The sequence below is a fragment of the Massilia sp. W12 genome, assembly GCF_037300705.1.
Classification (GTDB): domain Bacteria; phylum Pseudomonadota; class Gammaproteobacteria; order Burkholderiales; family Burkholderiaceae_D; genus JACPVY01.
Window position 1 is genome coordinate 1,902,141 of the sequence record NZ_CP147776.1, and the last position, 57,671, is coordinate 1,959,811.

33 protein-coding genes (1 of these 33 only partly in view) are annotated in these 57,671 nt (G+C 51.9%); 27 read left to right on the top strand and 6 right to left on the bottom strand.

The window, feature by feature from the left end:
• Positions 1–1,081, bottom strand: partial view of an Ig-like domain-containing protein gene (locus V8J88_RS07660; protein WP_338849852.1) — the 5' portion only. It extends 9,941 nt beyond the left edge of the window; 1,081 of the gene's 11,022 nt are visible here — the first part of the coding sequence; the start codon lies at positions 1,079–1,081; the stop codon falls past the left edge of the window.
• A gap of 327 nt (positions 1,082–1,408) precedes the next feature.
• On the opposite strand from V8J88_RS07660, the gene V8J88_RS07665 reads away from it, so the two are divergent.
• The 5 genes from V8J88_RS07665 to V8J88_RS07685 all read left to right on the top strand — a co-directional run bounded on the left by V8J88_RS07665 (position 1,409) and on the right by V8J88_RS07685 (position 15,965).
• Positions 1,409–1,699, top strand: coding sequence for a hypothetical protein (locus V8J88_RS07665; RefSeq protein WP_338849996.1), 291 nt, complete (start codon positions 1,409–1,411; stop codon positions 1,697–1,699).
• Positions 1,700–1,834: 135 nt separating this feature from the next.
• On the top strand, positions 1,835–2,062 hold the full coding sequence (locus tag V8J88_RS07670; protein ID WP_338849997.1) for a hypothetical protein: 228 nt from the start codon (positions 1,835–1,837) through the stop codon (positions 2,060–2,062).
• A gap of 1,704 nt (positions 2,063–3,766) precedes the next feature.
• Positions 3,767–5,245, top strand: a complete 1,479-nt coding sequence (locus tag V8J88_RS07675) for a hypothetical protein (RefSeq protein WP_338848786.1) — start codon at positions 3,767–3,769, stop codon at positions 5,243–5,245.
• 136 nt (positions 5,246–5,381) lie between these two features.
• Positions 5,382–12,368 (top strand): IPT/TIG domain-containing protein, encoded by a 6,987-nt coding sequence (locus V8J88_RS07680; protein ID WP_338848787.1) that lies wholly within the window; start codon positions 5,382–5,384, stop codon positions 12,366–12,368.
• Positions 12,369–12,794: 426 nt separating this feature from the next.
• Positions 12,795–15,965, top strand: coding sequence for a LamG-like jellyroll fold domain-containing protein (locus tag V8J88_RS07685; RefSeq protein WP_338848788.1), 3,171 nt, complete (start codon positions 12,795–12,797; stop codon positions 15,963–15,965).
• Here V8J88_RS07685 and V8J88_RS07690 read toward each other — a convergent pair.
• Positions 15,949–16,380, bottom strand: coding sequence for a hypothetical protein (locus V8J88_RS07690; RefSeq protein WP_338848789.1), 432 nt, complete (start codon positions 16,378–16,380; stop codon positions 15,949–15,951). The genes V8J88_RS07685 and V8J88_RS07690 overlap by 17 nt on opposite strands.
• Before the next feature lie 635 nt (positions 16,381–17,015).
• Between V8J88_RS07690 and V8J88_RS07695 the strand changes: the two genes are divergently transcribed.
• The 3 genes from V8J88_RS07695 (at position 17,016) to V8J88_RS07705 (ending at position 18,332) form a co-directional block, all read left to right on the top strand.
• A complete protein-coding gene (locus tag V8J88_RS07695; protein WP_338848790.1) occupies positions 17,016–17,345 on the top strand; it encodes a hypothetical protein in 330 nt (109 codons plus the stop codon).
• 56 nt (positions 17,346–17,401) lie between these two features.
• Complete coding sequence (locus tag V8J88_RS07700; RefSeq protein ID WP_338848791.1) at positions 17,402–17,590, top strand: hypothetical protein; 189 nt, start codon at positions 17,402–17,404, stop codon at positions 17,588–17,590.
• 328 nt (positions 17,591–17,918) lie between these two features.
• The gene (locus V8J88_RS07705) at positions 17,919–18,332 is read left to right on the top strand and encodes a hypothetical protein (protein WP_338848792.1); all 414 of its coding nucleotides are present in this window, start codon (positions 17,919–17,921) and stop codon (positions 18,330–18,332) included.
• A 134-nt stretch (positions 18,333–18,466) separates the two neighbouring features.
• Here V8J88_RS07705 and V8J88_RS07710 read toward each other — a convergent pair whose 3' ends face one another.
• Positions 18,467–19,411, bottom strand: a complete 945-nt coding sequence (locus tag V8J88_RS07710) for an Rpn family recombination-promoting nuclease/putative transposase (protein WP_338848793.1) — start codon at positions 19,409–19,411, stop codon at positions 18,467–18,469.
• A gap of 48 nt (positions 19,412–19,459) precedes the next feature.
• Here V8J88_RS07710 and V8J88_RS07715 point away from each other — a divergent pair, with 48 nt between their 5' ends.
• Positions 19,460–19,879 carry a hypothetical protein gene (locus tag V8J88_RS07715; protein WP_338848794.1) on the top strand — a complete coding sequence of 140 codons (420 nt, stop codon included), beginning with the start codon at positions 19,460–19,462 and terminating at the stop codon, positions 19,877–19,879.
• Positions 19,880–20,138: 259 nt separating this feature from the next.
• A complete protein-coding gene (locus tag V8J88_RS07720) occupies positions 20,139–21,245 on the top strand; it encodes a tetratricopeptide repeat protein (RefSeq protein ID WP_338848795.1) in 1,107 nt (368 codons plus the stop codon).
• A gap of 163 nt (positions 21,246–21,408) precedes the next feature.
• On the opposite strand, the gene V8J88_RS07725 is transcribed toward V8J88_RS07720, so the two are convergent.
• On the bottom strand, positions 21,409–21,792 hold the full coding sequence (locus V8J88_RS07725) for a hypothetical protein (protein WP_338848796.1): 384 nt from the start codon (positions 21,790–21,792) through the stop codon (positions 21,409–21,411).
• 126 nt (positions 21,793–21,918) lie between these two features.
• Here V8J88_RS07725 and V8J88_RS07730 point away from each other — a divergent pair, with 126 nt between their 5' ends.
• Together V8J88_RS07730 and V8J88_RS07735 are read left to right on the top strand one after the other, a co-directional pair.
• Positions 21,919–24,216, top strand: coding sequence for a tetratricopeptide repeat protein (locus V8J88_RS07730; RefSeq protein WP_338848797.1), 2,298 nt, complete (start codon positions 21,919–21,921; stop codon positions 24,214–24,216).
• Positions 24,217–24,335: 119 nt separating this feature from the next.
• Positions 24,336–25,040 carry a hypothetical protein gene (locus V8J88_RS07735; RefSeq protein WP_338848798.1) on the top strand — a complete coding sequence of 235 codons (705 nt, stop codon included), beginning with the start codon at positions 24,336–24,338 and terminating at the stop codon, positions 25,038–25,040.
• A 32-nt stretch (positions 25,041–25,072) separates the two neighbouring features.
• On the opposite strand, the gene V8J88_RS07740 is transcribed toward V8J88_RS07735, so the two are convergent.
• A complete protein-coding gene (locus V8J88_RS07740; RefSeq protein WP_338848799.1) occupies positions 25,073–25,357 on the bottom strand; it encodes a hypothetical protein in 285 nt (94 codons plus the stop codon).
• Between V8J88_RS07740 and V8J88_RS07745 the strand changes: the two genes are divergently transcribed.
• From V8J88_RS07745 to V8J88_RS07815, 15 genes are all read left to right on the top strand, one after another.
• Positions 25,343–26,767, top strand: coding sequence for a hypothetical protein (locus tag V8J88_RS07745; protein WP_338848800.1), 1,425 nt, complete (start codon positions 25,343–25,345; stop codon positions 26,765–26,767). The two genes, V8J88_RS07740 and V8J88_RS07745, sit on opposite strands and share 15 nt — an antisense overlap.
• Before the next feature lie 10 nt (positions 26,768–26,777).
• Entirely contained in the window at positions 26,778–29,321 is a 2,544-nt protein-coding gene (locus V8J88_RS07750) for a tetratricopeptide repeat protein (RefSeq protein WP_338848801.1), read from the top strand.
• Complete coding sequence (locus tag V8J88_RS07755) at positions 29,318–29,863, top strand: hypothetical protein (protein WP_338848802.1); 546 nt, start codon at positions 29,318–29,320, stop codon at positions 29,861–29,863. Before V8J88_RS07750 ends, V8J88_RS07755 begins: the two co-directional genes overlap by 4 nt.
• Before the next feature lie 215 nt (positions 29,864–30,078).
• A complete protein-coding gene (locus V8J88_RS07760; RefSeq protein ID WP_338848803.1) occupies positions 30,079–31,236 on the top strand; it encodes a hypothetical protein in 1,158 nt (385 codons plus the stop codon).
• A complete protein-coding gene (locus V8J88_RS07765; RefSeq protein ID WP_338848804.1) occupies positions 31,233–32,273 on the top strand; it encodes a hypothetical protein in 1,041 nt (346 codons plus the stop codon). Before V8J88_RS07760 ends, V8J88_RS07765 begins: the two co-directional genes overlap by 4 nt.
• A gap of 1 nt (position 32,274) precedes the next feature.
• Positions 32,275–33,912 carry a hypothetical protein gene (locus tag V8J88_RS07770; RefSeq protein WP_338848805.1) on the top strand — a complete coding sequence of 546 codons (1,638 nt, stop codon included), beginning with the start codon at positions 32,275–32,277 and terminating at the stop codon, positions 33,910–33,912.
• 3 nt (positions 33,913–33,915) lie between these two features.
• Entirely contained in the window at positions 33,916–34,737 is an 822-nt protein-coding gene (locus V8J88_RS07775) for a hypothetical protein (protein ID WP_338848806.1), read from the top strand.
• A 280-nt stretch (positions 34,738–35,017) separates the two neighbouring features.
• Positions 35,018–37,387, top strand: coding sequence for an ATP-binding protein (locus V8J88_RS07780; RefSeq protein WP_338848807.1), 2,370 nt, complete (start codon positions 35,018–35,020; stop codon positions 37,385–37,387).
• On the top strand, positions 37,384–40,104 hold the full coding sequence (locus tag V8J88_RS07785; protein ID WP_338848808.1) for an ATP-binding protein: 2,721 nt from the start codon (positions 37,384–37,386) through the stop codon (positions 40,102–40,104). Before V8J88_RS07780 ends, V8J88_RS07785 begins: the two co-directional genes overlap by 4 nt.
• Complete coding sequence (locus tag V8J88_RS07790) at positions 40,097–40,543, top strand: hypothetical protein (RefSeq protein ID WP_338848809.1); 447 nt, start codon at positions 40,097–40,099, stop codon at positions 40,541–40,543. Before V8J88_RS07785 ends, V8J88_RS07790 begins: the two co-directional genes overlap by 8 nt.
• Positions 40,544–40,704: 161 nt before the next feature.
• Positions 40,705–41,754: a hypothetical protein gene (locus V8J88_RS07795; RefSeq protein WP_338848810.1), complete on the top strand. Its 1,050-nt coding sequence runs from the start codon at positions 40,705–40,707 to the stop codon at positions 41,752–41,754.
• A gap of 258 nt (positions 41,755–42,012) precedes the next feature.
• Positions 42,013–43,689: a hypothetical protein gene (locus V8J88_RS07800; RefSeq protein WP_338848811.1), complete on the top strand. Its 1,677-nt coding sequence runs from the start codon at positions 42,013–42,015 to the stop codon at positions 43,687–43,689.
• 16 nt (positions 43,690–43,705) lie between these two features.
• A complete protein-coding gene (locus tag V8J88_RS07805; protein ID WP_338848812.1) occupies positions 43,706–44,701 on the top strand; it encodes an AAA family ATPase in 996 nt (331 codons plus the stop codon).
• A gap of 16 nt (positions 44,702–44,717) precedes the next feature.
• Positions 44,718–48,086 carry a tetratricopeptide repeat protein gene (locus tag V8J88_RS07810; RefSeq protein WP_338848814.1) on the top strand — a complete coding sequence of 1,123 codons (3,369 nt, stop codon included), beginning with the start codon at positions 44,718–44,720 and terminating at the stop codon, positions 48,084–48,086.
• A gap of 242 nt (positions 48,087–48,328) precedes the next feature.
• Positions 48,329–52,726, top strand: a complete 4,398-nt coding sequence (locus V8J88_RS07815; protein WP_338848815.1) for a hypothetical protein — start codon at positions 48,329–48,331, stop codon at positions 52,724–52,726.
• Between the two features lie 30 nt (positions 52,727–52,756).
• Here the strand turns inward: V8J88_RS07815 and V8J88_RS07820 are convergent, their stop codons facing one another.
• A complete protein-coding gene (locus V8J88_RS07820) occupies positions 52,757–57,334 on the bottom strand; it encodes a hypothetical protein (protein WP_338848816.1) in 4,578 nt (1,525 codons plus the stop codon).
• Positions 57,335–57,671 lie beyond the last annotated feature (337 nt).

Genomic DNA, 57,671 nt, shown 5'->3' on the forward strand with positions numbered 1-57,671 from the left:
CATTATCCAGGCTGAAGTGAATGCCGCCATAAATCCGGCTGGCCCCGGCCTCTTCAGCCGCTTGCTTAAAGCTGGTGAAGCTGCGCACCACATTCGGCAAGGTGCTGCTGGTGGTGGAAAAGGCGACTTGCTCACCAAATGCCGCCGTTAACACTTCCGCTGCCGCCGCGCTGAAAGTGGAGTGGCCTGAAACATAGCTGGGATGTGCAGGCGTTATCAAGAATGGCGTCCAGTTTGCCTCTTTGGCTGTGGCGGGATTGTTATCGAGGTCTGCCTGTTGAATCGCAGTCACCGGGCGCCAAAAATCATAGCTGTATTTTGCGTCCCAGGCGGCAATCGCTGCGTCTGCTAAGGCCACATTCAATTGCGCAAACAAGCGGGCGTTTGCCGCCAGGCTGTTGCCCTTGGCTTTGGCGACATCAGCGGCGATCTGGTTCCAGTGCCCGGGTGGGGTTACGCTGCCGCCGCCATCTGCCCAAAACAGCGCCTGCTGGGTTTGGTCCGGAGTGCGTGTGGCGCTATTGGCGCTGCCCAGGGTTTTCACTTCATTCAGCGCCGCTGCATATTCAGCCGAATCCAGTGCGGCCGGGGCAGTGGGCCGGAATTGCGAAGCAGAATTGAGCGCAAATGGCACAACCTGTCCCCATTGTGGCTCTTGTGCGGTTAAATAGGCTGGGCCGGTAGGCCGCCACTGACCGGCCTGGGGGCCGCCATCATCGTTGGCATAATTTAAATAGCCGTCACGCGCGCGTATGGCGACCACTGCGTCTGCAATGTTTTGACCGAGCTGCAGGCCGGCGCTTTTGGCCGCCCCATCAGCTATCGACGCCAAGGAAGTGGCCAGCGCAGCATCCAATTCCACTCTTTGCGTCGGATAAAGCAAGTACAGCACGCGATATGCCGCCATTGAGGCTGCCGCATCAGCGGCAATCGGGCCGGAGACGGATTGCTGCACTAAAAATGCCGGCGTGCCTTCAATGGCCGCCAGCGTGTCGTAAACGGCGAGGCTTTGCAAAGCCAGGATCCGTGTCGCCACCGGTGGCGCGGTGACATCGCGCTGGATGGTGCGCAAGGCAATCATATTCCAGTTCAGCACCGCATCAGACTGGCTCTGTGCTACACGGGTAAAGCTGCGGGTCGTCTGGCTTTGATTGCCGGCAGCATCGGTGAACGTGAATTCCAGCGTATTCAGCCCGGGCGCCAGAGCCACGCCTGCCAGTTGAAAGCTGCCGTTTTGGCTCGCTAGCGCACTCAGATTTTGCGCGTTCACACTGACGCTGCTTGCAGCTTCAGTGGCGCCGCGCAACAGCACTGAAGCTGCGCTGGTTTGGCTGCTGTCGCCATTGAGCGAATCTGATAAGGCCAAGCCAAGCTCACCGATCACAGGGGCGCTGGTATCCAAGACAAAGTGCAAATCAAATGGGGCGCTTTGATTGCCGGCGCTATCGCTGGCGATTACGCGCAAGAAGTGTGCGCCATCCGCCAGTTGACCACCTGCCAGGCTGTCAAGCAAGCCACGCTCAAGCGTAAAACGGCCATCAGCTTGCAAACGTCCGGTAATGTTCTGAAAGGCGGCGTTGGGGCCGGGATTGAGCGCTACAAGCAGTTGCGCCACACCGCCAGCATCGCTGATTATGCCGCTGATCTCGACCTGGTTGGTGATGCCATCGCGATTGGAGCGCCCACTGTCATTCACTAAAGCTGCAGCCGCCACTGGCGCGACCCGGTCGGCTGTAACAGTTGCAAATTGCGGCAGGCTGGCGGGGTTGCGCAACACGCCGCCGATGCTCACGGTTGCGGGAAAGGCTGGCGCGATAACACTGCTGCCGCTCATTTGCGCGCCGACGATAAATTCCTGTATGCGTTGGGCGCCAGCGCCCAATTGGCGGTCGTTGCCATCAGAAAAAATGCTGTTGACAGGATCAATGCCGGCCAGAATTTGGCTGTCCAGCAGACTGCCGCTGATCCTGACCCGGGCCAGCGTACCTGCTTTAAACGTATCTGCATTGACGCCGCTGCCGCCTGGGGCTGCGTCATCGCCAAAATCAGCGCCAACCCATAAATTCAGTTTTTTTGCACTCCCATTTACTTGCATGAGTTGCAAAGAAGCAAGCGATATCTGTCCCGCTAAATCAGCCTTGCTGAGTAATTGCACCACACTTCCTGAAAAATTGGCGCGCCATTCCGGGGCGGCAGAGCCGACGGTGATGCTAGAGGCGCGCCCATGCACAGACCATAAACCACCGCTTAGCCGGCCATCAATTTGCACTGTCCCAAGCGCATATGTGCTCACGCCGGCGCCAGATATGAACAGGTCAGCAGCAAAGTCGCCAGACACAGCAAGACGTTTTAAGCCTGCGCTTTCAATTTTCCCGGCATTTTGTGCGTCAGCAATCCAAGCTGCAGCTTCCAGGCTCAGATTAATTGCGTCGCTCTTCAAGGTGCTTGCCGTCACTTTGCCGAGTTTTAGCGTTGCATCAGCATTGGAGCCCAGCGAGATGGAAGACTGACTCACATCGCCTAATTGCAGGCTGTTTACGCCTCCCGGCAAAATGGCCTGGGCTTGCCGTAAATCTGCATTACTCAGGTTCAGTTGCCCGACTTTAGCATCCGCCGTCAGAGCGCTCAAGCTGATGCGCGGCGCCCCAGCCGGCAAACTGATCGAAACTGCGGTGCTGGCGTCGGTGCCGCTCAATTGCAAACGGTAGCTGCCATCGGGCTGTTGTAATAACTGGCCATTTCCACTGCCGCTGAACACCAGATTTGCATTGGAGCTTGAGATTGCATGCACGGTCTGTTGCTGCGCCATGGGGCCATACTGAACTGTTTGCGCCGCTGCGGTATCTCCTGACTTGTTTTCTGAGGCGATTAAGCGCTCCTCATGCGCCGCAAACAGATGCCCTGCATCCAAGGGCAGTAAGTCTGCAGACAGTAAAACACGTGGCTCCAATTGTTCCAGCGCTTGAGTGAAGCTGGACTCAGAGAAAGTGCAAGAGGCGGGTTGGCGAATTGCTGCGCTGGATTGCAGCGGATGGCGCTTGAGGCTTTGCACAATTTTATTTTGTGACCAAAAACCGGGTTTGCGTTCAACTTTCCCAAACTTGCTCATGTGCTTTCTCCAAATAGCAGAATGATCAGTAAAGCGGTGCGGATACAAAAGGGGACTCAGAGAAAGCGCAGGTGTGCGATCTCGCAGGAATGAAAGTTGCCACAGGGAATCAATATTCAACGCATAACGTTACCCGAGCAGCGGTATGATTCTACTGATAGGAAGTTGTGATTTCAAGCGTTTGCTTGCAAATTCACAATATTTTTTAGAGGGACAGTCAGAGCGTTTGGCAATAGAGATGGGATAATATGTACATGCAGAGTGCATTGAAAAACACTAAAATAATATCAAAAAATAAATTATTCGCATCTTGACATTGATGCTCATGTGGCTCATTGAGCAGTCTGCTTGGATGTGCCACATTGAATATTCTCTTTTGCACGTTTCTCCAATAAGTGCTGCCAAGGATAAATGTGACCAAATTATTACCGCTAATATATGATCTTGATGATGTGTCACTGCGCCCATCTGGTAGGTCAGTTCATAGATGCAGGCAGAAGCAGCAAGCATCGGTTTGTGTCAAGAAATTGACATAAAGCATAGAAACTGCGCTCCAGTAAGTCATCAAAGCGTATTTGAGACAAGAGAAGGCTTGTGTTTTGCACTGCAGCAAGGTTACAATCAACTCATGATTGCATTTCATATTGGACTGATTTCATGGAAAACACATTCATCATTGATGTGCAGCAAAACAGATATAGATTTGGCGATGATGGCGGCGCCAGATTCGGCCCGCAATGGGCTGCGCTTTTTCTGGCTTTACTGATTAAAAAAGCACGCAGTAATCAAGATCTCACCTTGGATAATTTGACGCATGCGCTGCAGCGGCATGGTTATATGGGGGAACTCACCAGAATGCAGCTCGGGCGCATTGTGGCGGCAATTGAGAAGTGCATTGAAAACTGTACTGATTTGCCAATTGTTGTGAAATATGGCAGCAGAAATAAGACGGTAGGCCCCTGGAAATGTGAATTCACGCATGATTTTGCATATGAAATTTTGTCGGCGGGGAAAGAAGAAGTCTGGCATGAAGAAGAATCCGGTATAGAAGATGTGCAAGCCATGCGGGATAAATGGCGTTGGCCATTGTTGTTGAAAAATACAGATATGATGGCATTGCATGAGCTGTTGCAGCACTGCTTGATTTCGGATGCTTTTGCCCATCATGGAAATTTGGCCAGCGCATTGGATACTTTGCCGCCAGTATATGCGCATAACTTGAGTAAAGACGGTCTGGTCATGCTGAAATTGCGGGAATCCTTGTATTGGCGCAGGATCGGAAATTATTGTGAGGCACGTGCATTGATTAAGCAAGTGCTTGAAATAGAAGCAAGCGATTTATTGGATTTTTGTTTGCAAGATCAAGCCAAATTTTTACTGGATAGAATTGATTATGATGAGGCTCCGGCATTGAACCATGAAAAAATATGGGAAATGGGATATTCGCCAACTCAGGTGTTGAGCGGCGATACGCGCACAATTCCCGAGTGGCATAATTTACGGGCTTTGTTGGCCAGACGGCGTTTGCAAGCGCTTGCATCCGCTAAACCTATCGCCAAAGCCGGCGAAACAATTTCGGGGTTGCATCAGCATGCCTTATTGCATTTGGAGTCAGCAATTTATTGCGCATTATGTGTGAAAGATTGGGAGCGATTGCAAGCTTATGTCGCTAATCTGGCGTTTCATTTGCAATCGGCTATTTCATATCATGCGGCGGATGTGGCGCAGGTTTTCTCTCTGTATGTGCTGACTATGAGCTATACCGCTAAATTACATGTGGGAGAAGATACCGCGTGGGAGTACATATTCCTTGGTGAGTTTTGGCTCGATTACAGAGAGCAGCTTGAGAATATATATGGCAATAAGTTGGGGGATGTTTTTGGTTTGGTGCATGAACAGCGGCCTGATCATGAGGATTTTTATTTGGTTGCAATTGAACGGTTGAGAAATTGTGCAGATCACAGGCAACAAGCGATTGCCTGGATAAATTATTATCGATTTGCATGCATCCGGCATTTGCCTGCAGTCAAAAGCCAAGCGCAACTACAGATTGCGCAACTCTGTCGGCTTGAGCCGGAATTGCGGAAGAATCTGGAAAAAGAGGGATATGAAGCCTATTTGCTGTTTGAGGCCTGATGGTAAGTGATACAAGTGATACAAACTGCGCCTGACGCATGGTGTAGTCTGAAATGGTCAACGCATGCTGCAAACGCGCCTTTGCAGTCATCGCCCCTGCCTGTTGAATGCTGCCCCCTGAAAATAGGAGCCAGGAATGCTTACTATTCGCGCCAGCAAGATTTGGATGCTTTTCTATTTCTTTATTGCAATATGTTGCATATTGCCCAAACTTGCTATTTCTGCTGTTGTTTTTTCCACCAATCCGGCTATCGGTTCTCGCGCTTCCGGCAATGTGATTTGGTTGCGTGCTGATTCTATTTCAAGCAGCGGCTTAGCCAATTTCACTATAGGCAAGGATTCAGGCCCATTTTCCACCAATGGCATGCTTAAAGTCTTTGTGAATGGGGCCGAGCTTACTTCCCTGCAGTACAGCAAAGGCAATGCCAGCGCCTCTTTCCTTTTGCAATTTTCCCCTGATCAAGCCGGGAATTATACTGTGCGGGTGCAACGCTACGATACAGTTTCCCGCCAGCTTGATCCGAATGTGGTTTCTGGCGTGATTAATGTGATTGCGACGCAACCGCAGCCTGTGCTGAACAGCGTTTCACGCACATCAGGAACGGTCGGAGAAACGGCGCAAATTGATGTCTATGGCAGTAATTTCCCTTCCACACTGATTATCAATATCGGTGGGCAAAATCAGCGATGCCAAGCCTTGAGCTTCAGCGCCAGTCAAGGGCGTTTTGCCTGCCCGCTGGATGTTCCTGGTACGCATCTGCTCGAAGTTAAAACCAATACTAATGAAAATGGCGGCTATGCTTTCTGGAAGGGCAATTTTGTGGTTAATGCGCCGATTCCCGTGGTACAGGATTTTTCGCCCAAGTCCGGCCAGCTGGGGCAGACAGCGCAGATCTCCGTGACAGGTAATAATTTCCCTTCCACTTTGATCGTCAATATTGCAGACCAAAGACAGCTCTGCACAAGGAAGAGCGTGAGCACGACACAAGGCGTGTTTTTGTGCCCTTTGGATGTGGCGGGCGACAAGCAGTTTGTGATTAAGACGGATATTAGCGCCAATGGCGGGAAAGAAATCAGCTCGGGGCGCTTCAATGTGCTGCAACCTGGCCCCATAGTTACTGATCACACGCCGAAGTCCGGCCAGATAGGGCAGACAGCGCAGATCACCGTGACGGGCAATAATTTCCCGTCCACCCTGATCGTCAATATTGGCGATCAAAGACAGCTTTGCACAAGGAAGAGCGTGAGCACGACACAAGGCGTGTTTTTGTGCCCCTTGGATGTGGCGGGCGACAAGCAGTTTGTGATTAAGACGGATATTAGCGCCAATGGCGGGAGAGAAATCGGTTCAGGGCGCTTTAATGTGCAGCCAGCTACTCCTTCTGTTAGCGACTATGCGCCCAAGTCCGGTCAGGCGGGGCAGACCGCGCAGATCACTGTGACAGGTAATAATTTCCCGTCCACCCTGATCGTCAATATTGCCGACCAAAGACAGCTCTGCACAAGGAAGAGCGTGAGCACGACACAAGGCGTGTTTTTGTGCCCCCTGGATGTGGCGGGCGATAAGCTGTTTGTGATTAAGACGGATATTAGCGCCAATGGAGGGAGAGAAATCGGCTCAGGGCGCTTTAATGTGCAGCCAGCCACTCCTTCTGTTAGCGACTATGCGCCCAAGTCCGGCCAAGCGGGGCAGACTGCGCAGATCACCGTGACAGGTAATAATTTCCCTTCCACTCTGATCGTCAATATTGCAGACCAAAGACAGCTCTGCACAAGGAAGAGTGTGAGCACGACAGAAGGCGTGTTTTTGTGCCCCTTGGATGCGGCGGGCGACAAGCAGTTTGTGATTAAGACGGATATTGGCGCCAATGGCGGGAGAGAAATTGGTTCAGGGCGCTTTAATGTGCAGCCAGCCACTCCTTCTGTTAGCGACTATGCGCCCAAGTCTGGCCAACTGGGGCAGACTGCGCAGATCACCGTGAAGGGGAATAATTTCCCGCCTACCCTGATCGTGAATATTGCAGATCAAAGACAGCTCTGCACAAGGAAGAGTGTGAGCACGACAGAAGGCGTGTTTTTGTGCCCCTTGGATGTGGCGGGCGACAAGCTGTTTGTGATTAAGACGGATACTGACGCCAATGGCGGGAAAGAAATCAGCTCGGGGCGCTTCAATGTGCTGCAACCTGGCCCCATAGTTACTGATTACACGCCGAAGTCCGGCCAGATAGGGCAGACAGCGCAGATCACCGTGACGGGCAATAATTTCCCGTCCACCCTGATCGTCAATATTGGAGATCAAAGACAGCTCTGCACAAGGAAGAGCGTGAGCACAACACAAGGCGTGTTTTTATGCCCCTTGGATGTGGTGGGCGACAAGCTGTTTGTGATTAAGACAGATATTGGCGCCAATGGCGGGAAAGAAATCAGCTCGGGGCGCTTCAATGTGCTGCAACCTGGCCCCATAGTTACTGATTACACGCCGAAGTCCGGCCAGATAGGGCAGACAGCGCAGATCACCGTGACGGGCAATAATTTCCCGTCCACCCTGATCGTCAATATTGCCGACCAAAGACAGCTCTGCACAAGGAAGAGCGTGAGCACGACACAAGGCGTGTTTTTGTGCCCCTTGGATGTGGCGGGCGACAAGCTGTTTGTGATTAAGACGGATACTGACGCCAATGGCGGGAAAGAAATCAGCTCGGGGCGCTTCAATGTGCAACAATCCGGCCCGCAAGTCCAAAGCGTGACCCCGCTTGCAGCCAGATTGGATGTGGCGCAAACCTATGTGGTGAAAGGCAGCGGTTTAACGAGTGGCATGGGGTTTGCTATCGAAGACTGTGAGCCGGAAAGCGGGCCTGGGCCGATACCTGAAGTGGGTGTTGGCACGCCTGAACAACGCGCCTTCCGCTGTATTCCACGCCTGCCAGGTCCAAAGCGTTTGGTCGTCAAAAATGCGCCTGGCGGCAAAGAGTTGTATAACGCTACGGTTGTTGTGGAACACCCTGCGCGTCAGGGGCGACCGGAAAGAACCGGCATGCCTTCAGCACTCGGCGTCTCGCTCTGGAATGGCAATGTGTTTCTTGAAAATACCGATCTGACTGTGCCGGGCAAGGGGGTGTCCTTCAGCTTGTCGCGCAGCTATAACAGCCATAGTTCCAGTCTGGTTGGCGCGCGTGGCGGCGTAACGCATGCGGCGCCCTGGCGTTTTAACTGGGATTTGAAAATCGGCTATGTCACCAATACCGGCAAACAGCAATTATGGGTGCAGCGTGAAGATGGCTCCGGCGAAAGCTTTTTTAAAGCCGATGGCGTGTGGTATGCCCTGGATCAAGGCAATTTCAATCAAATCAAGGGCGATACTCCTGTCAAGGGACAAACCACTTTGTTTGTGAAAAACGGACTCAAATATGTGTTCCAAAATCCGGATTTGGGTGGTTTGCTGGTCGGCGTATTTGATCACGATGGCAATGGTTTGAAAGTGAGTCGTGACGCTGCCAGCCGAGTGAGTCGGGTGCTGGATGCCTCAGACCGTGCTTACGACTTTACCTATGATGGCAATGGTAGATTGAGCCGCGTCACCGATTTTAGCGGGCGCTATGTGGAATACGCCTGGGAAAGCGGGCCGGCGGCAGGCGATGTGCGCTTGAGCTCGGTGCGTGATGTGCGGGGCGGTCTGACCCGCTACAGCTACGCCCGGCAAACTATGCCAGGCAATGAGCAAACTCTGTTGACTGGTGTGACAGACGCCCGTAACAAGCTGGTGCGCAGCTATGTCTATACCAGTACTGTATATGGCAATTGGGGCGCAGCATCTGCCAGCGATGGCGAGAAGAATACCTGGAACTTCAAGTATTGCGCAAAACAGCCTGACGGCAATTGCAGCAGCGATCCCATCACAGCCGTGGAATTTCAAACAGAAGTGAGTTTGCCGCTGGCCGGGCGCACACATCTTGCCCGCTTTAACTCGGGTGGCCGCTTGCTTAGCTATCAAGACAGTAATCGACGCACCGTGAATAAGGATTATCTCAATTTCAATACGCTCGACAGCAAAAACTATCGTCAAGCAGGCTTGCCGACACAGTTGCAAAGCGGCAAGGCGGTTGAGCAGGGTTATGCAATGAAATTGGAATACACCGCGGATAATGCCGGTAATCTGGCGCGTGTTGTGAATGAGGAAAATCAAGCCAGCCGCTATGAATGGCTGGACAGCCCGGCGCTGAGAGAAAAGAATTTGCACCGGCCAAAAGCCTTGATCAATGCCAAACAACAAGAATATCGCTTCGGTTTTACGGACAGCGGAAATTTACAAAGCTATGCCGAGCCTGGTTTGCCTGCAGTGCAGTTACAGCGCGACGCCAGCGGTTTGCTGACCCAGGTGGCTGATGCGCGTAACAATATCAGCAGCCGCAGTTACAATGTGCATGGCGATCTGCTTTCAGAAAACGATCCCTACAACAATCGTGTGCGGTATGTGCCTGACAGATTGGGGCGTGTGATCGAAATATATGATAAGCGCAATAATCTGAGCAAAAACACGTGGGATGCCGCCGGTAATTTGCTTAGCAGCACAGATGCGCTGAACCAAACCACCAGCTACGAGTATGACGAAAATAATAACCGCACACTGATGCGCGATGCGCGTAACAATGTCACGCGTTATTCCTATGACGGCAATAATCGTCTCTTGAGCATCAGCCGCGCGATTGATGGTAAGACAGTGAGTACAAGCTACCTGTACGACGCCTTGGGGCGCGTGATCAGCGTTACCAATGCAAATAACCGCAGCAACACCACGCAGTTTGACGGGGAGGGGAATGCCACCAGCCGTGCAAATGCGTTGAAATTTACCAGCACCTACGAATACGATGCTGATAACCGGCAGGTGCGCAGTACTGATCCGGAAGGGCGTATCACTGAAACAGCGTATGATAAAGCCGGTCGCGTGACTGAAGTCAAAACCAGCGCCGGCAGCACCCGCTATAGCTGGGATGAAAATGGGCGCATGCGCAGCCGTACTGATGCACGTAATAACACCACACAATACGAATACGATGCTGCTGGCAGATTAGTTAAGGTGATTGACGCCAATCAGAAAGAAAGCAAAGCCGCGTATGACGCCAATGGCAATCTGATTTCAGTGACCGACCCCAATAACAATACAACGAATTATGAATGGGATAAACTCAACCGCCAAGTATTAAGGCGTGACCCGAACGGTCAGGAATGGCGCAGTGTGTATGATGAAAATGGAAATATTGTGCGCACAATTGCGCCTGGCAATTTAATTACGCGCAATACCTTTGATGCCTTGAATCGTTTAGTTCAAGTGAATTACCCTGACGCCAGCATGGTCAGCTATACCTATGACCAGAATGGCAACCGGCTCACGATGACTGACAGCACCGGAGTTACCCGCTATGCCTATGATGCCTTGAACCGATTGAGCAGTAAAACTGATCCTTTGGGAAAAAGCATCAGCTATAAATATGATGGCGTGGGGAATTTGCTGGAATTGGCTTACCCCAATCAACAGGCAGTGCGCTATTCCTATGATGCGGCGGATCGTTTAAGCGGTCTTACCGACTGGCTGGGTAAATCGACATCTTATACTTTAAATAAAGCTGGGCAAGTTACCCTGGCCTTATTGGGTAATGGCGCGCGCACTGAAATGGAATATAATGCGGCAGGACGTTTAAGCAGTTTGCTGAATAAAAAACCGGATGGCGGCATCATTTCCAGTCATGTCTTGACAATGGATGGTAATGGCAATATCACCAATGCGCAAACCCAATTACCGCTGGAGCCAAGCATAGGCAATGTGGAGCGAAGTTTCACCTACGATGCGGCCAACCGCATGGCGACTTTCAATGGCAATGCCGTGCAACACGATGCCGCCGGGCGTATGACAGCAATTGATGGCGCTCAGTACAGTTATAATGCGCGCGATCAAATCAGCCGGGTTGCCGGCAAGCAAAGCGCCAGTCACGAATACAATGGCGATGGTCACCGTGTGTTGCGCAATTTGAATGGCCAAACCAGCCGTTTTGTGATTGACGCCAACCGCGAATTGCCAGAGGTTTTGGCGGAAATGGATGCGAATGGTAATTTACAGCGCAACTATATCTATGGTTATGGCCTGGTGGCGCAAATCTCAAACACGAACGTCGCCAGCTATTATCACTTCGATCCCAGCGGCAATACCTTGGCGCTGAGCAATCAGGCCGGCGTGGTGACGGACAGTTATGCCTATACGCCGTATGGTGAAACCACGCGCAGCGGCTCAACCCCCAACCCATTCCGTTTCGTCGGTAAATTTGGCGTGATGGATGATGATAATGGTTTGCATTTTATGCGGGCAAGATATTATCGAGCGGATGTGGGGAGGTTTTTGAGTTTGGATCGTGTCTTGGGTAATATTGGCAATCCACAAACTTTGAATCGATACGCCTATGTAATGAATAACCCAATAACAGGAATTGATCCTAGTGGATATTTCTGCGAATTGGGGTCAAGCTGTTTTAGCTTTCTCGAAGGGATCGAAGAGACGTTGCGCCCATTTGCCGAAAGTCCAGTTATGGAAGCATTGATTACCGAAGATGCAAGAAAATGCACAACTTCAGAAGATGAGTATGAAATTATGATGGGGTGTGGAAACATTGCTCTTAATTTTGTTCCAATATCAAAAATTGGAAAAATTGGAAAGATTGATTCTGTTATCAAAGAACTTGATATGGTTGAAGATGCCGGAAAAGCAATTGAATCTGTGGCAATGATTACTAAGAAGGCGTCCACTAAGGGTGTTGACTTTTACATAGATAAAGGTATTTCAGGAACTTATTCTTTCATTGATAGTACCGGGAAGCTATATGTAGGTCAAAGTGTAGATGTTCTTCGGCGATTAAAGGAACATTTTAGAACTGGTAAGCTTACGCAAGAAAACATCAAAAACATTGTAGTGTATAATACTGGTGATTTGCCAAAACGTGGGCGCGAGCTTGTGGAAACTACGCGGATGAAACTGGTTGAAGCTATGCATTATTCTTCTCCGGAATTAAAAACCTTACTTGGGAGTGGAAAAAGTATTTTGTCAAACCTTGTATATTCTTTTAAATCTGGGAAATAAGGGGGGAGTATGTTTTTTGGAAAAATCCAAAGTGCATCGATTAGTTCTCTGATGACGCTCATGCTGGTTAGTCAGATAGCTTATGCTTCTGAATATAACTACGACTCTCTTAACAGGTTAGTTCAGGTGCGAAACTCAAATGAAAGTAATTTGCAGTACGTGCATGACGAAATGGGAAATGTGAGGTTAATGAAATTTATCGGCGCACTTCCTGCGATCCCAATTATTAGCAAAGTCGTTGCAGGTAATGCAAGCGTGCAAGTGCATTTCAGTTCTTCCAGTAATAATTCAGGTTTTCCGATTTTGGGTTACAGCGCCAGTTGTGGCGCGGCGACAGTCACTGGAAAAAGTTCGCCTTTGACGGTTTTAGCTCTGACTAATGGACAAACTTATAGATGTATAGTTAAGGCTGTCAATGCAAACGGTATGGGGGCAGCATCGACACCCTCGGAAAAAGTGATCCCTAGCTTAACACCGACGCCAACACCAACACCGACGCCAACACCGACGCCAACACCGACGCCAACACCGACACCAACGCCAACACCGACACCAACACCGACACCAACACCGACACCGACGCCAACACCGACACCAACGCCGACACCGACACCGACACCGACGCCAACACCGACGCCGACACCGACACCGACACCGACGCCAACCCCCAGCGTTCCTGGCGCCCCCACCATCACCAAAATTCTCGCTGGCGATGGCGCTGTTGCGGTTTCATTCACGCCGCCGGCCAATAGTGGAAGCGCGCCGGTGTTGAGCTATACCGCCAACTGCAATCAAAACATTGTGATTGCAGCGTCCTCGCCGATTACCGTGCCGGCGCTCAATGGTGTGGCTTATACCTGCACCGTCTTTGCCAGCAATGTCGCCGGCAACGGGCCACCGTCTGCGCCTTCAGCGGCAGTGCTTCCAAAGCCGTCTATCACGAATGGCATGGTTGCGTTTTACAACTTTGATGACGGCACGCCAGCGCGGCGTGTGGGCAGCAATGACGGGCAAATTCAAGGGCAGGTCGATTTTGGCGAAGGCAAATTCGGCAAGGCAGCCTTGTTTGGCGGTCCGGATAAACCCGGCGCCATCCGTATCCCTAATTCTCCGTCCTTGCAATTTGCCAATGAAGCCGCCTACTCATTCTGGGCCAGGTTGGATGGCTATAAAAGGATGAATGGAAATAACCAGATTGACACGCTTTCGGCTGGTGGCGCGGTGTTGGCGAAAAGCCATGACAGACGTGGCAGTGCGCTGATGTTGTGGCAAGACAAATCCACCAGTCAACAAAGCGCCTACGTCGCCACCTATGAAAAATGGACGGCCCAGCTAAACATGCTGAATACGCCCAATAAAGCCATCGGCGCCTGGACCCATGTGGTGCTGAATATGTCAACTCAAAACGGAATTCGCATCTATCTGGATGGCGTCTTGCATAACACCGGCCCGCAAGCAGTCAACTTCGCCGCCATGAATCAGCAAGACTTGTATATCGGCAAATTCTCTGACTCTTGGTATCCGTTGTGGGGCGCAATTGATGAGTTGCGCATCTATAACCGGGCCTTGAATGAGGCGGAAATTGCGCAATTGGCGGAAGTGACGCAGATTGCACCGCGTGTTCCAGAGGCGCCGCAAATCACGCAAGTCACACCAGATGAAGGCAAGCTCTCCGTTTCCTTCACTCCGCCGACAAACCAGGGCAGCTCGCCTGTGACCAGCTACACTGCGATTTGCAATAACGTTTCTTTGAATGGCGTCGTTTCGCCGATTGTCTTGACCGGCTTGAACAACAGTGTCAGCTACACCTGTGTGCTGAAGGCGAATAATGCCGCTGGCAGCAGCGCGCCTTCCGCCCCCTCCGCCGCCGTGCTGCCGCGCCGGGTGCGCAGCATTCCAGTGAATGGCATGGTTGCGTATTACAACTTTGATAATTACACGCCCAACGTTACAGCGGGTGAAGCAAATAATGGTGTGGCATGGGGCAATGTTGCTTTTGGCGAGGGCAAATCCGGTCAGGCGGTGTTTTTTGGTGGACCAGGCCGGCCGGGTCATATCCGTATCCCGAATTCCACCAGCCTGCAATTCAGTAAAGAAGCCAGTTATGCATTTTGGGTCAAGCTCAGTGGTTATGTGAGTATGGATGGCTATGGCAGCACATCCAGAAACACGGCTGGCGGCGCATTATTAGCCAAAAGCCATGACCGCAGCGGCGCTGCCGCCATGTTGTGGCTTGATAGCGCGGGAGTTCCTACGGCTGGCATGCAAAGTTATGAGCCATGGGTAACAGCGAACCTGAAGCAGTATCCAATAAGCAATAAAGCCATTGATGCCTGGATCCATGTGGTGGTCAATTTGTCTGCGCAAAGCGGGTCAGAAGTGTATTTGGATGGCAGATTGCACAGAAGCACCTCAGCCCCGGTGAATTTTGCCGCGATGAATCAGCAAGACCTGTACTTAGGGCAATATTCAGGTTATTTCTGGTACCCGCTGTGGGGTGGTCTGGACGAATTGCGCATCTATAACCGTGTCTTGCAAAAAGATGAAATTGAATTCATGGCCGGCATCGCCAATAGCGCTGCGCTCAAACTTGTCAAGGCGCAAGCCTTACCAGCCAAGCCGCAGTTGCTGAAAGAGCAGAACTTGCCTGCATCCAGCTTCTTTGGCATGCCACAGATTGCTGCTGGCAATGGTTTTTCACTGACGCTGCATGCCAACGGTCAAACCCGGATATTGGGACAGGCAGCATATCTTGTCCCCAGCCGTGTCGATGATGTGATTGCGCTGCAACTCGGGGCGCAGCATGCTTTGGCCTTACGCGCCAATGGCAAGCTGGCGGCATGGGGCGCCAACCAATTTGGCCAAAGCACGCCGCCAGATAATTTGGCGGAGGTGAAAGCGATTGCCGCAGGAGCGCATCACAGCCTGGCTTTGCGCCATGACGGCACAGTAGCCGCCTGGGGACAGAATCTGAGCGATGAGGTGAGTGGCCCCAGTCGCCATAGTGGCATTGTGGCGATTGCTGCCGGCGAAAATTTCTCACTGTTGCAAGATACTGCCGGAAATTTATTTGCCTATGGTGATAATCAATTCGGTCAAATCAGCGTGCCGCGCGGTTTGGGCGAGATCCGCGCCATTGCTGCTGGCGCCCGGCATGTGCTCGCATTGCAAGCCGATGGGCGCGTTTTAGCCTGGGGCGATGCCAGCCAGGGCCAAACTGATGTCCCATATCCTTTGGCCGGAGTGATCGCTCTTGCTGCCGGCGCCAACCACTCACTTGCCTTGCTGCAAGATGGCACGGTGCGCGCCTGGGGGGCGAATGAGCGTGGTCAGTGTAATGTCCCCTCAGGCTTGAATCGGGTGATTGCGATTGCGGCAGGAAATGGCCATTCACTTGCCTTGCGCGATGATGGCAGTTTGGTGGCTTGGGGTGATAATCAATTCGGGCAAAGCAATGTCCCTGCCGGATTGAACCTCTTCAAAGTGTCTGCCGAAACCACGCTGTCAAAAGGAAAATCGCGCAGTATGGTCGGTGCGCAAAGCACGCAAGCACTGCTCATGCCATGGCGCCGCTTTGGCGTTATGCCGCATCCTTGAGTTTTTGTTCTGACTGTATGAGATGAGATGTAACGCGCCAATCCCTTTTCTGGGCTTGGCGCGTTTTGCTGTCTGCGCTTATGCAAAGGAGATTGAAATGTGCGTATGTCGATTGCCTGATCGGGCGCGCTGAACAGAAAAAAAGCCTAAATCTTGCCCTTGCTGTTGCTGTTGACTGCTGTTGCATCAGCCGGCGGATATCATCGCATGGCGCATTTAAACCAAATAAGGTTTTTTTGCGCTTATCACTGCGTTTTTCTGCCGCCTTTTTCACGTCTTCAAGCAAGACGCAGCCAAAGCGCTGCATCATCTCATTGTTATCCCAATTTCCCAGACAGTTGTAACAGCGGCGGTTGGCAATGCCTTGTGCTAACAGGTCATAGCGCCAGAAATCAAGCGGGGCGCTTGCCACCACGGCCAGTGCAAACCAATGGCTGACCTATTCATGATTTTGATACTGCTTTCGCGCGAATTCTGCCACTTTCCCTAAAAAACATGGCCCCAGAATTGTGTAAGCGCGGAGCGCAGCTTTAGTAGCAGGGTTTTGGTGGCGTAAGCCGCCAATGGTCAAGTCATGATTTGATCTGGCTCGGTTGACCAATACACGATGAATTATACGACTGCAGGTTAAGCGCGCATGCTTATGGCAGGAACTGGAAATGCCTGCCAGAGTGGGGCGTTACTTCAATATGCACTGATGAAAGCTTCTGGCGCGCCGCTCTCCGCAGGCAAATGCAGTTCGGACTTGGCGCGACTTTACTGAACATGCTGTATTGCGCTTGTCGCGGCAATGCTGCATCAAATAAAATACAAAGTGGTGCAGGAAAAAGACTGCACCCGGGATTAGCAGCCCGAAAGACGATGGCCAGACAGCCGCTACGGCGGCTGACTGCGACACCTTGCGCACGTCAGATTTCAATGGCGGGCCTTGGTGGGGACACCTTCGGGTGTGCCGGCGCCATCGTCCGGTCTGCTAACCCCGCCATGTGCCCGTCTCCCTTCATAGCAGAGAGGTCGGCGGGATCATCAGCAAAACGATGGAGCCAGACCATGAATCAAGAAAACTCAGCAGGCTTGCAGCCAAGCGCTAACCCGAAGGCGTTTGAACAGACTGAATCTCAACATCCCAATCAGGCAGGCGGCAACAGCATAGTGTCGCTATCGCCAGTACAATTCTCCCCGCGCCAATTAACCGTTTCCGGTGCATCAGAATGTGTCATTGTCCCTGCCTATCGCCGAGCGCTGACCTTACAAGCACGCCACCAACGCTATTGGCAAGCATCAAGTCGCAGCTTCGCTTATCTGGCTTGTGGCTGCTGCAAGCGGGTTTTACGCCAGGCTGTAAAGTCAGTGTGCATCTCCAAGACGGTTGCCTTGTGATTCAGCGCGCAACAGCGCTGGCGCGTTCGCTTTAACGATCCAGCCAGGAGAACGTCATGGGAATGCACAGAAAACGCAAAAGGCGTTTGCATTACAGTTGCCAGAAATGTGGGCGGCATGGGCTAAAACAGCATGAATTGGGCCAGCGCATCATGCAAAGCATTGCGGCGTTATCACAGCAAGAACGATTACAAATGCTGGAGTTGATTGACCAACTGCTAGACGAATCCCGGCAGGTGGCGTAAGCCGAAAACAAGGCCCGTGCAAAGCATCGGGCCTTGTTTTTTGCTGTACCAGTTGAGCAGGTATGAATTGCTGATTGAACTCATCTGGCGGAATTTGTCGCAAAAATGCAACAATCCCCATGCAAGCGAATTGCTCTATTCTATATACACTTTCAGGGGTAATTTCTGGGGTATTATTTGTGTGTAAAAATGAAATACTCAATAAAATCAAGCAGATATGATTTTCGCTGGCATGTGCGCAGCTCGACCCAGTCACCTGGCGAACTGCAGATGTTAGCGGCGCGGCCAAAGATGGGCAAGACCGCCTTGGCGATGCAAATCGCAGCACATGTGGCGCAAAGCCAGATTGGAAAAGCAGCGCCACGGCTTGTCGCTGCTGGTGATTGATTACCTTCAACTGCTGTCAGCTGTTGGGGAAACGCGCAATGCGCTTGATGTACTGACCGAACTGGAGGCATTAGCCCCGCATGCTCCGCGCATTTTGTTAGCAAGTGGAAAGCTGGCGGGGGAAGGTTTTGATCATCCACCGCTTGATACCCTGGTGCTGGCCATGCCGATATCCTGGAAAGGCTCCTTGCAACAGTATGCCGGGCGTTTGCACCGGACACATGCCAACAAAACAGCAGTGCGCATTATTGACTTTGTGGATACCGGGCATCCGGCATTGTTGCGCATGTGGGAAAAACGCCAGCGCGGATATAAGGCAATGGGATATCGGCTGGAGGCGGATTGTCAACCATGATGCCTCAACAAATTCCGGCAGAGGCAGGTACTGCAGTACGGGTTTGTTTCGTAGCAATCAGCAACAACCGCACCGGCATGTCGATTCGGTGAAACTGTTCAGGCTGCGCCGATTTATGCTCAGCTAAGCCCGGCTCACGCCTCCCGCAAGCCCGCAATCTGCTCCACCGCCAAACCCGAAAGCGCCGCAATTTGCGCATCCGCCAAGCCCATCGCAATCGCTGCCCGCGCCACCTCCACCGCCTTTTGTTGCGCGCCTTCAGCAATCCCGCTTTCCTTGCCCTCGGCAAAGCCCTCATCAAACGCCGTATCGGTCACATTCTTCATATCCCGATAGATTTTCAAGCTGTTTTCATACGCCAGCCGCTCATCCGGCGGCAGTTTAACCACTTCGGCAATCTGAAAAAGTTTGTTGAAAACAATCTCATGCCAGCGCGGCGGCATTTCTTGCAGTTTGGGCAAATTGCGGAACAGATAGAGCCAGCGCTCCAGCACCGAATCCAACTCGTTCAAAGTCTTATTGAAATTCGGCAAGGTCAGATAGATGAAAGTGAGCTTGTCGTAAAACACGGCATTGTGTTGGTTTTTCAGCTTGACAGTATGCAGCACGTCTTGTTTGTCATCGTCATCAAAAACGAAGTCCAACACGCCGATGGAATACACTGCCGACAGGCGATAATCCCAGCTTCCCCCCTGTACCGCCTGCTGCTGAATCGGAAAGCTCGCGTAATACACACTGCGGTCTTTAAACCAATTTTGCTTGGCCTTTTGCACTTCCACAATAAACGACGTGCCATCCTGCGCCCTGCAGTGCAAATCCATCACTGCGCGCCGTTCGGCAACGGATACCCCTTGCCACTCGCTGCGCGAATATTCCAAATCGGCAATCTGGTGCTTGGCCGGCAGCAGGGAGTTCAAAAAACTGATCAGCAAGTCCTTGTTCGGCTCTTCGCCAAACACTTTTTTAAAGCCGTAGTCGGTCAGTAAATTGATGTACTTTTCCATGATGCACCTCTCTGGGCGCGATTGTAGCATTCTGCGCCGCTGAGAAAAAAGTGCAGCCCCCGCCCAGATTTGCATTTCCCTTTCTTCTATCTCCCGCGTCAATCAACGCCACGGGAGAAAATCATGTCCACCACCCTTTGCCAAATGACGGCGCAATTTGTGCATCCTGCAGCAGAAGCCGACCTGATGCGTGCTTTGTCCTGCGCCTTGGCGCGCTTTTTAGCGCTGTATGTGCGCCATACCCCCAAGCTTGGCTGGGACTTGGCGCAGATTGATGTTTGCCTGAGTCCAGCCAACCAGGCCGGCGCCAATGCCTGGCTGGCCTTGCCGCCTGCGCAACGCGCTGCGCTGCTGAAACAAACCTTGGCGCAACAGGTATTTGTGCGCTGTCACCAGCCGCAATTGCGCTTTTGCAGCAGCCTTCCGGCTAACCCGGAGCGCAGTATTCGCGTGTATTTGCCAGGCAAACAAGGCGGTTGCGAATGGCAGTTTGAGTTTCCCGGCGATTTTTGTTATTTGCCCCAGGCGGATGCGGTCAAATAAGGGGCGCGCTTTTCAGCCTTGCCCTGGCCCCTGTGCTGACCACGCAAACCAGCCGACCGGCACAGCCAGGGCAGGCAGGATTAACTGTGGTAAGCACGCATCATCCACAACCAACTGGCGATGATATTTCATGCAAGCGGCTTGTGCTGTGCTAAGGTTTTAGCGCTGCTTTTGCCTGATGCGCTTGGCGGCATGCCGCCAAGCAGTCTGCAAAATCGTATCGTCTTGTTTCGCTGAGTTGCTGAAAAAAGGATTGTTCATGCGCACATTCCAATCAAAATGCCTGGCCCTCTTGCTGGCATGCAGCCTAAGCGCGGCGGCCCAAGCCGAGCCGATTGTATTATCCGGCGTGTTGTTGCAAGAAACGGAAGACGGTCAGCCCTATGCCGGTTTGCTGGTGAGCGCGCATGGCGGCGTCAACAGCAAGAGCGATTCCAAGGGGAATTTCCAAATGGTGTTCAACCCGGAATATAGCGGGCAGGAAGGCAATTTGCTGGTGAATTATCCCAATGGCTGGAAGGTGATGTTTTCAGTGATGTTGAAATACAAGCTGCTGCCGAATGGCGCAAAAAATCAAATCATCGCTTGCCCGGTGGCGCGTTGCGATGCCTTGCGCAAGACCTATTTAACGCAGAAAAATCTGGTGATTGTGGATAAGCGCTTCAAAGAAAGGCTGGCTGCGCTGAAAAATAAAGTGGGCGTGAAGCAGGAAGAAATCGCCCAGTTAGAGGCCGAACTGGCCAAAGAACGCTTGCGGGCGCAGGACTTGGCGGAGCAGTTCGCACGGCTGGCGGAAGGCGAAGTCAGTTGGCAGTATCGGCAGGCCTGGGATTTGTATTTGAAGGGCGAAATAAAACAGGCGCTGGAAGTATTGAGTGAATCGGTGCTGGAGCAGGTGGAGGCGGCGGAAAAACGCAGGCAGAAAGAAGCGCAGCAGGAATTTGAAAATAGCTGGCTCTTGCGCGCGAATTTGGCCGATTCCGAGGGCGATGTTGAAGCGGCGGAACGGGCCTATGCCAAGGCGCTGGAGGTGGCGCCGCAGTCGCCGGATGCATGGTTGAAATATGCGGCTTTTCAACAAAAAATGCAGCGTTTCGCGCTGGCGCGCAAGGGCTATGAAGAAGCCTTGAAACTGCGCCGCGAACTGGCGCAAAGCGAGCCGCTAACGCATTTGCCGAATCTGGCAGACACGTTGCTGGCTTTAGGTCAGTTAAATTTGGCCGAAAACCGAAGCAATGAAGCAAAAAAATTGCTGAGCGAAGCATTGGCAATCTTGCAAAAACTCGCAGCGACTGACGCAAAGCCATATGCCGGGAAAATCAAACAAATCCAATCCACCCTCCAACAACTGCCAAAAAACCAGTAAACAGCCGTCGCGCCCCGGCTGGCATGCACCCAGCCGCACAAGATCGGCTGGTTTCGCGCTAACGCTAAAGAAAGGATTTGCAATGCCTACATTTCAATCAACATGCATGGCACTGCTGCTGGCAAGTTGCTTTGGCGCGGCGGCGCAAGCCGAGTCACTTTTTTTATCCGGCGCTTTGTTGAAAGAGGAGGAAGGCGGCAAGCCGCATCCGGGCCTGTTGGTCAGCGCGCATGGCGGCGTCAACGGCAAGAGCGATTCGGTGGGGCGATTTCAAATGGCTTTCGATGCCGGGCTGCAAGGGCAGGAAGGCAATTTGGTAGTGGACTACCCCAAAGATTGGAAGGTGATGTTTTCGGTGATGTTGAAATACAAACTGCTGCCGAAAGCGCCGGAAAACCATGTCATCGCCTGCCCGGTGGCGCGCTGCGATGCTTTGCGCAAAGAATACTTGACGCAAAAAAATTGGGTAATTGTGGATAAGCGCTACGAGGAAAAGCGGCTTGCCTTGGAAAAAAAGGTGGGGGTAAAGCAGGAAGAAATTGCGCAATTACAGTGGGAACTGGCCAAAGAGCGGGAGCGGGTGAAAGACCTGGCGGAACAATTTGCCCGCTTGGCGGAAGGGGAAATCAGTTGGCTGTATCGGCAGGCATGGGATTTGTATTTGCAGGGCGAGGTGAAGAAGGCATTGAATGTATTGAGTGAAGATGCGTTGGAGCAGGCGGCGGAGAAGGAAAAGCAAAAGAAAGAGACGGCGCTACAGTCTTTGGTAAATGACTGGCTGTTTCGGGGGGAATTGGCAAATTTGGATAATGATTTTGTGGCGGCGGAAAGGGCGTATGACAAGGCGGTGGCGTTGGACCCAAAGTCGTCAGAGGCGTGGTTTCAATATGGGTATTTTCATCAAAAATTGAATCATTTCAGCCAAACGCGCAAAGGCTATGAAGAAGCCTTGAAGCTTGACCGCCAACTGGCACAAACGAACATGGCGTATTTGCCGAATGTGGCGGCGAGCCTAAACAATCTGGGTATTTTGCATCGTGATGAAAACCGTTTGCAGGAAGCGCGGGTGACGATTGAAGAAGCATTGACGCTTTACCGCCAACTGGCGCAAGCGAACCCGCAGGCGTATTTGCCGTATGTGGTGATGAGCCTGAACAGTCTGGGCAGTTTGCATCGTTTTGATAACCGTTTGCAAGAAGCAAGGGTGGCGCTTGAAGACGCATTGAAGCTAGGTCGCCAACTGGCACAAACCAATCCGCAGGCGTATTCACGGGGTGTGGCGAGGAGCTTGAACAACCTGGGTAATTTGTATCATGATAAAAACCGTTTGCAGGAAGCGCGGGTGGCATATGAAGAATCATTGAAGCTTTACCGCCAACTGGCGCAAACGAACCCGCAGGCGTATTTGCCAGATGTGGCGAGGTGCCTGACCAACCTGGGTGTTTTGCATCGTACTGAAAACCGTTTGCAGGAAGCGCGGGGGGCGTTTGAAGAAGCATTGAAGCTATCGCGCCAAATGGTGCAAACGACCCCGCAGGCGTATTTGCCGTATGTGGCAGACAGCCTAAACAACCTTGGTAATTTGCATCGTGTTGAAAACCGTTTGCAGGAAGCGCGGGTGGCGTATGAAGAAGCATTGACGCTATCGCGCCAACTGGTACAAACGAACCAGCAGGCGTATTTGCAGTATCTGGCGAGCAGCCTGAACAACCTGGGTCTTTTGCATCGTGCAGAAAACCGTTTGCAGGATGCGCGAGTGGCGTTTGAAGAAGCCTTGAAGCTACGCCGCCAACTGGCGCAAACGAACCCACAGGCGTATTTGAGGTATGTGGCGGACAGTCTGAACAGCCTGGGTGTTTTGCATCATGATGAAAACCGTCTGCAGGAAGCGCGGATGGCGTATGAAGAAGCCTTGAAGCTACGCCGCCAACTGGCGCAAACGAACCCACAGGCGTATTTGACGGATGTGGCGGCCAGTCTGAACAGCCTGGGTGTTTTGCATCGTGATGAAAACCGTTTGCAGGATGCGCGAGTGGCGTTTGAAGAAGCCTTGAAGCTACGCCGCCAACTGGCGCAAACGAACCCACAGGCGTATTTGAGGTATGTGGCGGACAGTCTGAACAGCCTGGGTGTTTTGCATCATGATGAAAACCGTCTGCAGGAAGCGCGGATGGCGTATGAAGAAGCCTTGAAGCTACAACGCCAACTGGCGCAAACGAATCCGCAGGCGTATTTGCGGAATGTGGCTAACAGCCTGAACAACCTGGGTAAGTTGCATCATGATGAAAACCGTTTGCAGGAAGCGCGGGTGGCATATGAAGAATCATTGAAGCTTTACCGCCAACTGGCGCAAACGAACCCGCAGGCGTATTTGCCGGATGTAGCGTTGAGCTTGAACAACTTGGGTGCGTTGCATCATGATGAAAACCGTTTGCAGGAAGCACGAGCGGAGATTGAAGAAGCATTGAAGCTACGCCGCCAACTGACACAAACGAACCCGCAGGCGTATTTGCCGGATGTGGCGCAAAGCCTGAACAATCTGGGTGTTTTGCATAGTGCAGAAAACCGTTTGCAGGAAGCGCGGGGGGCGCATGAAGAAGCATTGAAGCTACGCCGCCAACTGGCGCAAACGAACCCGCAGGCCTATTTGCCGTATGTGGCGAACAGCCTGCACAACTTGGGTGTTTTACATCGTACTGAAAACCGTTTACAAAAAGCGAGGGAGGCGTTTGATGAAGCATTGAAGCTACGCCGCCAACTGGCGCAAATGAACCCGCAGGAGTATTTGCCAGATATGGCTGATTCTTTGGCAGCATTAGGAATATTAAATGAAGTAGAAAATAAACCCGCCAAAGATCGCCAATTTTTGCAAGAGGCACTGGCAATCTTTCAAGAATTTAATGGAAAAAATCGAGGGCAGTATGCTAACAAAATTAAAGCCATTGAAAGCCATTTAATCGATAATAAATAGTATATTTGTGCCAATTTTTAAAACAAATGATTTTCCTCAAACCTAAGAAAGAAAAACCGGTAAACCCCATGCTATTTTTTTTCCTGTCTGTTCCCATTGCCCCTTCGCCAGGAGCTAATATGACCAAACCACCGCTTACCTCAAACTATTCTCAACTGCACCAGCAAGACTGGCAGCAAGTGCAAATTTGCGTGGCCGAGTGGTTGGAATGCCGCGCCGGGCAGGATGTGAAGGCCACGGCCCGCGCCCGTGAGCGCGCCAGTGAAGCTTTGTATGCTGCGATGTTGCATGACGCGATGGGCATTGTGTGCAAAACCGTGGATAACGGGAAACCGATTTCCGAACGTCGCCCCGCCGCGCCAATGGCGCAAAGCTTGATTCAATCTATCTTCAGCCGCAAAAATTTCACCCTCTTAATCCAAAGCCACCAACAGGCGCGTGAAGTGAATTTACGCACCTGGCTGACCAGGCTTATCCACTTTAAATTGGGCGAGCGCTTTAAAAAAGAAAAAGTCCTGCGCGAGTTGTTGCAAGACGTGGGTTTGCCCACCGAGTACGACGAACAAGCCCTGCCCGCCGAAACAGCGCACGTCGGGGTGGATAGCGATGACTGGGACGAAGCCGCCAGCGCTTATCAAATCCAGCAAGGTTGGCAGCATTTTGAAAACGTTTTGAGCAAAATCGAACAACAAGTGCTGTGGCTGTTTTGGAGCGGCGAAAGCGATGCCCAGGCCAGCCGGCAACTTGGCATCAAAGTTGGCGCGTATAGCGGCCATCGTGAACGCGCTTTGCAAAAATTACGCATGGAGTACCCCGCCACATGAGCACCCCGGTTCAAGTCTGGTCCAAGACAGATTTATTGCGCATGGTGCAGCAGCCCGACTGGCCCAGCCCGGTGCTGGCCACCAAGGACGAGCGCACCCATGTCCGGCGCATGATGCAAGATGGCAAAGCACAGATTGAGAAAAAATATCTGGGCAAGCTGGAGCGCTATCAAGTGCATGAAAATGGCTTTATTGAACACTTGAGCCACATCCCCGAATTGCAAGCCCACATCGCCTATTGGAGTGGCGTCAAACGCTTGCCCACCATGCAGGAGCGTTGTTTGTACACAGAATGGCGCGGCTTGGATATTTTGCAATGGCAAACCTTGCTGGGGCAAAACAACCCCCTCACCAACAGCGTGCCGGGCGTGCTGTATCTGCTGCGCTGCATTTTGCAAACCTGTCACCCATTTCACGCGATGGGCTATGTGCATAATGACCTGCACTTGGGCAATCTGGTTGTGGAATACCAATACGACTGGTTCAGCCACAGCATTACATTGCAGCCGCAGCACATGCGCATGATTGACTTTGAATTTGCATGCTACCCGCGCGCCGATCATCCGCGTGCGCAGAAAGAAAAATTCCAGCCGCGCCCGGCAAGCTGGTCGGATTTGATTGTCCCTGGTTTGCATAGTCCCCATGTTTGCCCGTATGAAGTGGAACAGGCGTTGACGAATGACTCAGAAAGACGCAGCTACCGGCGCTACCGGCAAGCTGCCGATGGCAACTACATCGCGCAGGCGCAGAGTTTGGAGAAAATTGATTTCGGGGTGGATTTTTTCACGCTGGGGCAGGCATTGGATGGCTTGCTATTGCAGGTGGAAAATGAATGGGACGATGATGAAACCCTGCGCTGGGCGGAAGCTGAAAGCTATTTACGCCGCCTGCCGCAGATTTTGCGCGAATGGGATAAGACTGTCCCCGAAGAAATCCGCCCCGTGCCGCATCTGGAATTGTTGGCGGAAATTGATGGTTATTTGGGCGATTGGCCGCGCCGCTGTAATTGGCAAGTGCGCTTAGCTGGCAGGCGGCAATGGCGGTTTGGTAAGCGGGCTTGGTGGGGAGGTGGGTTGGTGTTGGCGGCGGCTACAGCTACAGCCGCAGCTGTGGGCGGCTTGGTGCAGGAAACGCCAGCGCCGCCAAAGCCGGAGCCTCCCTATGAATTTGCAGTGCGGCGCGATGAACTTGGCAAGGAATTGGACTTGGCGGCAGATGATAGCTTGAGCGTGGTTTGGAACAAGAAAGAATACAAGGGACAGATTAAGCCGGACGGCAAATTTCTTTTTACACTGCCGTCACAAGCGCGTGGGACGAGGGGCGATCTGCGGTTTTATACCAAGGGCAAGCATGCTGTGGTGCAGCAGTCGTTAGAATTAGTTGGTGAGATCATAAGTCCGTCTCCTCGTGCTTGGACACAACGAGTGGTGGTAAAGGTAACAGCCAAGCAGTCGGAGCAATTGCTGTCTGATGGCAATGTCTGGACTACATACAAAGATGCCGTCAATTCTGGCAATGAAGTCGTGATCAATGCCGAACCAATAGGAAAGGGGGGCTATATTCTGCATTTACCATTGGATTTGATGGTTGGAAAAATCTCGGCATGCGCGCCGAAATTTAAGCTTGCTACACAATATTTTGATTTGCGACAGGGGGCATCGGCGTATAGCCGGGAGATGGATTTGGAAGTCGCTACAGAGCCTTATCCTGCATGCCCACCAACATGAACGGAGTTGTATGCGTACAAGTAAATTAATCATTGGCATCTACTTTGTCCTGGCTTGGATTGCGTTGCCAGTGCAGGCGAAATCCATTGTCTTATCCGGTGTGCTGTTGCAAGAAACTGAGAGGGGCAAACCTTTGACAGGCAGACTGGTTAGAGCTAATGATGGAATTAATGCTAAGAGTAATTCCCTGGGGCAGTTTGAATTGGTATTTGATGAACGGCTTCAAGGGCAAGAAGGAAATTTGCTGATTGATTTACCCGATGGCTGGAAAGTGATGTTTTCGGTGATGTTGAAATACAAATTGCTACCGAACGGGCCGAGAAATATAATTATCACCTGCCCGGTGGCGCGCTGTGATGAGTTGCGAAAAGAGTATTTAACGCAAAAAAATTGGGAGATTGTCGATAAACATTATCATGAAAGACTGGAAGCATTAAGTAAGAAAGTGGGAGTGAAGCAGGAAGAAATAGCGCAATTAGAAGCTGAACAGATCAAGGAAAAAGCGCGGGTAAGGGAAATCGCGGAACAGTTTGTCCGCTTGCAGGAGTGGGATGCCAGTTGGCTATATCGGGAGGCTTGGAATTGGTATTTGCAGGGGGATATAAAAAAAGCACTGGTAATTTTGGATGAATTTAAACTTGACCAAGCAGCAGAACTGGAAATGCTAAGGCAGGAAACGAGGATGCAGGCCTTGTTGGAAAGTTGGCTCGTTCGGAGTGAGTTGGCAAATTTGAATAATGATTTTTTAGCGGCGGATCGTGCGTATGGCAAGGCGGTAGCACTTGCACCAAAGTCGGCGAATGCATGGTTTAAATATGGGTATTTTCATCAATCATTGAATCATTTTAGCCAAGCGCGCAAAGGGTATGAAGAAGCCTTAAAGCTAAATCGCCTACTGGCAGCATCCAATCCACAAGCGTATTTGCCGGATGTTGCATTAAGCCTGAATAATCTGGGTATCTTGCATCGTGCTGAAGGTCGCTTGCAGGAAGCGCGGGTGGTGTATGAAGAAGCATTGAAGCTACGCCGCCAACTGGCGCAATCCAATCCGCAGGCATATTTACCAACGGTGGCAGATAGTCTGAATAATCTGGGTAATTTATATCATACTGAAAACCGTTTGCAAGAAGCGCGTATGGCATATGAAGAAGCCTTGCTGGTGCGTCGCCATCTGGCGACAACTCACCCGCAGGTGTATTTGGCAGATGTAGCGGAGAGCTTGAATAATTTGGGCGCCTTGCATCGTGCTGAATACCGCTTGCATGAAGCGCGGGTGGTGTATGAAGAAGCATTGAAGCTTTACCACCAACTGGCGCAAACGAATCCACGGACATATTTACCGTATTTAGCAAATTGCCTGAATAATTTAGGCAATTTGTATAGCGATGAAAACCGTTTGCAAGAAGCGCGGATGGCGTATGACGAAGCATTGAAGCTACGCCGCCAACTGGCGCAAACAAACCCGCAGGCATATTTGCCAGATGTGGCGGTTAGCCTGAACAACCTGGCGAATTTGCATCGTGCTGAAAACCGTTTGCAGGAAGCGCGGATGGTGAATGAGGAAGCCTTGAAACTCTACCGCAAACTGGCGCAAAGTGATCCTCAAGCTTATTTGCCATTTTTAGCAAATTGCCTGAATAATTTAGGCAACTTGCTTAGCGATGAAAATCGTTTGCAAGAAACTCGGGCGGCGTATGAAGAGGCATTGAAGCTGCGTCGCGAACTGGCACAAACGAACCCGCAGGCATATTTGCCTGCTGTGGCGGCCAGCCTGAACAATCTGGGTATTTTGCATCGTGCTGAAAACCGTTTGCAGGAAGCTCGGGTGGCACATGAAGAGTCATTGAAGCTTTACCGCCAACTGGCACAAAATAATCCACAGGCATATTTGCCGGATGTGGCAGCCAACCTAATTAATATTGGTATCTTATACAAGCTCGAAAGTCGAAAGCAAGACGCATTGGTAGCATCTGAGGAAGCCTTGAAATTATATCGCCAACTAGCGCAAAGCAATCCGAGTGTGTTTTTTCCCTATGTAGCGACCAGCCTGAATAATTTGGGTAATTTATATAGCGCTGAAAACCGTTTGCCAGAGGCACGGGCGGCGTATGAAGAAGCCTTGAAATTGCGTAGCCTACTGGCGCAAAGTAACCCACAATCGTATTTGCCGGATGTAGCAATTACGTTGAATAATCTGGGAAACTTGCTCTTCTCAGAAAATCGCATTCAGGAAGCAAAGAAAATATATGAAGAGGCGCTCGCCATTTTCAGAAGATTGGCGTTAAATAACCCTGCAGCGCATCAATCGAGAATTGCGCAAATTCTTTCTCGACTGGGAGTTGTTTATTTCTCCGAAAATGATGAAGTCAAAGGAAGGCAGGCGCTGGCAGAGGCAGTTGATATTTTTAAATATTTGGATAAAGGAAATTCTGGTATATATCAATCTGAAATCAAGATGATTACAAAATTTACTGACTCCCTTGTAGAGCGACCGCGATCAAGCAGCCTACTGGAGAATAATGATAAAAATCCCCAAAACAAGGGGGAGCAATGAAAATATTTAATATTCTATTTGCTTTGATAGTTTGGCTATTTATGGCGGACTGCAGTGCTGAGGCGACGTTGAGTGGCATGTTTGTGGTTGTAAAAAAGGATGGTAGTAATGCAAAAATTTCCGATTTTAGGTCGATTAAAATTGGCGTAACAGAAAATAAAATTCCAGTAGGGACTGATGGGAATTATATTTATATATTTAAAAAAACTGATCCAGGTGAAAAAGTGCAATTGGAAGTAGTAAATCTGCCAGATGGTTGGGATATATTGGATAGGTCTGCGCTGACTGTGACTTTGCCATTGGTGAAAAACACTGAGAATCCACCAAGGCATAATATATTATTATGCAAATCAGATGAGTGCAGTGAGTTGGCGCTTGTGCATTATAAGTTAAAACCATATGTCGATGGATTGCTTAATAGATGCAATATTGAACTTGCTAAACAGCAAGCATATTCTAATGCCATAGAGAAATTTAAAAATGACATTGATAAGAGGAGAAATAGCAATAATATTGATGCACCAGTAAATAATCGAAAGTAAATTTAATATGGAATTTCATTGTTAGTTAATTTGCAATCGAGGAGTGAGATGATGCAAGAAATTCTGCATGGTTTTAAACACCGGCCAATATGGCTTGAATACACCATCCGAACAATGTGCTTGGTGGCAACGCACCAACTGCCCGCAAGAGCGCGATTCCACATCCCCCACCTGCTACAATCCCCCACAAGCCCGCAGCCTGACAAGAGCCAAGCATGGACCAGCCCGATCCTCTCAGCCAAACCATCAGCACCGCGCAAGACCCGCAGCGCATTGCAACCCTGCTGCGCCAATGCCGTCCGCTGCAAATTTCCCCGCCCTGGAACCCGGCCAGCTTCGCCCAACACTGGGGTGAACACACAGGCACAGCACAAGCCGTCTTGCGCGGTATGTTTGACACCCTGGCCAATCACTTGACTTCCAGCAGCGCCGCTGCCGCCTTGCAGCCGTTTGAATTGAGCTTGAAAGTTGCCGGCAGCTTCAGCCAGCCGCAAGCGCTGGTGACAGAGTTGGACGCGCAATGCAACAGTTACCTGATTATTTTTGCGCCCGGTTTATTCACCTGCATTGCCGACCGCTTTTTCCGGCTCTTGACCTGCGCCGAACATTTTCCAGATGTGGGCGACGTTGGCGCCTGTCAGACCGAGTGGAGCGCGGCGCCGCTGGCGAATATTCCCGAAGACCCCGAGCGTTTGCGCCTGGCCATGTTGCTCAGCATGATGTCGATATTGCTCATGTTTTATCACGAATTGGCGCATGTCTTGCGCGGGCATACCGCGTTTTACGCCAATCTGGGCGTACACAGCCTGCCGGAATTTCAACCCCTGGCCACCGGGCCTATCGTGTGGCCGCAGGCCGAGCCTGGCGCCGGCCAAGCGCAAGATGCCGACTTGATCCGGCGTGCGCTGGAAGTCGATGCCGACATCCACGCCGGCCTGTTTTTAGCCACCGTCATGCAGCAGCAAAACCCGTTTGAAGAATGGCTGTTTGACGACATGCAAGACAGCGATATCTATGAAATGGTGGCGCTGTGCGCAGGCATCGCCTTCAACGCCTTTGAAGCCGGGCGCAGCAGCAAGCTGTATCACTTGCCCGGCACGCGCACCGAATGCGTGTTGGAAGGTTTTGCGCGCGCCCTGGGTTTGGATAAGCGCGAAGAATTTTCCATCGGCCTGAATAACGCCCTGCAATTTTGCGCCGAACATTACCAGGCGCCGGGCGAATTGGACGACTTCAACGCCGACATCGACTTATTGGAAAACCACACCTGGCCGATGCTGGTCAAGATTCGTGACATGTTTGCCGAAAGTGTGCCGCAAGCCTGGCTGCAGCGCCAAACTCAAAGTCAAACCCCAAGCGGAGCGGCGCCATGAATCCGCAAGCCTTGCACTATCTCAAACTGCTGCAAGCCCAGGGCAGCAGACATCCGAGCGCGCTGGATTTTTCAGCCGCGCCAGCCATCGCCACCACAGACGAAGAAATTGCGCAATTGGTGGCGCGCCAGCGCCAACAATACGGGGCCGATCACAGCGAGCAATTCGCCGCGCATGGCCTGCACATGGGCTACTGGCTGCAGCAGTTGGAGCAGGATTTATATCAGGATTTGCTGGACTATTGCGACCCCGCCGAGCGCGCGCTCATGGCGCGTCTGGCGTTGGGCTTTTTGCACAATTTGCGCTGCAATGCCTGCGTGTTTCCCGTTGCGCCAACAGAGGACGCGCACAAAGACGGCGCACAAGCCGCCACAGAATCCGCCACACAAGCCCCCGCCCCGCTGTATGTGATGGGCGTGAACGTAGGCTTATTCCAAATGGCCGGATTATTATGCGAAGCCTTGTTATGGCAGGCGCAAGACGACAGCCAGCGCGCCCACGCCAGCTATCTGCGCGCACGCGATTTGTTTTTTGTGCGCAGCCGGCGCGATTATGAAGCGGTGATCCTGGATGAAGAAGTCCACCCGATCAAACAGCAATCCGGCGAAATCGCCGCCCTGGTTTTACGCTTCATCGCCTTGCATGAATTGGGACATATCGCCCTGGGCCATGTGGAACAACTCGATATGCAATTAAACGCCCTGCAAAACGATGTGCTGTACGCAAACGCCGCCGCGCACAGCCTGCCAGCGCTGCAGGCAATGGAAAACGCCGCTGACCGCTTTGCCATCATGCACATGGCGCAAGTCAGCGGCTCGGCGCAGCAGATGTGGAATAACACCTTATTTATTTGCGCCCTGTTTCACTTGCTCGACCATATCGAAGCCAGGCTCGGCCAGCCGCTATCGCAACAACACCCGCCGCCAGCCCGGCGCGCCGCGCTGATTCAAGCCCAGGTGCAAGACGCCATCGGCGCGCCGCCAAATCAAGCCATGGACTGGCTTGGCAGCCTCATGCAGCAATGGAAGGAAGCTTGACATGTCACAACTGCCCTTGTTTTTGTACGCCGAAGACGAAGCCGGCATCCGCGCCCTGTTTGCAGAACAAACCGACTTGCACACAGGCGGCGCGCGCCTGCAACTGCTGCGCAGCAAGCGCAGCCTGGGGCTGGCGAATAGCAGCGAAACCGCGTTTCAATTCAGCTTGCACCTCACTCCGCACAGCAAGAGCGGCGAGCTGGCGCAATTTTTGTGGGGCAGCCTGAGCCGGCATGGCCAGCGCGCGCTGATGCTGGAGCAAACCGTGGTGACAGATCAGGCGCAGTTGCAGAGCCTCTTGCAGCAAACCATGGCGAAGCTGTGGCCGCACACAGGTCTGCAATTGCTCAGTCTGCACTTGCCCGCGTTTGGCGGCTTGCGCGACTTCACGCTGCACTTCACCGACTACATCCAGCCGCAGGCCTATGACGCCAACAGCCCGTGGGTGAAAAACAGCTTGCATGCTGTGCTGAGCCTGCATACGGCAGATCAAGCCAGCCTGTTGCAAGCCTTGCTGCAGATTTTTCAAGATGCCGCCAGCGGCAGCGCAGCCAAATTCGCCTACCGCCTGCGCTACCGCATGCATGCGCACACCATATGCCTGCACGCCACACCCGGCGCCGCGCCGCAGTGCGACATAGATGATGCGCCAGCCGCGCTGCAAGATTTGCGCGCCCCGGCCAGTGCGTTGCTGCCGCGCCGTATTCTGCTACAAGGCGCACTGCATGTTGCTGATATCTCCCCGTTGCAGCAAGCGGCGATGCCCGTGCTGCAGCTGGATGGCCAGGGCAGGGCGGATTTTATCCAGGAATGCGCCCGGCAAAACCATCCCGCCTGGCAAGCCATGATGGCGCGCATGGGGCTGAGGCCAAACCAGCTCAGCAACATCAGCGAAGAACAAGCGCGCATTGCCGCCATGGCAGGCGCAATTCTGGCGGCGGATGGTGCGCAGGAAGCGCAGGAAGCTCAGGAAGTGCAGCAAGCGCCAGCCGCCGATTTAATCATATTGATGCAGCCGGAAAGCGGGCTGCACCCGCAATGGCAAGCGCGCTATGCGCTGGAAATGGCGGCGGCGCTGGAGGCGGTGACAGCGCAAGCCGGCGCAGCAGGCGGCTGGGGCGGGCAAATCGTTTTGGCCAGCCAAGCGCCCTTGCTGCTGGCGGATTTGCGGCGCGCACAAATACACTTGGTGCAAAGTCAAGATGGGCAAAGCAGTGTGTCCATTCCAGAGGCCGAACCGCAAGGCATGGGCGTGGCCGGCCTCTTACAAAGCGAGCTTTTCGGCTTAAGCTCCACCCTTGACCGCAGCACCCTGGCGCAACTGCAGCAACGCAATGCGCTGCTGGCAGAGCAAGCAAACCGCGAGCTGCGAGCGCACGAAGCAGCGCAATTGCAAACCCTGCGCAACACCCTGGCGCAGATGGGTTTTGCGCAGGAAAGCGCAGACCCGCTGTATCGCCTGTTTTTGCAAGGCATGCACGCCGCGCGCCAGTTGCCCTTGAGCGCCTTGCTCAGTGCGGAAGAAATGGCGCAGCAAACCCGGCTGGCGCAAGACATCACGCGCCGCCTGTTAGCGCAAGAACACAGCGGCGCGCTGGCGCAATTGGCGCAGGAATTGCGCGCCCTGGATGGAGAGTAAGCTATGCGCAAAGTGCAAATCCCGGCAGACGCCAGCCCGCCCGCCGACTGGCTGGAGCAAGCCGAGCGCATCAGCCAGCAACTGCAAGCCTGCGCCAGCGAAGCAGAAAGGCAGGAATTAATCGAAGCCAAGCAGGCTTTGTGGCGCGATCAACGCATCCGCGACTGGCTCATGCGCTTATTTCACGATAAATGCTGGTACAGCGAAGCACGCGAGAGCGTTTCGGCGCTGCATGTTGACCACTACCGCCCCAAGGGCCGCGTGCAAGAGCTGAACGGGCAACAGAGCGCCGGGTATTGGTGGCTGGCGTTTGACTGGCGCAATTACCGCATGGCCGGGCAACTCATCAATGTCAAAAAACGCGATCACTTTCCACTGCAAGAAGGCGCGCGCGCCCAGCCCGGGGACAGGCTTTCATTGCAACTCGAAGCCCCGCTCTTAATCGACCCCACCAGCGACGAAGCGAGCTTGATTTCCTTTGAACTCGATGAAGACGCCTGCCTTGCCACCCAAAGCGCGGGCGCCGATGCGCGCGAACAGGCGCAGGCGGCGCACAGCATCGACATTCTGGGCCTAAACCGGCTGCCGCCGCTTAACCGCAAGCGCGCAGACACCTGGCGTAAATGCTTAGGGCTGATTCAGGATTATCAGCAGGCGAATAGCGACGGTGCGCCTGCCGTGCTGGCCAAGGTGACAAAGGCGATGGTGACAAAGCAATTGCGCGAGATGTTGCGCTATGAGGCGGAGTTTTCGGCGGTGGCGCAGGCGTGTGTGAGGAAGCATGCGCCGGAGGGGTTGCGGGGGAGGTTGGGGCTGGCGGCATGAGGGAAAAGCTGAAAATGATGCGTCGAGATATCGCAACCGGGTAATTTCACCACCACACCATGGCGGCGCAGCTTATTGCGCGAAGTTTGTCTGCGCCTATCAAGGTGTATGAAGCTGAGTGTGTATTAAAGTTGTATCTTCACTGCAACACAATCAAGCATATCGACCAGAAAAAACGCCAGATACAGTTCTTGGCGTGCAATGCATGCAAGCAACAGACCTTGGGCGTGGTATAAAAAAGGGAAATTGGTCACTTTTATGAAGTTACTTTTTTCCAGACATGAAACCAAGCCACAACAACCCCAAGCGCAACAACGCAAACGATCCATGGTTGCGCGCTACGCATGATGCGGTGGTGTATATCCGTGAGCGTGATTTTGTTGAATTGGATTTAATTCAAGCTGGAATGGGCAAGGTGCGCGGGCGTTTGTATCAAATCAACAGCTTGGCGAATGGCGACGATGCGCCCTTAATGGAGCAATTACCGCAATATGCTGTGGGTAAAAAATTGCGGGTGTATGCTTTTAAACAGGGTGTGAACGCTGGCCGTGTTTTTTACCATGTACATGAGCGTTGGGCCGATGCTAACAGCCCCTGGCAGGAACTGAATTTATACGAAGACGATATTGTCACAGGCATCGTGAAAAATGCCGTGGTGAAAAATGGCGAATTGAAAGGCTGGGTTGTCAAGCTGGATGCTGGTCAGACATTTCCCACTGATAGAGACGCTGGCGAACAGCCCGATATTGACGTCTTTCTCCCGCTTGATCAAATTCCCTGGGCCGATGGTGGCGTGGAAAAGCCTGCATCCCCGGCTACTAAACGCTTAAAGCTGGAGCGCGGCGACCGCTTGATGCTGCGCATTACTGCAATCAAAGAACCGCCGATGAACCCTTATGCCAGCATCATTTCTTTGATCCATCATTTTGATGCGGATGAGGTGTCGGCTGTGCAATTGCAAGAGCACCATCTTGAGCAGGCCGCAGAAGAAAAAGAGGAGGTGACAACGATGCCAGCCGCTCTGCTGGCAGAGCGTGTGATTTGGCTGGTGGACGATAACGATGGGCAAATGCAACATTTAGCGCAGCGTTTGGAGGCGAATGGGGCTAAAACAAAAACGTTCCTGGTGGAAGCTGGGCAGTGGGAGTTGCGATGCACCCAGATGGTGGAGAAGCTGGCCGAAAGTGTTTTGTTGGCCCCGCTGTCGCGTAATCGGGCGCCTGATCTGGTGTTGGTGGATTTGCATCTTTTACAGCAGGAAAAAGGGGGCGCGCAATTGATTGCTCGTTGGCATACCTTGGCAAGCAATGCAGGTAAAAACATGCCGCCCTGTTGTCTGCTATCAAGCTTGATTCCAGCGGGCCAAGTGTGGCAACACTGTTGCGGCACGCTGATGCGGCCATTGCAATTGGGCAGTTTGTTGGCGCTGCTGAATGGCCAGCCGGTATGGCAAGGCAGTTTGACTGCAGGAATACAATTGAATGCTGGCGACAATCAAAAACCCGGCCCTTGGTTGGAGCAATTGCGCCAGGATTGTCATGCAGATTTTACAGTCTTGTTAGCTGCGTATGGGCAGCAAGATTTACGCTTTATAGGCAGCGCAGGCAAGCCGCCATTTACTGCGCAGATGTTGAATGAAGTAATGGAACATTCAGAACTGCGCTTGCTGCTTGGGAATAAACTGAAGCAGCTGCAACTTGAACCAAAGGATCATAAGCCCAGCTTAAAAGCAAAAGCAGAGAGTCACGCCCTGTGGGTCGCCATCACATCTGGAGACGAGGTGTCTCAATCGGTCGAGTGGATTATTGGCATAGGAACGGCTGAGGCCATTTCAAAGAAGGAAACCGCATGGATAATGCGCTATGCCAAGCAAGCATTATTGAATATGCGCCAAGCAGATGCGATGCAGAACTTGGGTGATTTATTAAGCAAAGGGGCGCGTTTTGATGCCTTGGGTCATGAATGGATGCATCGACAACATATCTTCAGCACGGTTTTAGAAGATTTGGAAAAATGGCGCACACAATTGCAAACTGAGCAAAAACCATTGAACGAATTTTTGCCCTGGTTGAATAAATATTTACCTCATTGGAAAACGGCGACAACAGATTTGCAGCAAACTGCTGATTTGATTTTAGGCATACAACGTGGGCGCCATACACCGTTGGATTTACAACGGGTGATGGCCATGCTTTATCCACTGGCCAGAAAATCCTGCGATAGCCGAGAAGTGGCCCTGCTGTGGCCACAGCATATTCCCCCTTTGTTTTTAGACCTGCCTGCCAGCGCAGTTTCGATTCCACTGCTTAATCTGATTGATAATGCAGCGAAGCATCACATTCGGAAAGAAAATAATTGGGTTCGCTTGCAACTGGATATACCCTTAGATGGCGCATATGCCGGACATCTCGTGTGCAGTATTTCGGATAACAGTTTTGGTTTGAGCAGTGGGCAGCAAAGTAAACTCTTTCAACTCATGCACTCCAATGCACAGCATGAAGAAAATCATGGCATTGGCCTATGGCTTGCGCGGCAAGTAGTAAAAGGGCATGGTGCAGACATAAAACTTGCATATAGTTGGCGAGGCATAGGAACAAAATTTGAGTTGGTTTTGCCAATGCCATTAGAAAAAAAGGATATTAATCAATGAAGAACATTTGGCTGATTGATGATGACAATGAACATGCAGAACGCATTGCATATGCGGCCAGCAATAAAGGTTTAAAAATCACTATTGTGCCTCCGAATGCAGAAAATCTACCGGAGGAAGAGCCAGATTTGGTTTTGCTGGATTACAGCTTGGATGTGAGTGAAGTCCGCGCTGAAAGCATGCGCAATAACTGGGTGCAAACATTAAGTGAGATTTATCCTTTAGCTAAAATTTGTTTATTAACTTTCTTTCCAGGTGCGGCTGAGAAGCTGGCTCGAACCAAAAATTTAGCCGGAGTGTTGACAAAGCCGCTTGTTTTTGACGAGTTGGAGAAAATTTTAAATAAGCCTAATTTATCAATCCGTTACGATGTCGCATCTTCATTTCCAGCATGGTTTAATGCTGTTGAGACACCTATTTATATTGTAAATCAAGAAGTAAAACTCATCACACAAAATAATGCCGCCTGCGAGCAAGCTATTTTTTCCTCAAATGATGTCGGTGCAGGTCTGGCTGACGGGCATTGGAATATCATTTTACAAAAGTTGATGGCTGAACTGCGTTTGGCAGACAGGAAAATAAAATATGTCTGCAAATGGGATTGGAATGTAGAAAAGAACCAATGGGAAGAATGGCGTTTGCACAGATTGCGCGATGCTATCCTCAATGATAATGGTGAAACGAATGACGAATACTGGTTGTCTAGAACCTTGCATGCCACAATTTCGCCATTAAATGCTGCGCCATTGAGCGCCAAGCTGCATTTAAAGGAATACTTGGATGAGTTGGCAGACTTGATGCGCGAGCAATGGGGTATTACACGGTTGCGTTTATATATGGCTGAGGCAATTGTCGGCGAGCTTAAACGTGACACCAAAAAAGGTTGGCGTATTACACCATTGGCAGCAACTGGCCACCATTTTTCTGAGGATGGAAAGTCATGGCTGTGCAATGAATTGAATTTGGACGAAACAAATAATGCGGAAGAGCTGAGGGACGCAATGCCTGGCACAGTTTTATTATTCCCAACACCGGTAGCTGAAGCACAATCAAGTAAATTATCCTCGATTCCATGGGGGAATGCGAAGACTAGAGTAAAAATGATGATTGGGGAGGTGTTGCCAAGTGGAGAAAAGGCATTTGTAGGGCAACTCAGTTTTGATCGTCGTACAGATCATTTATTGCCAGAAGAAGCATTGCCAATTGCATGGGGTGATATTTCAGGAAATGATGTTGTGGGGATGCAAGGCTTTTTAAAAATAGTCCATGATGACTTATTGATGCGATTGAAACAACGCCAAGGTATTCGGATGATGAGTTGGCAAAAAACAATCAGCGATATTTTGACAGAAGGGGTGAGCGATGCTGGCGCACCTACCACTGATGCACCACTTGAACACGCAAGAAAAATTATTTGTACAGCATTTGATAAATTGCTCTTAAACTGGAATTTGTTGCAAAATGCGCCTTGGGAAGAGCGAAAGCCCCAAGAATTTGCTAACGAAACTCCGGTTTGCGTAAAACCTGATACGGAGTTGTTGGAGCTTTATGTGGCGGAGGGAATTTCCAATCAATTGCTTCGCTGTGAAATTGGAGCAGAGAAATCTATATTCAAGATTCGTTCATACCGCAATAGCCCCTGGCATATACGCTGGCCTTTTTCAGGCGCTTGGTGGGCAATGGACTATGAGGCATTTGTTATTCAAGATTTTAAAGCCGAAAAGCATGTCCAAGACGGCGCCATTGAATTGCTCCTTGACTCCTATCAGAAAAGAGAGGTTCCAGAAGAGATTTTTAAACCGGCGGATGAACAGTATCACCAAGTTGGCAGTTGGGTGGGCATTAAGATTCCACGAGATAAAGACCGGCATTGGATTTTAATCACCATGGCGCGTGGGAAAAATGTATGGACCAGCGGGCGCATTGACTGGTTGCATGCACTTGCAAAACGTTTAGCAACGCTGCTGCGCTGGTGGAATGCCGAAACAGAACGGGAATGGTTTCGCTATGCGCTGGCGCATGAATTAAGGAAGCCAATGCAATTGTTGGAAGGAGATATTGCAAACTGGCTTGAAATTTGGCCTGAAAACAAGGATAAGAGATCAGTTTCTAAAGGGAAAGTGAAAGATTTATATGCATTGGTTAAATTGCATGGGCACATGATTGAAGATATTCAGAAAATAACTGGTGTTCGTTTTGGAAAGGAGGAGCCTGAAGTTAGTAAAACATGTACATTATTGGAGTTAAATCAAAGCGTTGATTGGTTGTTGACATATCACAAGGGAGAGGTTGTAATAAATAATTCCTGTGATGATGTAGATGTTTTGCTGAGCGTACCGCAAAAAGCAATGGCTCATATTTACATCAATGTATTACTAAATGCAATTAAATTCAACCCGGAAATCATAGGTGAGAAAGTAAAAATTAATTTAATCTTAAATGATGTTCGCGATGTTTTGTTAATTTCTATTTTAAATGCAGTTTTCAAGCCAATCCCAGAAGAGAAAAAAGCGGAAATACTATTGCCTTATGTTAAAGGTGATGTCGATCAAATCGGAACAACAGAAGGGATGGGGGCCGGACTTGCTGTGGTGGATGCATTATGCAAGCGGCATGGAGTAAAGTTAACAATATCAGATGAAAAGGGAAAAGGTGAGTGGCATTGGCAGATATTCACCTTAGCCATACCTGCGAAAACGGAGGGGAATCATGAGTAAATGCATTTGGATGGTAGATGATCAAGCAAACCGGCCAACAGTTGAGCGTTTGCAAATGGTTGGAACTAAGCAAGATACTGTTGAGGTTAAAAACTATTGCGGAACAGGAAAAACTGAGCTGTTTGCTAAGGATGTTGCTAAGCATAGTATTTCCCCGCAAGATTATTTTATCTTAGATTGTTTTATGCCTGTGCCGCTTGTAATAAAACTTGGCAAGTTCTGGAATGGGCAGGCAGTTGATGCAAGATATTGCGGTTTTGCATTGGCTAAGTGGTTGTGTGAGACAAAGAGTATAAATCAAAATAACATAATTTTGTGCAGTGCTTTTCAAGACTTTGCACAGAGAAAAGCGGATTTTGGATTGGGTAGTGAACTTGAATGTTGGGATGGTTGGCAATCTATGACAGTTCTTCGCTTGCGGAAATGGCTGCAAATTTAGCGTGGCATTCATTACTTCTTCATTTTATGTGAGTCAATAATTTGTATTATTATCATGGCTCAATGCGATAACTTTGTTTTGGAGGATGTGGTGCTGGGGCGGAGAGAGTAGATGGCTGCGTACTTGTATAAACTCAATAAACATTATATGCGGGATCGCAAATGAATAATTATCTATTATTTGGTATTGCAATTGGTTTGGCAACATTCTCCTGGTCGTTGTCTAGGATTATTTCAAAAAATACACCAACTGGGACCTTGCAAGATTGGAAAAATATTGTTCAAAATCTAATCTTGCCATTGTTGGTGGCTTGTTCTATGGGGACAGCCGGCTCATTATTTTGGTCTGTAGGTGAAAGCGGGGTGTCAAGGACGTTCGCTCCTGAAAAAAGGGGGGGGGGTGATAAGAACGAGGATGTTCGAAAACATAAAAACGTATCCTCTGAAATTCCGTCATCTAATGCTTCCGTTGCAGAATTTTCATCAAAGGTAGCAAGTGCACAAAATAATCCTGCACCTGCACCTGCACCTGCACCTGCATCAGCATCAGCTTCTGCATCCACTTCTTCTCCGCCGAAGGCTGGGGATGGTGAACAAAGCAGTGTGAATGGGAAAAATTTGCCGCCGGAAACATGGTTGGCAATTGCAAGCTTTGTTTTGGCTATTATTACTGGGGTTTATTTGGTTGCAATTCAAAACACATTGCAAGCTGGTAAGGAGCTTGTAAAGGAAATGGCGGAGCAACGCAAACAGATTGAAAAAGAGCTGAATGAAATAGCGGCTATTAAACGTAGCCGCAGCCAAATTGTTGGTGGCATCGCGGAATGTCTGGAATGTACAGTCATGAGAGTATCGGAAATTACTGACCAATTGCAAGAATTTTCATTCATTACCGCCGGGCAAAGATTTGATTTTGTTAATATAAAAAATGGCCTTGATAATATTTCATCTGAATTGTCATGGGTAAGTAGAGCAAATACATTTTTATCACTTTTGGAGGACGAGAAATATAATTCAGCAGATACTTCTGCGGAGCAGATTAATCTATTTCTTGGGGATAGTAAAAGCCAAAACAGTCTATTTATTTTTATTTTTAACGATTTGCATGAGCAACTTCGTAAATTGCGTCGAGAAAAACCTGATATGTTTGGAAATAAAACACCCTATCCAAATTTCCGAGTGTTACTGGATAGTCTTTCTGCACGTAAGTGAGACTGAATTTGTTGGTGATGATTTGTTAGTGCATTTCAATTTTATAATATGCTGCAAGCTACTCCTTGATCCTGCTCAGCAGCGGATTTGGCTTGGCGCTGTTACTGCAAGAAGAATGATGCTTTCCCAAGTTAAGCAAAGAATTCGTCAATAGCACTTCATGTACCGGAGGCGTATGTCAAATCATGCATGGTCAGCGAAATGTCGGGCTTGTCGCCAGCTTGTGCGCCACGCTGGCGCTGATGTGTGAGCCTGCACATGACGCATCAAAAAATCCCTCAACCATTGGTTCCATATCAGCCAGCTGATTTCAGCGTGTTGCCGCCGGAAGAGTTTGAGGATTTTTGCGTGACCCTGGTGCGCGCCTTGATTGGCGTGCATGGTACGGCAGATAAGTATGGTTCACGTGGTCAGGCGGATTTTGCAGTTGATATTCTGGCCAGACGCGCAGATGGCGTACGCGAGCTGTATCAATGCAAACGATATCAAGAATACAAAGTCGCTGATCTGAATCAACACATTCAAGAATTTCTCAAGAATTTGCCTCGATGGCAAGCCAACGGCCCAATCACAAAATACGTCTTGTTAGTTTCCTGCCGGGTTGAAAAAACGGAACTGCATGAGGCTATTCAAGACCATATAAACAATCTGAGTAGCAAGCACCAGATTGCCTTGCAAGTCTGGTCCGGCGGCACGGTGGAGGCGCGCTTAGCGCCGTTTCCACAAATCGTTCGCCGTTTCTTTGCAGAATCCTGGGTTGCTGTCTTATGTAACCATGACACACGCGCAAACTATGCACGGTTATATGGCGCTGATTCCGGCTGCTTGCTTGAAGACGGCATTAACACCGTTTCCAGCTTGCTTGCATTGCTGAATACCTTACCCATCCACATCGAAAAAATCCGCAGCGTATTCCAGCACATCACACATCGCCCTGCGAATCAGCAAGACAGCTTAGAGAGCATGTTGTATGAGCTTGACGATTACGCCCCTGCTAACCCTGATTTATCAAATACCGTTTTATTGGCAGTGCGTCTATGCGCCTTGTGTGGGCAAATTGCGATACAGCAGGGCGTCAAGGAGGAGGTAAAACAAAGCCATTGTGCAGCGCAGGAAAAATTGCAGGCTTGGTTGCAAGCCGGTCCGGCAAGCTATGCTGCGCCTGCGCTCACCGCCGAACAGGAAAGATTGCAGAGGCAAGCATTGCGTGCGCAATGTGCGCCGATTATTGTGCTGCAGCCTTTTGCTGAGCAAGCGGCGCGCGCCTGGTATTCAGACGATGGCAGGCAATGGCAAGACCTGAACCTGGGAGCGCCAGATCTGGGGAACTTAGAAGCCTGGCTGGAAAATTGCCTGCGCCAACTGGTGGCGCGCTTTGGTTTGCATGGTGAAACCGTCATAGAACTGGTGTTGCCTTTGGATAAATTGCCAGTCACCTGTTTGGGGCTGGAAGTGGAACCCGTCCCGGATATCTGCTACCGCCTTGGTGAATCCGGCTTGATCCTGCTTTTACGCTTGCAAGAACGGTGGGAGCATTCTGGCTGGCATAAGAATTGGCGCACGCAATGGGAGCTAATGCAAAACAATTTGGGCGCCATGCCGGAAATTTGCTGGCATCCCGCTTGCAAGCCAGCCTGCGATGGACGCTGGCATTGGCTTGCTGCGCCACACGACAAAGCACAAAGCCGTGAATTTAAACGAGCGTTGTATGAAGGTGCGCCGTTTGCCTTGTTGTGCGCCGAAAATGACGAGGCGTATATCCGGGAAAAATTCAGCGCATGCAATTATTTTGATTTTCATCAACATTTTCAAAATTTCGGCAATTTGCGCGATGGCGCCAACCATATCCACTGTTTGATTGATGATCCAAACCGTGTTCCGCCCGGCGCCAACCCGCTGGATAGTCAATTACGCCAACCCCAAACACGAAGTTGAACAGGAGCCAAGCCTTATGGACAAGCCGCAACACGACAGCGCATGGCGCATTTTCACCGGACAAGGCGATTCGCATCTGGCCAGCTTGCCAGACGCGCCGCCTTGGCGCACATTTCAGGGGCAGCCAAGCGATCCCCCCGCGTTTTGTGTGAGCCAGGCATATGCGCCGGATGATGAAAAGTGGAAGCGCGCCAAAACGTATCAAACCCCGGCTTGTGCGCTGGACGCCATCAATGCCGCGCTGCTCTTGCGCCGCCCCTTGCTGGTGACAGGCAAACCCGGCGCCGGAAAAAGTTCACTGGCCTACCGGGTGGCGTATGAATTGGCGCTGGGGCCGGTTTTAGTGTGGCCGATCAACTCGCGCAGCAGTTTGAAAGAGGGCTTGTATGATTACGATGCCATCGCGCGACTGAACGACCAGCGCTTGGACGCCAGCCAGGCTGAAGATATTGGCGCTTACTTGAGTTTGCGCGCCTTGGGTACGGCCTTATTGCCCATTGAACGCCCGCGCGTGCTCTTGATTGATGAACTCGACAAAGCCGACCCGGATTTGCCGAATGATTTATTGCATGTGTTTGAAGAAGGCTGTTTTGATATCCCGGAATTGCAGCGCCATGCCAGCGATAATGTGGAGGTCAAAATGATGGGCGAAGCCAAGCGCGTCAACATCAACCATGGCCATGTCGCTTGTAAAGCTTTTCCTTTTATTGTGATGACCAGCAATGGCGAGCGTGATTTTCCGCCAGCCTTTTTGCGCCGCTGCATACGGCTGGAGTTGCCCGACCCGGATGCCGAACAATTAATGGCGATTGTCAGCGCGCATTTGGGCGAAGCCGTGGCGCAACAAGCCAAACAACGCATTGCCGAATTTGCCGCGCAACAAGGCGCGCGCACCACCGCCACCGACCAATTACTGAATGCACTGTTTATCGTACATGGTGTGAATGGCGAAAAACCGGGCGCAGCGGCAGCGGCTGAGTTGGATGCCTTGTTAACGCAAGCCTTGGATTAAAAATAGGGGAACCGGCATGTCTGCAAAACTGATGCGCGCCGCCAGCTGCTTTGGCGCTCCCGATGCGCTGCAATTGGCAGAATCGCTATGGCTGGCGCTGCAAATGGGGCCGCCTGCTGCGCAGCAGGCACAGACAGACCCGCAGGAAAACCCGGTGTTAGACACGCCAACAGCCCAAGCGCATGCTTTAGATGACACGGATGCAGAGCAAAGCAACGCCAAACAAAGCAGCGCACAGCCCGCCTCAGATAAAACCGCGTTGCGCAGCGCCATACCGGGACAAACAGACGGCGCAGCCCAAAAGCAAATTCCGGCCTTGCCCTGCCTGCAGGATGTCAAGGGCTTGCGCCATGCTTTTGGCGCATTCGCCTGCCGCGCGCCGAAGGGCAAAGACTGGGATGAAGCGGCTACCGCAGAAAATTATGCGCGTCAGGGCGGCCTATGTTTGCAGCCAATCGCGCAAGCTGGCGCGCGGCGCTATTTGCGCCTGTGCCTGGTGCAGGAGCAAGGCGGCAGCAATGCAATGTGGGCGCAAGCGCTGGCGGAGTTTGCGCACCTATTGCGCCGACGCGGGGTTCTGCGTCAGCTCAGCAGCAAAACACTAGACCCGCAAGCTGTGCGCTACCAATGGCGCAGAGATGAAATCATCCTCGTCGCCAGTGATTTCACCTCAGATGCCTGGTGGCAGGGCGAATACCCGCGCCTTTTGCAAACCTGGGCCAAGAGTCAGCCTTTGGCTTGCCTGCACACCTTGCCTGCGCGCCTGTGGCGGCGCAGTTGGAGTGGCCTGCCTGACGCCCAAGTCAGCGCACAACGCCCGCTGCAAGAGGCGCGCGCCTGCCTGGTGCAGCTGGATGCAAAGGTTTTTGAATTTGAACAACCGGCTTCCCGCCTGGCCTTGCCCCTGTTGGCAATAGAGGCAAACAGTATTCGTGGCTGGGTGCAAGCCTTATTGCACGGCGCACGCACGCCTGCCATGGTGTTGTCAGTGCGTGAAGCAACGCCGCCAGCTCCATCAAACAGCCCGCCGCCCAGTGTGGAACACATTGTGCAAAGTTTCAAAGGCGCCGCTTCGCCTATGGCGCAGCAATTGGCGCAATACCTGAGTTTGGCGGGTTTATTAAATTTCCCAATCATGCGGCTGGTGCAGCACGCAATGTTGCCGAAAGCGGATGCTTCGCATTTGGCTGAATTCTTTTTAGGTGGCATGCTGCAGCGTGTGGCCGGGGATGATAAAACACCGGCTGATGAAGTGCTTTATGACTTTATTGATGGGGCGAGGGAACTGCTGCAATTGGGATTGCGGATTAGTCATGGGTTGCGGGTGTTGGAGGTGGTGGGGGAGTATTTGGAGAAGCATAATGCTGAAGTCAGCTCATGGAGGCTGGCACACAATGATAAGGCGACAATATCATTTTCAATCAGTGCAAAAGATTCTTTTGCCATTGTTTCGGAAAGCTATTTGAATCGTATTGGTATAAAAATTGATGTTAAAGAAGAGGAAAGGAAATTATCAACGAATGAATTTGCTAAAGCGCTTGAAATTAATCTGACAAGAAAGACTAATGAAACCAAACTGGCACTCGCCAACAAGCTAAAAGCTAAGGGGGACTCTGAGTTGCTTGCTGGTGATTTTCAAGGGGCTGTAGCTGCGTACGAAAATTTACTCGTGTTGTATAGAGAAATTAAGGACAAGCAGGGGCAGGCTAATACCTTAAGTGCTTTGGGGGATATGCGTCAGCGGATGGGTGATTATTCAATGGCACACCATTATTGCCAAGGCGCACTCGCCATGTATCAAGAAATTGGCGATAAATTGGGGCAGGCTAATACCTTAAGTGCTTTGGGTGATATGCGTCAGCGAATGGGGGATTATTCAATGGCACACCATTATTGCCAAGGCGCACTCGCCATGTATCAAGAAATTGGCGATAAATTGGGGCAGGCTAATACCTTAAGTGCTTTGGGTGATATGCGTCAGCGTATGGGTGATTATTCAATGGCACACCATTATTGCCAAGGCGCACTCGCCATGTATCAAGAAATTGGCGATAAATTGGGGCAGGCTAATACCTTAAGTGCTTTGGGTGATATGCGTCAGCGTATGGGTGATTATTCAATGGCACACCATTATTGCCAAGACGCACTCGCCATGTATCAAGAAATTGGCGATAAATTGGGGCAGGCTAATACCTTAAGTGCTTTGGGTGATATGCGTCAGCGAATGGGTGATTATGCAATGGCACAGAATTATTGCCAAGGCGTACTCGCCATTTATCAAGGAATTGGCGACAAATTGGGAGAGGCTCATACCTTAAGTACTTTGGGTGATATGCGTCAGCGAATGGGGGATTATTCAATGGCACAGGATTATTACCAAGGCGCACTCGTCATTCATCAAGAAATAGGCAACAAATTGGGAGAGGCTCATACCTTAAGTGCTTTGGGTGATATGCGTCAGCGAATGGGCGATTATTCAATGGCATTTCGGTACTTGGAAAGTGCACTCGCTATGTATCGTGATGTTGAAGACAAACAGGGGCTGGCCAATACGTGTAAAGCCTTAGGCGACGTGAAGCAGCGGGTGGACGATTTGCCTGGGGCGCGCGCGGACTACCAAAGCGCGCTGGCGATTTTTGAAGCGATTGACGAAAAACTGGGGCAGGCCAATACGCTTCAAGCCTTAGGCGACTTGAAGCAGCGGGTGGACGATTTGCCTGGGGCGCGCGCGGACTACCAAAGCGCGCTGGCGATTTTTGAAGCGATTGAGGACAAACTGGGGCAGGCCAATACGCTTGCCGCCTTAGGCGACTTGAAGCAGCGGGTGGCCGATTTGCCAGGGGCGCGCGCGGACTACCAAAGCGCGCTGGTGATTTTTGAAGCGATTGACGACAAACTGGGGCAGGCCAATACGCGTAATGCCTTAGGCGACTTGAAGCAGCGGGTGGACGATTTGCCTGGGGCGCGCGCGGACTACCAAAGCGCGCTGGCGATTTTTGAAGCGATTGACGCCAAGCTGGGGCAGGCCAATACGCTGCGCGCCTTAGGCGAATTGAAGCAGCGGGTGGCCGATTTGCCAGGCGCGCGCGCGGACTACCAAAGCGCGCTGGCGATTTTTGAAGCGATTGACGACAAACTGGGGCAGGCCAATACTTTGAGCGCTTTAGGTGACTTGAAGCAGCGGGTGGCTGATTTGCCAGGTGCGCGCGCGGACTACCAAAGCGCGCTGGTGATTTTTGAAACAATTGGCGATAAACTGGGGCAGGCCAATACTTTGAGCGCTTTAGGTGACTTGAAGCAGCGCTTGGGCGATTTTATAGGAGCCCTTGGGGACAGGCAAAGTTCATTGGCGATTTTTTCAGAATTAGACGGTATGCCAGAGTAGGTCAACACGTATTGTGAACCTGAGCGTTTTCCAGGGCGAGCTTGAGGACAAGTAAGGTGCATTTGTCATATTATTTTTGGTGATTAAAGCTCGCGCCTATAGATTGATTTTTGATATATTTAATAGTTTTTACTTGTATTCTTGATTCTGTGTTTTTTGCTTCAAAACTTCAATTTGTTTTTATAAATACAATATGAGCGCATCATTTGGTGAGTTCAAAATCAAAATGCCATCTTGCAACCATGTCGCATAACATCCAACCACCCCAAGGCGACCCCGCCCGCCAAGCCCTGGCTTCCCTCGGCGGCTACGCCTACCAGCTTTACGCCAGTTGCCTGGCCTGGCTGCGCCTGCTGCCGCAGCAGCGCTTATATCTGGAAGTGGCGGAAGACTACGCGCTGCAGCTGCAGCAGGCGGTGCAAGCGGTGCAGGTGAAAAACAGCGCCAGCAATATCAGCATCTTGTCGCCGGATGTGTTGACGGCGATTGACGCCTTGATTGATCTGCAAGCGCGCAATCCGCAGCATGATGTTTCCCTGCAATTTTTAACCACCGCCAGCATTGCCTGCGAGCAGCGCTTGCAAGACCGCATCAACAACGGGCCGGTGCTGAGCTATTGGCCGCTGGCGGCGCAGGGGGCGGAGGTGCAACCCTTGCGCACAATTTTGCTGCGCGCCAAGCTCAAACAAAGCAGCCTGGATTTTATTGCCGCGCGCGATGATGCGGCCTTGCGGCGCGATCTATTGTCGCGCATCACTTGGGTGTGCGGGCAGAGCGATTTAAGCGCGCTGCGCGCTGAACTCGATCAGCAAGCCATAGACTTTGGCAGCCAAATCTTGCAGATTGAGCCGGACGAGGCGCAGCGCCTGGCTGGCGCCATGTTGCAAACTGTGTTGGATACCATTTTGACGCCCGGTGCGCGCTGCCTCACACAAGCCGATTTGCGGCGCTTGAATCAAGGCATCAACGCGGTTTCCATCCCTAAGCGCGAATTGCAAAACCTGCTGCGTCAACAGGATAGCGAAGGGCAACGCCAGCAAGCCGCGCTGGCTGAGTTGCAAGCCTGGTCGCAGGCGCTGGCGCAGGAAATGGATGTGGCCGGCCACAAGCGCCTGCAGGACGGGCGCAATACAAGGGATGAAAGTGAGGAAAACCAGGGCCAAAGCGCCTTGCGCCTGTCTGAAGGTTTATATGTGCAGCGCAAAGAAGGCGTGATTCTGACGCACAAAATCGACGCCTTATTGCAAGGCGGTCCCGGTGTGCAAGGCGCGCCGCGCATTTTTATTGTGCGCGGCGAAGCCGGCCATGGCAAAACCAGTTTGCTGTGGTGGCTGCAGCAGCGCTATGCCGCACAGGCGGACGCTGCGCCGCTGTTTTTGCGCGCCGCCTGGCTTGGCGCCTGCGCTGGCGCGATTCGCATCAGCGCTGCGCGCCTGACCGAAGCCTGCGCCTTGCTGCAACAACAGGGACAAACCGCCATCGTCTTGATCGACACCGTGGATTTGCTGGTGCGCAGCGAGGAAGACGCCAGCGTCTTGATGAAAGGCGTCCTGGCCAGCTTGCATCAATTGGGCGCGATTGTGGTGCTCACCAGCCGCCCGCAGGAGGCGCGGCGGCTGAAAGCGGCGGATTTACCCAGCACCCATCTTGATTTGATTGCCTATGACGATAGCGAATTGCAAGACGCGCTGGCGCGTTATGCGGCGCGCTACTATCGCAGCCAGGGCGCCGGCGTGGATGTGGCCCAGCATTTCGCCCGCATCGAGCGTGCGGTGGCGCAGGGCAAGCCGGTTAAGCAGATTTGCGCGATTCCACTGGCCTTGCGCATGCTGTTTGAAATTTATGCGCCCGATTCCATCCCCGAAGAAATCCACATCGTTGACCTCTACCAGGCCTATTGGCGCAACCGGGTTGAAGCCGATGTGCGCGCCGCCTATGCAGAACACGACAGCCCGGCCCCCGCCAGCGGCGCCAATCATGCGCCTGCGGCGATGTGGCTGGCCGCTTTGATGCTGGCGCAGGGCAGTGTGGAATTGGAAGCCGACAGCATAGACTGGCTATGGCGCCAGCAAAACCTGGCGCGCGCAGCGCTGGATGATTTATTACACCGGGGCATTGTGCAGCGCGGCCCCGGCGGTGCGCTGAGTTTTTTTCACCAAACCTTTTTTGAACACGCCGCCGCGCGCGCCATGCTGTATTTGCTGCCGCAAGCTGGCTTACAGCTGCTGGCGCAGCGGGTTGCTGCGCGCACTGATGATTTGTTTATCAAGCCGGTGTTACAGCATGCGCTGCTGCTGGCCGAACCGATGCCGCAGTTGCAAGCGCTGCGCCAAACCGTGTTCAGCCAGCTGCTGCAAGCGCAAGATATTGCCGACCAGAGTTTGGCGCTGTATGTGTACTGTCACTGGAAGCGGGCCAGCCCGGCGCCCTGCGTGGCGCAAGTGCAGGCGCATTTGCTGCAGGAAAATTGTGAAGAGGCGCTGCAGATCGAATTTTTGCGCTTTGCCGGCAATCTGGCCAGCGCGCGCAGCCAGGAATTATTACCCCTGCTCGGGCCATTATGGCAGCGCCCGCAACAGGCTTTGCGGCGGCGCAAACACATCATGCACTTGCTGGCGCGTCTGGCGTGGCGCTGGCCGCAGGCAGTCAGCGCTTTGCTGGATGCGTGGCAGGCTTATGACTATGTTTTTCATAAAGAACGCATGAATGACGATATCACGGTCAGCCTGCTGGAAACCGTGGGCAATGCCTGGTTGCGAGCGCAAGCCGACGCCGATGCACAGGAGCGCGCCGCCAGCTTGCCGGCCCTGCGTCAGCGTTTGCTGTATTGCTTGCAACGCGCCCTGGCTGCACCATTTCATTTCAGCCTGGCGGAACAATGGGCCAGCCTGATCGGCCAGGCGCAAGCTGCTGAAATGCGCCTTGTGCTGCAAGCCTGCAGTGAGATGCATGCGCAATGGGACAAAGCAATCGAAGATGGCCGCTCGCGCAAATTCAATTACTTGTACTGCTCGCTGTGGCTGCGCGCATGGCAGGCTGCGCAAACCCCGCTGGCGTCATTATTAAGTGAAGCCCAAGCCTTGACGCAAGCCGGGCCGTCTGCCGCACTGTCCCTGCATTTGATGACGCTGGCGCAAAGTTTGATCTGTTTGCCGCCAGTGGCGTTAGCGGCCAGATTGCCGGAATTGTTGTCCTGGCTGACGCAACATGCCAGCAGCCACTGGCCGATCTGCTGGGTTGACCGTTTTCTCGGCCCGCTCTTTCGCCATTGTTTGCGTGAGCAGATTGCGCCAGAAGCTGTGAGCGCTTATCTGCAAACGCGCTTGCTGCAAGGCTTGGCGCAACGCGCGCAGCGCCTGGCCGGCTTGGGCGTGGCGACGCGCCTGATCCAATATAGTGAATTGAGTGGGCCAGAGCTGGCGCAAGTCTTTGCGCCTGCCGCAGACAGCATCAGCCCACAAGATTGGCGCGCGGTGCGTGAACTCAACCGCCTGCTATTCGCCGCACAACTGGCCGGCATTGCCGCTGCGCGCCAGGCATTTGCCGGCTTTGTGCAGGAAATGCGCGCCGATAAAGCCTTTCTTTCCACCTTGCAGCAACAGCTGATTCAGGATTATGAGCGCAGCGGCGCACTGCGCGAAGCCGTGCTTTTGTTGCGCTTGATTGGCCTGAGCGGTGACAGTACAAAGTTATTGACGATTGCGCCCGAGTTGCGCCAGCGCATGCAACAGGAAGCGGATATCGCCAGCCAAACCACACGCCTGATAGCTGAATTACTGCGCAGCCCTTCCAGCACGGTGCGCAGCGCGGCGGTGCAAAACCTGCCGGCCCTGGTGCAGGCGGGATTATTCCCGCTGCCAGACGCCAGCCTGGCGCTGCAGTTATTGCAAGGCGAGCGCGTGGCCAAAAACCATGCGCATACCGCGAAATGGGTGGCGAATGCGATTGATTTGGATCAAGCTTCTGCGCACACCCTGGCGCTGGAGGTGCGCACGCGCTTGTTGCAGGTGTTGCAGCCGGGCGCGGGCGATGCTGTGTTTTTGAAAGAATCGTATTTGGAAATTTTTGCGGCCCTGATCAGGCGCGGCTTGCTCAACCCGGCGCATGCCCTGGGCGGGGACATGCCGGGCGCGCTGCCGCTGGCGCAGGAATTATTAAGCTGTTCGCTCGCTGCGCCTTTGACGGAGCGGCATTTGACTTTGTTTGGCCGCAGCATCAGCAGCGTGGCGGCGCAAAACGCACACGCGGCTTTGCGCTTGCTGCAACAGTTGTTCACCGCCCCGGCGATTGCGCAGCTGGGGCAAGGCGCCAGACGCGATTTGGCGCGCCATTTGCGCGCCCCGGTGCGCGATATTTTCAGCTTTGGCGAACAGGCCGTATGGCATGCCATGCTGGAGATGTGCTTAGTCATCGACTACCGCCTGGCGCGGGCGATTATCGAAGCGGCAATGGAAAAACGCGCGCTGGAATTAGGGGAGCGGCTTGAAGCCATGCGCCAGGATGGGCAATTGCATGGCGACTTGCGCAAATTGATTTTCACCTGGAAACATCACCATGAGCGCAGCGATGGCGGCCAGGCTTGGCTGGAATTGCTGCAGCATCTGCCGTCCACGACTGGCAGCGCAAGCGGCCTGCGCTAATGCGGGGACATGCCCCGCAGGTTTGGCGCGTTAATGCGTTTGTTGCATCAAACGGCGGATATCATCGCTTGGCGCATTTAAACCAAATAAGGTTTTTTTGCGCTTATCGCTGCGTTTTTCTGCCGCCTTTTTCACGTCTTCAAGCAAGACGCTGCCAAAGCGCTGCATCATCTCATTATTTTCCCAATTTTCCAGCCAGTTGTAATAGCGGCGGTCTGCGATGCCTTGCGCTAACTGCCCATAGCGCCAAAAATCCAACGGATCGCTTGCCGCCACGGCCAGTGCAAACCAATGGCTGGCCCATTCATGTTTCTGATATTGCTTGCGCGCGAATTCTGCGACTTCCCCTAAAAAACCATGGCCCCAGGATTGTGCCAGTACGGCTTGCGCCGCTGCATTGTTGTGGCGCAAGCCGGCGATGGTCAAGCCTCTGGCCTGCTGGCCCGGGTGCTGGCTGTCAATCAAGCGCTGCATATAGTCATCCAGCCAAACGCCGGCGCCACAGGCATCCGCAGCAATCACGGCAGTTTCCAGTTCGGCATCGGTGAAAACATTGTTGAAAAATTGTTCTCTGAGTGGATTCAATGCTGTCACAAAATCGTCAGGGCGCGCGGTTTTAAACAGGGTTTGCAGATAGATTGGGATACGTTCATCGCCTATGTAATGCGAGATGATCGGTTTTATCTCGCGCAAGTGGGTGAGTATGGTCAGCGTTTTCTGTGCGTCATGCATCGCGTATGCGCCGGCCAGCACCATGGCAAAGTTATACAGTTGGCGCAAAATTTTTGTCTCTTTGATGGCGAGAATCTGGTCTAGCCAACGGGATAGCTGGGCGGGATCACTTTGCGCCAGTTGAATGGCTTGATGCCAACTCAAATACGATATCAGCTCCGATGCTCCGTTTTTCGTTAATTCTTCATTTAATTTCGACAATGATGCACTTAATTGCTTTTGAATCAGGGTTTGCTTTTTGCCACTCAACAGGTCTGCAAGCTCGTCTGGCGTTCCTGTCGAGTTAACTTCCGGCTCGGCATATCCAACGCCATTCTGTATTTCTGCACCAAGATGTGAATAAGTGACAAACATATCCACATAGTCGTATTCAGAGAGGGAATTTGTTTGCTGCAAATTTCGCAAGATGCGGTCAATTGCCATCTTCATTACTTGCAGCGTTTCAGCGCCAAGTGCAATCGCTACTTGGAAAAACAAATGTGGGGCAATCATTTGCAAGCGATCTGTCCGCTTCTGACGAGTGATAGCGCGCGCAATCGCATTTTCCCGCCACCAAACGACATTTTTTTTGGGTTCCACAATTTCCTGTGGCTTGGCAGATTCCACAATCAACCGGTCAAGCTCAGCATCTTGTGCAACATCAGCATATAAGGCAGCGCAGCCAGCGAGGGTATGGTCCGCCTGATTGATCTGTTCTGCAACGATAGTTCTGATGCGTGCGTTAGGCGTGTCAGGCTTGGCGCTGGCAAAAAATAAAAGCCGAACTAATTTTGCCGCACTATCCTGTTGCAGGGCCTCATTCAGGTGGAATTCCAGCCTCTCTGTGCTCAGCCTTTTAAACACTGCTCGAAGTCTAATTTCCGGGTGGGCATTTTCAGGCAGGCGGAGTAACAATCCCAACTGAGTTTCTGCATCCAGATGAGGCAATAAACTGAAAAGAAAATTGTTTGCAATCCATGGATAGTCACGTTCTTGCACAATATTCGGCTGCATCAACAATCGTTCAAATGCTTCCAGCACGATCGCGATGCATGCTTCATCGAAGATCGGGCTGAGTGCCGGAAGACGCCAGGAAATTTGGCGCAAAGGCATCTGAATTCTTGCAGGAATGTTGTGCAGGACCGAATGCAAAGCGCTGACAATTGCTGGCGCATCAAAGCGAGCCAAGGCGGGCGTTACTTCTTCAAGTGTGTGGCAATCATCACCTGTACCAAAAAAAGCCCACACTTTTGCACAGTCCACCCCGTTAGCTGCAGAGCGGGCCGCGTCAAGATTAGTACCAATAGGCGTATTGGGATCGTAGGGATTTGTATTGCAATACATTTCCACCCGTCGCCATCTTCCACCAGGTGCTTGCGGATACATGGCATGCGCCTTCTCACTACAGTGCATGCTGCCAAGCAGCCTCAAGACATATGCCGCTGCCTGACCAAAAGGATCTGAAGCGTTGTTGCATATTTTTTTCGTGCATTCAAGCACAGCCGTTTCCGTCTCTGCATAGTCAACCGGATTTAATCTCACCACCCATGCCATCATGTCCTCTGGAGCATAGATGCTTGGAGCTAAGGTGTCTGCCAGCTCAAAAGCAAAGAGCGTAACTGCATGGTGGCTTAATGTATTTCCTGCCATGAAGAGCGTGGCAAGGCGGGGCAAGCGAATTGCAGGTTCTTCATTGCATTCAGAACAATGTGTTTCTAAGAAAATTTGCTCTTCAGGGCTTAACAGTGCTAATCGGTCTGATACTTCGTCCTCGTATTCTTCTTTTCGCTTAATGTCAACATCCAGGCTTTGGTCGTAATACTTCCGTGTCCATCGGCCCAGCCATTTCGGCAAGCGGGTATCAATCTCGACGCCAAGCCGCTCATCATCACGCCATTCGAGCAGCACATCTTGTAAATAATCCGAACGCATAGTGCTGCCCGTTAATTCCGCCGCATCAAAAAATGCCGCAGGACATTCCGGCACATAGGCGCTCAATGTGTCCAGCACTTCATCTGAAGTATTTTGCAAGGACAGCGCGCCTTCCACCAAGGCAACCCTGGCTGTCTGCGGGTATTTCTTATCAAGGCAGGCGATGCCGACCGCCGCCGCCAGCGCTGGGCCTAAAGCGTCAAATGCTTGAATCGGCTCCAACATGCGCTGCAAATGCTCGCGCGGGTTGTCGGTTTTGCCGGTTTTGATTTCATGCGACATCAATAAGGCCAGCGCAAATGGCAGGGATTCTTGCCTGAATTCGTAGCTGCATTCATCCTCGGCGCTGACTTGCATGAAGCGGCCTTCTTCAATTTCGGTCAGATCATTAAACAAGCTTTCGCCAGGCTTGCAGCCCACTGCAGGGGAATATTTCTGCCAGCCTCCGCGCGCAAATTGCGTGTCTGGATTTTCCAGCCATGCCTTGGCATGCCGCCGCAAAAGTCCATGAAATTCCGCTTCAGAATGCTGCAGTAAATCGCCCCTTTCCTCCATTCTGGCGCGCCAGTATTCCAGCAGCAGGCGCTCCACCGTTAAGGCCTTGGCATGCGCCAAGCGCGGCAACAGTTTGATGGCGACGGAACACACTCTTGGATTACTGACAAATTCACGCACTTTTGGCGACAGGTCGTGCAAGGCAATGCCATCCCGCTGCAACACCTGGGCCAATTCGGTTTCGCTATAGTCGCCAATCTGTACTTCTTGCAGCGGAAAATTGCCAAGGCGACCAGCTATTTCACGCTCCCAATACGCGGGCCGGCAACTTGCCAGCAAACAGCCGCCCAGCTTGGCGACCAGCGGCGCCATGGCTTGCAAAATACTGCTCCAGGGTTTGCCTGAGTGCTCGTTCAAGCCATCCAGAACGAGGACAAAGCGCATCTTGCCAGCGTGTTCTCCACAGCTCCAGCGCTTCAGGCGGCGCTCCCATTTTGCAATCGCAGCCTCACCTTGCTCGCCGTCTTGCGCCGCCAAGAGCTGGGCTAAGCTGCGGCAGGGGTTGTTGTGATCCAGCCAATCTGCACGCCAGCCCGCAACGAACACGATAATCGGACGTTCTGCCATGTGCGCCAGCCAGCTAGCAATGGCCCAGGTTTTACCGCATCCCTCCTTGCCCAACATCGCGACTAAGCCGGGGTTTTCCACCTGGGCGCACATATTGTTTGCGGCACTATCCAGCGCCGCCAAAATCTCAGTGCGGGCCAAGGACGGGGACACAGAATTTGCCACGGTAATGAATTGGCCAAATGCCGATTTGGATGCATTTTGATGGGCAAAGCACAGATTGAACCAGTCGAAATTGTGTTTGCGCAGCGCATCCAAGCCAATATTGGATGCATTGATGTGCTGCTGCAGTTGCGCGCTTTGCGCAGGAAAGGCAGGGTGGGCGGCAATGTCGTCAAAAATAGCGGGAAAATCAGTCGTGGCGCTATTGAGCACGTACTGCGACAGCCAGTCTATTGCCTGATCCCGCACCAGCGTCAGCAAAACAGCAAGCGGGGGCAAGGGATGGGGTGTCCAGTCCAAGGCCAGGAAACTGATGCCCGCGTTTTCCAGATGATCTTTTAACTTCTCATGTACACCTTCGCCAAGCGGGCTGCTTGCCGCCAATATCCACAAGTCGATTCGGCCTGGCAAAACATGGGATGCGATGCCAACTTTTCCTTCCAAATTTTCTAGTGACAGTTTGTCTTGATAGCGCTTGGCCTCCATCGCAATCGCAAAGTGACTGGGGGCAGTTATGCCATCGCGGCCAAACTGTGAACCAGACTTGGCCAGACGGAAAACCAAACCGCTCACATTCGCCAGGGCGCTGGCGATCAGCCCTTCAAAACCATCATCGCCAGCGGGTTTAATCGCCAACAATGCATCCCGTAACGTTTCAAGCGAAGCGTGTAAGTTGCTCACAGTGTCATTCCCTGATTGGATCTTGCCCGGTTCCGCAATACAGGATGAATTATACGGCTGCAACTGAAGAGCGCATGCTTATGGCAGGAACTGGAAATGCCTGCCAGGGTGGGGCGTTATTTCAATGTGCATAGTTTCGGGCCTTGTTTTCGGCTGTACGAGTTGAGCATGTTTGAATTGCTGATTGGACTCATCTGGCGGAGTTTGCCGCAAAAATGCAAGATACCCCATGTAAGCGAATTACTCTGTTCTGGCTACATTTCAGGGGTAATTGGGGGGGTATTTGTGCGCCAGAATTAAATATTCAATAAAATCAAGTAGATATGTTTTCGCTGGC

Bases quoted from the DNA above. Each gene is read 5' to 3' on its own strand.
- V8J88_RS07675 (WP_338848786.1), top strand. From the start codon at position 3,767: ATGGAAAACACATTCATCATTGATGTGCAGCAAAACAGATATAGATTT.
- V8J88_RS07680 (WP_338848787.1), top strand. From the start codon at position 5,382: ATGCTTACTATTCGCGCCAGCAAGATTTGGATGCTTTTCTATTTCTTT.
- V8J88_RS07685 (WP_338848788.1), top strand. From the start codon at position 12,795: ATGGGGGCAGCATCGACACCCTCGGAAAAAGTGATCCCTAGCTTAACA.
- V8J88_RS07695 (WP_338848790.1), top strand. From the start codon at position 17,016: ATGAATCAAGAAAACTCAGCAGGCTTGCAGCCAAGCGCTAACCCGAAG.
- V8J88_RS07700 (WP_338848791.1), top strand. From the start codon at position 17,402: ATGGGAATGCACAGAAAACGCAAAAGGCGTTTGCATTACAGTTGCCAG.
- V8J88_RS07705 (WP_338848792.1), top strand. From the start codon at position 17,919: ATGTGGCGCAAAGCCAGATTGGAAAAGCAGCGCCACGGCTTGTCGCTG.
- V8J88_RS07710 (WP_338848793.1), bottom strand. From the start codon at position 19,411: ATGCAAATCTGGGCGGGGGCTGCACTTTTTTCTCAGCGGCGCAGAATG.
- V8J88_RS07715 (WP_338848794.1), top strand. From the start codon at position 19,460: ATGTCCACCACCCTTTGCCAAATGACGGCGCAATTTGTGCATCCTGCA.
- V8J88_RS07720 (WP_338848795.1), top strand. From the start codon at position 20,139: ATGCGCACATTCCAATCAAAATGCCTGGCCCTCTTGCTGGCATGCAGC.
- V8J88_RS07735 (WP_338848798.1), top strand. From the start codon at position 24,336: ATGACCAAACCACCGCTTACCTCAAACTATTCTCAACTGCACCAGCAA.
- V8J88_RS07750 (WP_338848801.1), top strand. From the start codon at position 26,778: ATGCGTACAAGTAAATTAATCATTGGCATCTACTTTGTCCTGGCTTGG.
- V8J88_RS07755 (WP_338848802.1), top strand. From the start codon at position 29,318: ATGAAAATATTTAATATTCTATTTGCTTTGATAGTTTGGCTATTTATG.
- V8J88_RS07760 (WP_338848803.1), top strand. From the start codon at position 30,079: ATGGACCAGCCCGATCCTCTCAGCCAAACCATCAGCACCGCGCAAGAC.
- V8J88_RS07765 (WP_338848804.1), top strand. From the start codon at position 31,233: ATGAATCCGCAAGCCTTGCACTATCTCAAACTGCTGCAAGCCCAGGGC.
- V8J88_RS07770 (WP_338848805.1), top strand. From the start codon at position 32,275: ATGTCACAACTGCCCTTGTTTTTGTACGCCGAAGACGAAGCCGGCATC.
- V8J88_RS07775 (WP_338848806.1), top strand. From the start codon at position 33,916: ATGCGCAAAGTGCAAATCCCGGCAGACGCCAGCCCGCCCGCCGACTGG.
- V8J88_RS07780 (WP_338848807.1), top strand. From the start codon at position 35,018: ATGAAACCAAGCCACAACAACCCCAAGCGCAACAACGCAAACGATCCA.
- V8J88_RS07785 (WP_338848808.1), top strand. From the start codon at position 37,384: ATGAAGAACATTTGGCTGATTGATGATGACAATGAACATGCAGAACGC.
- V8J88_RS07790 (WP_338848809.1), top strand. From the start codon at position 40,097: ATGAGTAAATGCATTTGGATGGTAGATGATCAAGCAAACCGGCCAACA.
- V8J88_RS07795 (WP_338848810.1), top strand. From the start codon at position 40,705: ATGAATAATTATCTATTATTTGGTATTGCAATTGGTTTGGCAACATTC.
- V8J88_RS07800 (WP_338848811.1), top strand. From the start codon at position 42,013: ATGACGCATCAAAAAATCCCTCAACCATTGGTTCCATATCAGCCAGCT.
- V8J88_RS07805 (WP_338848812.1), top strand. From the start codon at position 43,706: ATGGACAAGCCGCAACACGACAGCGCATGGCGCATTTTCACCGGACAA.
- V8J88_RS07810 (WP_338848814.1), top strand. From the start codon at position 44,718: ATGTCTGCAAAACTGATGCGCGCCGCCAGCTGCTTTGGCGCTCCCGAT.
- V8J88_RS07815 (WP_338848815.1), top strand. From the start codon at position 48,329: ATGTCGCATAACATCCAACCACCCCAAGGCGACCCCGCCCGCCAAGCC.